Raw genomic sequence first — 57671 nt, forward strand, 5'->3', positions numbered from 1 at the left:
CGTTTATAGTGTACCTGTGCAATTGTTGTCTTATCATGTTGCGGTATTACGTGGTACTGACGTAGACCAACCTCGTAATTTAGCAAAATCAGTTACGGTTGAATAATCAATCAGTTACTCATTGAGCATATGTGTATGAAATAAATTAAGTTTTATACACATATCAATAGCTCAAGCAATCCACACAAACCGTGCATTAAAATTGCATGAATGTGTGGATTTTTTTATGCCTATACAAATAGGTAGTCTTTTCAAACTAATCATGAAAATATTATGAACTTAGAATTAGACACATCTGACAATAAGAAACCGCTTTCAATTCGTGTTTTATCACTTAAAGATAACTAGTCAATACAATAGTACTGATAGAGGAAAAATACTTGAGTTTGTAGTCACTCAATTCTTACGTTGGCCAAAAGGAATCTTTAAACATATTTGTTATAAAAATAGTACTTTGAACCATCTTAGAATGAATATTAAGAAGCAGAAAATTTCGGATAATGAACTGATTAGCTTGGAAAATCACTCAATGGGAATGTTTCACCATACTAAAAATTAGCTTCTTAGTTTTCAGATCTGAATATATACTTGTGTATTTTTTAACTTCCATTTTAATAAATTAAACTTCCATTTATGTTATAATTTTCCTGAAGACAAACGTCATTAAAGGCTTTTGAGGTTATTACATATGGATGGAAATTGGTTTGAGTTTGTAGCAATACAAGGTATACAAGCTCGTTCAGCTTTCTATGTCATTATGGTTCCACTCAAGGTTGTACCTAAATTTTTTAAATTTAATGATGAGTCTTTACCAATTACATTAAGGGCTCAACGTTCACTCAATAAATCACGAGTACCTCAAATTAGTCGCTATATGATTGAGAATTTAAATGAATATATTTTATCTTCCTTATGTGCCTCTGTGGATGGTGAAGTAAAATTTGAAGCAAGCTCTAATTCAAATCAATTAGGCAAACTCAAAATTTCAATGTCTGCAACTGTTCTTATTAATGACGGGCAACATAGACGAGCAGCGATAGAAGAAGCGATTAAAGAAAAACCATACTTAGGTGATGAAACAATATCTGTAGTAATTTATGTAGATAAAGGGCTAAAACGTTCTCAACAAATGTTTGCAGATTTAAACATGCATTCTGTCCGTCCATCACAATCTATTAAGCTACTTTATAATCACCGTGATGAGCAAACATATATAACTAAAGATATTATTAAAAAAATCAAATTATTCAATGGTTTTACTGAGTTTGAGAAAACAAGTATTTCTAACAGATCATCAAAATTATTTACATTCAGTTCACTTCATTCAGCAAATCATGAATTTTTGAATTTTAAATCGTCATCGATTTCCTCCAAAGAAAAAATCGATTTGGCAGTTAAGTTTTGGAAACAGGTTATTAGCTTAATTCCTGATTGGCAAAACGTCCAAAATGGTAAAGTATGCTCATCTGAGCTACGTTCTAACTTTATGCATTCTCATGGTATTGCAATTCAAGCATTAGCTCGTGCTGGTAATCTACTAATGATCAATCACCCTGAAGATTGGTCAATGCGATTAAATAAACTCAACAATATAGATTGGTCAAGGCATAACCTTAAAATTTGGACAGGAAGAGCCTTAGTGACTGGTAAAATTAATAAATCACATAGTAATGTCATATTAGTAACAAACTACATTCTAAATACCTTAGGTATGCCTTTACCTTCTGAATACCAAGAAGTTGAAGATAACTTTTTGAAATCTATGAGTGAAAGTCAACTTTATACGCAAGGAGTTAGTGTATGAGCTTTTTTAATACAAACACTTTGCACGATGTCTATACAGTAATACAGAATGTTTATTTATCCGATAAAAAACCTTGGGTTGTAGGATACTCAGGCGGAAAAGACTCTACTTGTACATTGCAATTAGTTTGGAATGCTTTAGCAAAACTACCTCAAGAAAAACGACAAAAGCCTGTTTATGTCATTAGTTCAGATACTTTAGTAGAAACGCCTGTAATTGTTCGCTATATAGATAAAAATTTAGAAAACATTCAAAAAACTTCTGATGTTCAAGGCATGCCTTTCATTGTTCAAAAAGTTAGTCCGAGAGTAGATCGAAGCTTTTGGGTTAATTTATTAGGACGAGGATATCCAGCTCCAAGCAACAAATTTAGGTGGTGTACTGAGCGTTTAAAAATTGAGCCCGCAAATGAGTTTATTACTCAACGAGTTGCCGAATTTGGAGAAGTAATTGTTGTCTTGGGAGTTCGATCTGCTGAAAGTGCAACTCGTGCACAAGTAATCGCAATGCACAAAATTGAAGGATCTAATTTAGCACGACATTCATCATTACCAAATGCTTTTGTTTTTGCACCGATTGAATCGTTTACTACTGATGATGTATGGAATTTTCTTTTACAGAATACATCTCCTTGGAACAACAATAATCGTGAATTAGTCACGATGTATCGAAATGCACAAGCTGGTGAATGTCCTTTAGTTGTTGATAAATCAACACCTAGTTGTGGTAATTCTCGCTTTGGTTGCTGGGTTTGTACTGTTGTTCAACAGGATAAATCTATGGAAGCTATGGTCGAATCAGGTGAAGAATGGCTTGAACCTCTACTTAAATTTCGTGATTTGCTTTCTTCAACTCAAGACCCTGATAAAAAATATATTTATCGGGAAGTAAAACGTCGTAATGGTCAAGTGGCATTTAATCATTCGAATGGTAAACATGTCCCTGGACCTTATAAGCTTTCTTTCTGCAAAGAGCTTCTAACTAAACTTTTAGAAACTCAAAAGCAAGTACAAAAAGACGCTCCAATTGGTGAAAAACCAACCTTAATCCATGCGAATGAATTACATGAAATTCGTCGTATTTGGCGATCAGAACGAGGAGATTGGGCTGACTCTATCCCTAAAATTGTTCATAATACGTTAGGTATAGATCTAGATTGGCATATTGAAGATAGTGTTTTATACAACGATCAAGACTACACTTTATTAGACCAAATCTGTCAGGACCACAATATTCCGACTGAATTATTAGTTAAGTTAATTGATGTCGAAAAAGCTTCTCACGGTTTAAAACGTAGACATAACATACATCACCGGCTTGCAAAAGTTTTAAATGAAGAATGGCGTGATCTCAATACAATTATTGCATCACGTGAATCTCTAGATTCATCAGATGATGTAGATGAAGATTTTTTAATAGAAAGTGATTCTACCCCTCAAATGGATTTGCTTCGTGAAACAGGAGCAAAAGCATGATTATCAAAAAACTGGTTCTTGATAATGTAGGTTTATATGGGGAGTCTACATCATTCTCTTTAATGCCAAATCGTAATCAAGATCAATCAATCATTCTCATTGGCGGTAAAAATGGTGCAGGGAAGACTACATTCCTTGAGTCGGTTAGATTAGCATTGTATGGTAAACGAGCTTTAGGTTTAGTCACTTCTCAAAAGAAATATGAAGAGTATTTAGAAAGTAGAATCAACAGAAATAATAAAAAGTCATCTGCAAGTATTGAACTTACTTTTATTTATACGGAAGCAAACCAACCTGCTGAATACACCATTCAAAGATCATGGTACATAAATAATCATATTCTCACTGAAAAATTAAACTTAACTAAAAATGGTGAACAGGTTACTAGTGTCCCTAAAGAGGAATGGTCAAATTTTTTATTAGAGTTGGTTCCGATCGGCGTATCTCAACTGTTCTTCTTTGATGGAGAAAGAATCCAGGATATGGCTGAGGATAATAATTCTGCCTTATCTGAAGCGGTTAAAACACTATTAGGAATAGATTTAATCGAAAAATTGAAATTTGATTTAAATACTCATTTAAATCAAAGTAAATTATCTAAAAAGAAAATCATTGACCAAGAAAGTATTAACAAAACTATTTCAAAGTTAAAAAAAGATCGAGAGTTTTTGTTACATGAAGTCAAATCTCTTAATTTTCAAAAAGAAGGTTTACTTAATGATTTGGAGCAAAAAAAGCAAAGATTCATCTCTGAGGGCGGCAATGTAGCTCTGAAGTACGATCAGTTAAAAGCAAAGCTTTCAACAATTAATAAAGAAATTACTGCTTGTAGACAAGAACTTGTTAGCCTTGCCAACGGGTTGTTGCCATTTTTAATGGCTCCAAAACTCATGCAAAAATTTAAGTTAGAGTTGAAACAATCTATCGAGCATTCACAAACAACCTATTCTCCTGAATATATATTAGAACAGCTTAATTTATTTAAAATGTCAGCTCTTCCTAAACAGGGCAAATGGGATCAATCACATTGGTCAGATTTAGAAATTTTTTTTTCCAAGCAGTTAAACTATACTAATCCCCCTACTAACTCTATTTTTAGTGAGTTAGATGATCCGATTAGTACTTTATCTAACTTAGACCTATTGGATACAGAAACTAAGATTCATGCCTCTAATCTTTCAAAAAAATTTAATGAGTTAAATTTAAGTAAGGAAGCTACTGAGTTTTCAATTTCTAGAGCAGAGAGCGTTAGTGACAAAAACTCATATTTAGATGAACTACTTTTACAGGAACGTAAGCTAGGGGAAATTAATGCGTTATTAGCTCATAAGGATAATGAGCTAAATAAAGTTGAATATGAGATTACATCAACTAACCTTAAATTAGAGCGTGCTGTAAGTGAAAATGCCTCAATCACACAACAGAGTATTAAGGACACACTTGCAGCAAAAAGTATTAAAGTCCTCATCGATTTTCAGTTAAAACTTTTTGCTAAGAAAATTTTAGAAGTTAAAAAGAATTTTATTGATATATTCAATTCTTTATTACGAAAAAACAATTACATCACAGATATTGAAATAGATCCAAAAACTTTTGCAACTAAACTTATGAGTGAAAAAGGAAAAGAGATTTCGAAACAATCTCTTTCCGCTGGTGAAAAGCAGATTTATGCTATCGCTATTCTATGGGCATTAGCAAAAACAAGTGGTCGTAATTTACCAATGATTATTGATACTCCTTTAGGACGTTTAGATCGGGAGCATCGAGATAATTTGATGAAATATTATTTCCCACATGTTAGTCATCAAGTCATTATTCTTTCTACGGATACTGAAATTGATGAACAATATGTTCATCAATTGAAGAACAATATTTCTGAAGTATATTTATTAGACTACAATGAGTCTAAAGGTTTCACAGAAGTAAAAACTCAATATTTTGAATTAAATCATCGTTCAACTCAGGAGAAAAAAATTGCACTACACCAAGCTTAAAATTTCTTCTGAAGCAACAAGCAAACTGCGTACTCTAAAGAGTCGGACTGGTCTTACACCAAACTTGCTTTGTCGTATGGCATTAATGTACTCATTAGAAGAAGGCGCTATTGAAGAGAATACCCCTCTTCCTAATGAGGATGGTTCTGAGTTTAATGCTTATACACTTACAGGTGATAATACAGATCTTTTTTTGACACTGATCAATTATATTGAAAACAAAGATAAAAAACAGCTAGATAATAAAATTATACTTGATAAAATGCGTAGTCACATACATCGAGGTGTCGGTTTCCTTGTCATTAGGATTAAATCACCTCACGACATCCTTAAAATAATACAGTAACTTTCTTATGAAAAACACTGAAACTCAAGAAACTTCAGCAAATGAACACAATGGATTTGTTGAAGCAAAAGAATACATACTCACACAAATAAAAAAGCCTATAAAACATGTAACTTTTTGGTTTGCATTTTGTTTTGGTATAGTTGTCTTAGCAGCTTCAGGATTTTGGTTTGAATTTCTAAAATATACAGGGTCTCCGAATTCTACCGATGGAATGAAAATAGCCTTAATTTTTTTTATTCTCCCATTAATTAACACAGCTGCTCTTCAGTTATGTTTGCATAACGATCTAAAAAAATCTGTTAAAGCTAGTATATTTTCCATTACTATTATTATAGATTTTATTTGTTGGGCTCTACTTTATTTTGATCCTGGATTTAATAGTTGGCAATTTGTCATTTGTCTTATCATCGCTCTAACTATTTCACTATTAATGGCATGGCTACAATCTTCTTTGAATGAAGATTTTTATGATTACCCAACTCCTGATGCACCAATTGGAGGCTCAACCACCACACCAATGAATGGGGAAATGCCCAAAAATATTAAGTTTTAAGTAGGGTATAATATTATGCAATTTCCAATTACTGTACCAGCAATAAAAATTAAACAACCACTAGGAACATTCTATGCAGTTTCCTTACCAGCAGAAGTACTCTTAGAAACATGTTTTAGTGATCGTATGTGTGCTCAAAAAGAACTTGTTGGTTATTCATTGAAAGGAACTCAACGAGTAACTAGAGACAATCGCCTTCAACAAATTGCTGAATATATTGACAGAGTAGACTCAGCTTTTCCAAACTCTATAATATTAGCTGCTAATTACCATGAAACAGGTTATACATTAGAAGAGTACTTAGAAATACAATCAGAAAGTGATTCTTCCGACTATGAAACTCAACTTTTATCATCTGAATGGAAAATAACGCATTTAGGAGAGAAACTTTATGAGCTCACTATACCATCACCTAAAAAATTAGCTGCCATAATTGATGGGCAACATAGACTATTTGGTTTCGCTAGTAAACATCTTCAAAACCCTGAAAGATTACAGATGGAACTTCTCTGTTCTATATATGTTGATTTGCCTAAAGCCTATCAAGCTCAAATATTTGCTACAATAAATTCAACTCAAAAACAAGTTGATAAAAGCTTAACATATGAATTATATGGATATAATATTTCAGATGAGAAGTCTGAATATTGGACACCCGATAAACTAGCAGTCTTTTTTACTCGTAAATTAGCAACAGATTCAGATTCACCTTTACTCGGTAGAATTAAAATTGCACCAAAAGTTGATGAAGAACTTGAGGCTCTAGGTGAAAATAAAATATGGAAAGTTTCCACTGCTGTTATTGTTGAAGGGATCATGAAATTAATTACTTCAAATCCTACTAAAGACTCCAACTACTTGCTTGGTGAAAAAACGTTAAAACGAATGGACTTAGTAAAATCTAATAGAAACGATAAATCTCCATTAAGACACTTATATCTTCAAAATAATGATATTTCAATTTATAAAATTATTATGAACTATGTTATTGCTTGTAATACTGTTTTTTGGAAAAAAGCACCTAAAAATTCTTTTATTATCAAAACAGTTGGAATTCAAGCACTTTTTGATATATTAAAATTAAGAGTTTCAAAAGCTTATGATGAAGATGAGAATGTTTCTATTGAATATTTCATAAATTTACTACAGCCTGCTAGCATTATTGATTTTACAGATGATCAGTTCAATGCTTCTGGTTCAGGTCGTTCTAAAATTCGTAGAGCATTAGAAAGCAAAATTAATTAAGCAACAGAAAATCATCTTAATCATAACTCTTGATCAAATCATTTATAATAGATAGCTAGTGCTTACAATAAAATTTTTATTGTAAGCACTAGATTAATAGGCTTCAATCTCCGTAAATGCTGGAAAATACTTATACAGTTTCTTAAATGAGCTAATCTCATCATTAGTAAAATATTTAATTTGATCATCATCCAACTCACCGTCTAAGTTACTAACAATTTCACTTAAATATCTAATTTCTCGGATTGTCAGATTTGCTGGATCAATATCATAAGGTTCTTCCATATTCTCTGAACAAAACTCAAACTCACCTAATTTCATTAATTCATAATTAGCAAAATGCTTATTGTGAATTAAAATCCATCCAATTGTTGCCATTGGAGCACCATCACGGTAAGTAAAACTAAATAAAGGCTTAATTAAGAATTTCTCATTGGTATCTTCAATAAATTCATTACGTTCACTGATGACCTTGTCTAGCACTGATTCCAAAATAGGAATCAATCGTTTTAAAAATTTAAATTTATCTGATAATCCTCTTGTATCCATAGTAGGATCAATATGTGAAGTTCCAAATAATTCCTCAAACCACTGTAAATACGGATTAACAGTGGTATCAGGAAATTTTCTACTTAATTGCTCTTCTTTCGGAGCCGTATAATTAAAGCTTAAAGCAAAAACAGAACCTGAGTTTAGTTTTCTTGCCAAATTACAGCAATCATCCACCATTGTTTGATCAAATGAACCATCATAATCAAACCAAACTATCGAAGGCTCATTTATACCTTCTTTAGCCATAAGCCATTCTGATGATCTTTCAAAACAAATTTCAATACATTGAAATGGCTTATTAAAATTATATCTTTCTGAATTTTCAATATCCTGTTCCAAGCTAATCATTTTTTTTAAATTTATGCTTTTATGAAATAGCGTAAAATCTGTAAAATATTTTGAACCAAATCCTATATATTGATATTCCTTAAGTGGATAAAATACAAATAGACGAGAGAGAATATCTCGTATCATTTTTCTCTCAATGGATTTTCCTGGTCGGACAGAATAGTTAATTTTTTGCCCAGAAATTCTACTACTCATTACCAACCTCATAACTAAAATAGTAATTAAAAGTTTTCAAGCCCACTTCACTTTTAATATCAGTTCCCAATAATTCTGCAACTCTTTCGAATTTATCAGTATCAATTAAATACTGAATTCTAGTTTCATTGGAAGGTTCTGCTGTCAAATTGGCTTTAGGAATCTTTAATGGTCTACTTGTATGAATGTTTGAAATTGCTTTTGGCTTTGATTTTGCTATTGCCGTTGCCAAAGGAGCAACATTAATTCGTCCCTCATCTAGGTATTTAGATTCTTTTACTCTATTATTCAGAAACGAAAGGATCTGCCTCATTACCTCTTTCATCAGAATTAAAGTTTTTCTATAAGTTGCATTATCTGTATCAATACCAGTCTTTGTTGTAGTCCACGGTAATTTACTCGAATCTTCACAATTAAATTCAACTATACCTCTAAAAAAAGCATGATCTGGATGATACTTACGTATCCCATCTGTGTCCCAACCAGTTATAGAGCTTTGTTCAGCTGCAACTACTAGTCGCCCATTACAAATAATATACCAACCACCTTTTGCTAAATTTCTTTCAGATATCCCTGCAATAATTTTAACTTCTACATCGCCAAATTTTTTAATGATAATTGTTGGACTAATTTCATCATTATCGTAAAAAGTTATTGGATAAGGTTTAACTACTTTATTGTTAATTCTTATTATCATGCCTTGGCGTAAACATTTAAAATGGGATTGTGAAATTTGTCGGATTAATGAAGATTCAAATTCCTCTTCACTTAGTAATTTAGATATCTGTGGATATAGCTCTTCTACTTTGATATATGTTGAGTTTTCGCTAACATTCTGATCAATCTCATAGCTAAATTCCCATTCATTTGATTGATCATCATTTTTCCATTGATCAACATCAACAGCTATTCTAAATCCATCTTCTGAATTGTGTTTTGAACATACAAGAAATGATTTACCTAATTTAAATAATGTCCTTTTCATACCCACGCCAAATTGACCTACTGAATTTGGTGTCGTAGGTGAATCTGAAGGCCGACCAAAACGAAATGCATAATTTTTAGCTACATCTATTGGCATTCCACCACAATTATCATAAATTTCAAATTTCTCAGACGAAAAATTTATATCAATTGTAGGAGTATTTTCTTCTTTTTCATCAGAATTAGATTCTGTATCTAAATTTTCATCCTCATTATAGTCGATATTTCTTAGTAAATTATTACTATTAGCAGCATCTACACTATTATCAATTAAATCTAATATTGCTCTATCTAACGGTATATCTCTAGTCAGCATAGTTATAAAGAATTCTTTTGTTGGATTCGCTTTAATTGAATTTCCAGTCATAATCAAGCACTCTAAATGATAAATAAATTTTACATTGAATAATTTTTTAAAACATAGACGAAATTATATCAGGTAGAAGCCTACCTGGAGGTATTTTTAAATACATAGCCAACTCATAAATTTTTTCCAGTGTTAGATTCACCTCTCCTCTTTCAATCCTACCTAAATAACTCCGATCCATGTCACAAGAGCAATGCCTATTGCTCTTGTGACATGTTTCTTTCTTTTCTGTATTTACGAACTAATTGTCCAAATTGAATGACAAGCTCTAACATAAACATTCGAATGCTTAAAAAACAGAACTATCACTGTTTGAGGACTATATATTCATGGATTATAATCCTTTTTTGAATTTTCTAATTTTCCTTTATTAAACAAATAGCTTCTCCTATCTTTCAATCTTTATCTTGTTCTTCTGTATCAAAACCAAATTTGTAACCAATTGAAACTTTCTAAAGAAGAAAAGTAAAGAATGAGCCAACAACAGCTTTAATATACTACTAAGAAAATTTGTTCAACATAGTCACTTGATGAAGAATGTCCCATACAATCCAAGGCTTTTAATATTTGTTGAAACAAAAAGTATGCCTACATTTAGATAGAAAACAATTTGAAAGTAAAATCGTTAAAAATGATTCCGTGAAGTTCGGATTCAAGACCAAGGAGCTAAAAGAAAAGCAAAAGCATATGAAAACTAAATAAAGTTCTATGAACAAGTGGTTATAAACTTTCCAGAACTAAAACTATAAAACGGAAAAATCAATTATGCCAAAATTAAATCAGTCCGTTTTAAAACTTCATTCTGTTTTATTAAACCTAAGTGCCTTATGGCATCAGTTTTTTGAATTTTTTGATTCACAATGCAATAAAAAATTAACATGAAGTTATTTGACAAAACAAACATATGAACATATATTCATATGTAAATAATCCAATTCAGAGGTCCTTATGGGACACAATCATAATCACCCCCATAATAGCCATAGTGATCACAACCACGCACATGTACCTGAAGCAACTACAGGAAATGAAAGAAAAATTCTGATTTCTTTCTTCATTATTTTCAGTTTTATGCTTGTTGAAGCTGCTGGGGGAATCATATCTGGTTCACTGGCACTGTTAGCTGATGCAGGCCATATGATGACGGATGCACTTGCATTAGGATTAGCATATGCAGCGTTTCGCTTTGGCCGTCGTACTGCGGATAAATCACGTACTTTCGGCTATATGCGCTTTGAAGTGATTGCAGGTCTGATCAATTCTCTAACATTGTTTGGGATTGTTGGATGGATCGTCTATGAAGCGATTGTACGCTTTCAATCACCTCAACCCGTACTTGCAGGACCGATGTTTATTGTCGCAATTGTTGGTATGTTGGTGAATATCTTTGTTTTATGGTACCTCACACGAGATGATACGGATCATGTAAATATCAAAGGTGCAATTCTGCACGTGATGGGTGACTTATTGGGTTCTGTTGCTGCAATTATCGCTGCAATCGTCATCTGGTACTCAGGCTGGACACCGATTGATCCGATTTTGTCTGTGCTTGTATCATTACTTGTATTGCGCAGTGCATGGTCTTTGTTTAAACAAACCATTCATATTTTATTAGAAGGTGCGCCTGCCAATGCGAATACAACAGATATCACCACTCACTTATTAAAATCCGTTCAAGGTATTCAGAAAATTAGCCATATTCATGTATGGATGATTACTTCAGGAAGAGCAATGGCAACATTACATGTCCAACCTGAAGCAGGTGTTGATATCAAGACACTCACCGAACAAATTGAACATGAATTAAAAACCAAATTTGATATTGAACATCCAACTGTCGCGATTGATTGGCAAGGTGATAGCAGCTGTAGCCTTGAAAAACCGACAAAAATTGATCCTCATGCTGGACATAGTCATTAAGATCAATATGGATCAAGCACAAAATGCCACAAGGTCATTGATTGTTGCCTTGTGGCATCCACATTTTGAAATTCACTTTGCTTTTAATAATCGATTTAAAAAATAGAAAATTTAACCACACTGCTCTTCTGCAATATGTTTTGCCATATCAGACAGAACATGACTGACATGCGTATCAGCGATTTCATATAAGACTTGTTTGGCCTGACGCTCACTTTTCACCAAGCGTGCTGAACGTAATAAACGTAAATGATGACTAACCAAAGATTGCGACAAATCGAGTGCTTCACAGATATCGCCAACTGGACTAGGTCCACGCATACAGAATAAAAGAATTCTGAGACGTGAGGCATCTCCTAAAAGTCGAAAAGTTTCAGCCAGAATAATAATCTCGTCTTGCGATATTTCTGTTGAGCCGTCTTTAAAAGTCATATATTAATCACAATCGTTGTTCATAATTTTTCATCATAAAAGATTCTACTCTTGTGCTTCTCATAAGGACAAGACTTAATCGCGATAAAGTATTTTTCTGGAGATACGGTTTTATCAAGCTGAAATAAAAACCAATACTTTATAAAGATTGGTTGAGTTGTAGCTTCAGCTTTTTTCCACAGGCAATAATGGTTTTTCGATCGGCATCAATTGCGCCATAAGCAATCGCCATTACACGCATTTGCAGGGTAATATCATAATGCGGATAAGAGGCAGAGCGATGAAATAAACGGGCATCGATTTCCAGCATTTGCGCAAAGTGATGTAATTCCTCCAGTGTATCTGCCATCAAATGACACCATTCTTGGCCTTTAAATGGAACTTTTGCACGATCAACATACACGCTCATAACAAGATTCATTTTCCCTATTTCGGATTGATTATCCCATGCAATTCACCTATAAATGAATAAGGGCAACTCATATGGATAATAGATCAATAAAACTGGACTAAGTTGAGACTTTAGAAGACCTAACGATTTGTATGTTCTTCCCAATTCCGCATGATTTCAGTGATTGCATCATGGAGTACTTGATGAGATACACCATCACGAGCCAAGACCGTAATCCCTTGTAGAAAACCATTAAATACCGCAGCAAAGGCTTCAACCTTGGTTTGGGCTACAAGCTCACCTGAATCAACTGCACGTTGAATACATTGTTCGAATCCCGCTCGTGTAAGTGCACGTTGCTCAGCCAATAAGCTTTGAACATGCTGATGTTCAGGTGAACAGGTATTTGCTGCAATTACAATAAAACATCCTTTAGGATGTGTTTTCTCTGTCTGCATTTTGGCAGAACGTCGTAAAGCCAATTCAATCGCATCACGAGGTGGTAGATGTTGATCCCATAAGCTGAGATTGACCTGACCATATGTTGTTGAGTAACGTTCAACGACTTCCTGAAACAATTTCTCTTTTGAACCAAAAGCAGCATAAAAACTAGGAGCTGTAATCCCACCCCCAATATTTTCTTTTAATAAAGCTAATGAAGTCGATTCATAACCATACTCCCAAAACAAATGCATCGCCTGTTGAATCGCCTCATCTCGGTCAAACGCTCGGGGACGGCCCATTTTAGCCATTAAAAGCTCCTACTTCTATCCACTTATATACTAATCGATATAAAAGTTATTGACAACTTGAGCAACCGCACTTACATTTATATCGTTCGATACATAATTAATTAAAAAATGTTCAGCTCCCCAATGAGAGGAATCATCATGACTAACGTCATTATCAAATCTATCATGAGTCGTACAACAACTAACCTATACGACCCAAGCATCACCTTGAGCGATGAACAAATTTATGAACTGGTAAAAATCGCAACGACTGCACCCACATCTTTTAATTTCCAGAACTGGCGTTTTATTGCAGTACGCACAGCCGAAGCCAAAGCTCGGCTACGTAAAATTGCTTGGGATCAGCCTAAAATTACTGATGCTGCTGTGACGTTCATCATTTGTGGTCAATTAATCGATTACCGCATACTGCCAGAGCGTCTAACACCAGCCGTAGAAGCTGGTTTCATGCCAGCAGAAATGGTGTCTGTGCTGGAAAATGCTTCACGTGGTCTATATTTTGAGCAACCGCAGCGTCAACGTGATGAGGCCATACGTACTGGGAGTATTGGTGCAACAACACTTATTTATGCAGCTCATGCACTGGGCCTAGGCTCAACACCCATGATCGGTTTCGATGCTCATGCTGTGACCAAAGAATTTTCCTTATCTGATAACGAAATCCCTGTTCTACTTCTTTCTGTAGGTAAAGCCCTCCCTGAAAACTGGCCACAAAAACCACGTCGCCCAGTTAACGAAGTACTGGATTTTATTTAATCAAATAGGTGAGAAACGATTATTACCATGATGTATGTATTGCGTATTTAAATTAGTAATCTTGGTCGTCGTCCGTCGCTATACCTCGAGGTGAAATAATAAGTCTAATGAGCGACAACGTGGATTGAAGCCCACTTCTAGAATCTAGAGCCATAAGATGATTTTGGTTGGTCATAGCAGGAGGTTCTGCGAAATAGATCTTTCTTGGAAAGCACTAGTCACACTTCCTGAAGCCAATATAATCAGCTAAGATTATCCCATGAAATTCATACATGATTGAATACAAATTCAAGGTATAGCAAAGCGTCATTTGATGACAAAATATAATGAAAATTTATCCAGCCACACCAATCCATCTCAAGCAACTCAATCAGCTTGCCTGCACCACATATCGCCAACATTTTGCTGATCTTTGGTCAGAACAAGGCCTACAAAATTTTCTCAATCAAAATTTTAGTTTAGAAAATTTGTCCGAATCTCTACGAGATCCTGATCAAGTTTGGCTATTGCTTGAAAATGAACAAGCGCAAATTATTGGATATGCCAAGTTAAATCTCAACCAATATGAACCACATTTAGATATTACTGGTGCAGAATTACAGAAAATTTATTTACTTGAAAATTCTGTTGGAAAAAATTTTGCATCTACGCTCATGCAAAATGCGATTGATATTGCACGTGAACATCAACAAGCTTCTGTCTTTTTAGAAGTATTGAAAACCAATATACGTGCAAAAAAATTCTATCAAAATTTTGCTTTTACAGAAAAATTAAGCATCGACTTTAAAACCGATTTATATGATATTGGTATGGATTTAATGCAACTCGAATTAACCTCAAGATGATGAAAAAATATCTGATTAGTGCATGTCTTGTAGGTGAAAATGTTCGCTACGATGCCAAGAACTGCCTACAACACAAGCTTAAACAACTGCTAGACAAGCAACAAGCCGTGGTGATTTGCCCTGAAGTTGCAGGTGGCTTAAGCACACCTCGACAGCCCGCTGAAATCGTAGGTGGTGATGGTTATCAAGTTTTAAAAGGACAAGCCAAAGTAAAAGATGCCAATGGTGATGATGTTTCAGCTGAATTTATTTTGGGTGCAGAAAAAACCCTAAAACTTGCCCAATACCATCAAGTTACACATATTATTTTAAAAGCCAACAGTCCTTCTTGTGGTTCACAGATGATTTATGATGGATCATTTTCAGGGCATAAAATATCAGGCAAAGGGGTTACAGCAGCCCTACTTGAACAACATGGCTTTAGTGTACTCACTGAAGATGAGTTTTTAAAACAGTTAGCGCATGAATAAGCACTATAAATAAAAAGAGAGCCAAGGCTCTCTAAATGAAAGGTAAATTTTAAAATAGTATTAGGGTCTGTTGACAATTCGTCTATGTTTGCGACTACGTGTGTTTTTTAGGCGATACTAGGCGCGAAATACGAAATTTAGTTATTCTAAATGAGTGGTTCGTAACGACGTAGCGGCAAAAAACACGCTAGTCCCGAAGGGTTGTGGCTAAAATTATCTCAGCCTTCGTTATGAAACTCGAAAATAGTCTCGCTATTCTCTTCGTTTCATGCCTTGCCTGCTCAATTTTAACCTACAACGCAAGCCATTTATGAAATGTCTACAGACCCTATTGTTTATTTTCAGCCATTTTATCTGCTTTCGCTGCCCAATACGTGGCTAAAACAGGCCCAGAAATATTATGCCATAAACTAAAAATAGCACTTGGCACTGCGGTTATTGGAGATGCAGCAAAATGTATTGCCGCTAAGGTCACACCTAAACCAGAATTTTGCATCCCCACTTCAATCGCAACAGCTTTAGAATCAGGATAAGATAAGTTGAATAGACGACTTGCCCAATAGCCTAATAAAAAGCCTAAACCATTATGTAAAATCACCACACCCAAAATCAGTAGGCCCGATTGTAAAATTGAAGCCTTACTGGCTGCAATAATTGCTGCCACGATCACCACAATGGCGACTACAGATATTAGAGGCATCACTTGAATATATTGCTCGGTCTTTTGTTTAAATAGACTTCTTAAAATCACGCCCAAAATAATTGGAAAAATCACCACTTTAAGAATATCGATAAACATTGAACCCGCATCAATCGGAATCCACTGGCTGGCTAACACATAGAATATTGCAGGTGTCAAAATAGGCGCTAAAAACGTTGAAACGGATGTACATGTGACGGATAAAGCAGTATTTCCTTTGGCCATATAGGTGATGACATTGGATGCTGTCCCTCCGGGGCAACAGCCGACAAGGATTACTCCTACCGCAATTTCGGGTGGTAAATTAAAAACTTTACAAAGAAAGAATGCCACACTGGGCATCACCACAAAATGTGCAACGACACCGATCACAACCGCTTTGGGATTTGACAAGACATTCTTAAATTCGTCCACGGTCATGGTCATACCCATTCCCAGCATGATAATCCCTAAAACCCATGGAATATATGCTTTCATCCAGACAAATGCTGCTGGAAAACATAAGGCAATAAAGGCAAACACCACAACCCATAGGGCAAAAGTTTTTTGTACAAACTGACTAAAACGTAAAATTGCTGACATTGTCCTTACCCAAGCAGATTGAGGATTTCGGCTTATCTTAAAACAAGATGTTCTAAAGCAGTAATATTTCTCAAATGATGCAAGTCTTGATGCTTATGCTGCGTTGAAAATCTCTTTTGAGATCACGCGTTTTACACCGACAGCCAGCATTTCCTGCCATGCGTGTTGTAAAGAACCATGTAAATCAATTGCTTTGGTCGCGTCCGAAATAACAAAGGCTTTAAAACCTAACTTAGCGGCATCCATGGCCGTCCATGCGACGCAGAAGTCTGTTGCAATCCCGACAATATACACCGTATCTATACCACGCTCTTTAAGATAGCCCGCCAAGCCTGTAGTGGTTTTATGATCAGCTTCCATAAAGGCTGAATAGCTGTCAATTTGAGAACGAAAGCCTTTACGAATAATCAGTTGTGCGGTTGGTATGTTTAGATCAGGATGGAATTCAGCATCTTGCGTCCCTTGTACGCAGTGTGATGGCCACAATACTTGCGGGCCGTAATCTAAGCTGATCAGGTCATAAGCTTTACGGTTGGGATGATTCTCAACAAATGAAATATGGTTTTCAGGGTGCCAATCTTGAGTCAATACAATATTGTCAAAATGTAGTGCCAATTGATTGATGGTTGGAATAATTTGCTCAGCATGGGCAACTTCTAAATTTCCCCCCGAAGTGAAACCATTTTGTACATCAACAACGATCAAGGCGCTACGCTCAGATTGCAACATTTCCCTACCCTTATATTGGCCAAATGACTATTATTTTAATCGTAAAAATTTAAATACTCGATGACTCAACATACAATAAAAAAGCCTACATTTGCGAGCATCTTATCAAAATCAATCGTGAAATCATCTAGAACGGTTCGCTAGATTCTAAACAGCGAGACTCAGCCGCCCAATAGAAAATTGTTTTCTAGCGAGGATAGATTTTACCCTGCATTTGGATTAAAACTGCATGCCGGTCATGTTTGATAAAAAAATGAAAATTAAAAAAATTGCTTGGAAATGTGAGTGATTTGTTGCTTTTGTTAAAGAATTTCCAAGCTTTGACTAAAGCATATTGTTCTGACACGCTGAATCAGTCATAATTTGCATAAGCATTAGGCAATCTTTAAGATGATTGTTTCACGCTCAAATCAAAATACTGCAACCATCCCAATCCTTGTTTACTCAAACGCATGTGGATGGAAAAATAGGATATTTTTTTAAAATGACTCAGCAAGCACAGACCATTCAAGGCTCAATTGTCGCAATCGTCACCCCTATGTTTGAAGATGGCAGCGTAGATTGGAAGGGTCTCGAGAAGCTCGTTGAGTGGCACATAGAACAAGGCACTAATAGTATTGTTGCTGTCGGTACAACTGGCGAAGCATCTACTCTTAGCATGGCAGAACACACAGAAGTAATTAAAGAAATTATCCGTGTTGCCAATAAACGTATTCCAATTATTGCCGGTACTGGTGCAAACTCGACACACGAAGCGATTGAACTCACCAAAGAAGCCAAACAACTCGGCGCAGATGCCGCACTTTTAGTTACCCCTTATTATAACAAACCAACGCAAGAAGGTTTATTCCAACACTATAAGGCAGTTGCTGAAGCTGTTGATTTACCTATCATTCTTTACAACGTACCTGGTCGTACTGGTGTAGATCTGCACAACGACACCGCGATTCGTTTAGCAGATATTCCTCAAATCGTAGGAATTAAAGATGCGACTGGCGATGTTCCTCGTGGTAAAGAGCTGATTGATGGTTTAAAAGGCAAAAACATGGTGGTGTATTCAGGTGATGATGCGACTGCGAGTGAATTGATTCAGTTAGGCGCCCACGGCAATATTTCAGTGACAGCAAATATTGCACCAAAAATCATGAGCGAACTTTGTGCCGCTGCAATTGCAGGTGATGCTGCAACAGCAAAAAGCAAAGATGACCAAGTTGCAAAATTAAACAATATTCTATTTTGCGAATCGAACCCAATTCCAGTGAAATGGGCACTTCATGAAATGGAATTAATTGGTACTGGTATTCGCTTACCATTAACTCCCCTAGCAGAACAATACCGTGCACCACTGCGTGAAGAACTCAAAGCAGTGGGTCTCATTTAATAAGAGCTTAGTATTATGCAATTACGTTTAGGTTTAACTCTTGCCATTTCAGCTTTAAGCTTGGCGGGTTGTAGTTCCCTTGGAATCAGTAATGGTTCTTTAGATTATAAAAACACGACCACTGTAGAGCCACTTAGCTACCCTGAAGGTTCAACAGTTAGACCTGCAACGCCAATGTATCCAGCTCCTATTGTTGACCCTCTTGCACTTCAGCATGCACCAAAATTTGAAAATAAACGAGGCAACCGTTACGAGGTTCCTCGTCCAGATGTTGCTCAAATCAGTGCACCTGCTGATGAAGTTTCTGCATCAACTGAAAGTGTTGGTCGTCCTCAAATTTTAACTGATGGAAATGGCAATCCACTGATCAAAATTGATGGAAATTCTGCTACAATTTGGCAGTACGCACTTGCGACCCTCAGTAGCTTAAATCATAAGGTTATCGGCCAAAGCAAAAATGCCAATGAGGCAACTGTAAAAATCGATAATTCAACTTATGTATTGAAGCTTAATTCTGTAGGTTCAAGTAACACACTTGCTGTGTTTAACGCCGATAATAGCTTTGCAGACAAAGAAAAAGCTGCAGAACTATTAACCCAGATTTACCAAAACTGGCCAGCCTAGTCGTTCTAGGCAATTTTTTTTTGCAAAAGGTTCCCCCATGTTAAAACAAACCTTGCTCTATACTGGTAAAGCGAAATCTGTTTATGAAACAGATAGCGCGGATCATCTAATTCTAGTTTTCCGTGACGATGCTTCTGCATTTAATGGCGAAAAAATAGAGCAACTAGACCGTAAAGGTAAGGTGAACAACCGTTTTAATGCCTTTATCATGGAAAAACTGGCTGCAGCTGGTATTGAAACACACTTCGAAAAACTTCTTTCTCCAACTGAAGTTTTAGTGAAAAAATTGCAAATGATCCCTGTTGAATGTGTAATGCGTAATTATGCTGCAGGTTCATTATGCCGTCGTTTGGGTGTAGAAGAAGGTTTAGAGCTTGTTCCACCAACATTTGAATTGTTCTTCAAAGATGACGCTTTAGGCGATCCGATGGTGAACGAGTCTCAAGCAATTGCATTGGGTTGGGCAAATGCTGAACAATTGGCGAAAATGAAAGAATTGACTCAAAAAGTCAATGTTGTGCTTAAAGACTTATTCGCTCAAGGCAACATGCTTCTTGTTGATTTTAAACTTGAATTTGGCGTGTTCCATGACCGTATCGTTTTGGGTGACGAATTCTCTCCAGACGGTTGCCGTCTATGGGATAAAGACACCAAGAAAAAACTCGACAAAGACCGTTTCCGTCAAGGTTTAGGTGGTGTTGTTGAGGCTTATGAAGAAGTTGCTACACGCATTGGTGTAGATCTTTCAGATATCTAATTTTAGATACTGATTCTTCAAAAACCGAGCTTTTTAGCTCGGTTTCTTATTTTAAGATGCTGATTTTTCTAATAGGTAATCATATAAATTTTCACCAGCTTTTTTCTGAAAGCGGTTTTCAAATAAAGGCACTAAAAACTCAGGATTAATTTGTGGGAAACTGATGTCCTCAAAATCTTCATCGGATGAGTCTGCATATTGAATAATGACAATAATTTCTTCACCCTGTTGGTTTTTTAATTTTCCTTGTGTTCTTAAATCTTGTAATGCTTGAATAATCGTCTTTTGATAGTGCGCTTGCAATTCGCTATATTGCTCATCTGTATAATCCTCTCCCAAGTCCTGATACAAAGCCGTGATTGCATCGTGAACACGATTATTGGCAGTACTTGAACAACTCCATTCTGAAATCCACCATGCTTCATAGACGTCTTCAAAGGTTTTTAATTGTTCTAATGTGCATCCTACATAAAAGAAACCACAGAAATCTTCAACCATTCCCAAACCAATAGCACATAAATGCTGATCTTGTGTAAGCTGCTGAATCTCAGCGAAAGCATCTTGAATGTCTTGGTAAATCACTGAATATAAATGGTCTTTGTTCATCATCATGTTCTTATCATTCACAATTTCAATGCAGAGTTTACTATCAAAGCATAAATTCTGTATATAAACCATTCGCCTATGTTGGCATTTAGCATTCGTAAAAAATTCAGCAATCGATGGCTTAAAAATACTGTAAATTATTTTTGAAAAAGCGTTGCGATGAAACTTTAAACATTAAAACTTGACCTTACAATTATGGTAAGGTTTATCTTAAGTTTAAGTCTTCTTAGAGCAGGGTGAGATATGGAATTTTATATTGAAAATATGACCTGTGGTGGTTGTGCACGTGGTGTAACCAAAGCAATTCAATCTGTAGATGAAAATGCTAAGGTGATTACCGATCCACCAAGTCACAGTGTTAAAGTTGAAACAACAGCAACACAGCAACAAGTGGTTGATGCTTTATCAGAAGCGGGCTTTCCTCCACGCTAAGCTGATTGGATAAGGTGAAAAGGGCTATCAATTTAAGGTAGCCCTTTTGCATTAAAGCAAATATAAACTGATCAAACTGGGCTCTGTCATGGGATTTATTCGTCTGTATAGCATTGATCAAACCCAGCTTTTGCTGATGTAAATTGTTGATCATCACTATATTTCATCAACTTAATTCAATATCATCGCCTCATCACTGAGCCAATCAAAATCATACGCTTTATCAATAATTTCAAAAGATTGTGTATCAAACTTCCCATAAAACATCACATGATAAAATCTAGATTTCTAAACTGAGAACACTTTAAATAACCATACACTTTGCAGATTTTATTCTATTTATATTTTTAAAAGTTGTTTTCTAAATAATCTCAAGCTCACTATGATCACAACAAACCGTTACAAAAAGAGCTACAAAATAGAGTTATGCGTACATTATCAAAACGATATTCATTAAGCCTGACCGCCAGCTTAGTTTTTACATTTCTGTATCCACATGCATACGCTGCGGAACAGATTCCAGCCACCCAAGAAGTTAAAACACTTGATACCATTGTTGTCACAGGTACACGTTCGCTAAAACGTTCTAAAACAGATTCCTTACAACCGATTGATGTGATTAGTGCAGCGGAATTGACAGAACGTACAGGTTCAAGTGAGTTAGGTACGGCGCTGGCTAAAATTATCCCCTCGATTAACTTTCCTCGTCCAACCGTTGTCGATGGAACAGAACTCGTTCGCCCAGTGCAACTAAAAGGGCTTTCTCCTGATCAAGTTTTGGTTTTAGTGAATGGCAAACGTCGCCATACTGGGGCATTTATTAACCTTGGGGGTACCATTGGGCGTGGTTCAGCACCGACCGATTTAAATGCCATTCCGATTTCTGCCATCAGCCGTATTGAAGTACTTAGAGAAGGTGCATCTGCTCGCTATGGTTCAGATGCAATTGCTGGTGTTGTCAACATTATCTTAAAGTCTGATCCTAAAACAGGTGATGCAGGTATTCGCTACGGTATTTATGACAAAGGTGATGGTGAACAAAAACAATCCTATGTCTCGGGCGGTACTCAACTGGGCAATTATGGTTATGCCATTTTTTCTGGTGAATGGCAGGACAATGAAGCAACCAATCGCGCAGGTTTAGACCTTCGTGATCCAAACGCCACTACATACGGACAAAGAACTTTTCGTTTTGGTGATCCAAAATCAGATGAGGTAAAAGCTTCTGTTAATGCTGGTTTTGACCTTAGTGATACTGTTGAATTATATGGTTTTTCAACCTATAGCCATCGTAATGCAGAAACTGCTGGGTTCTATCGTTTGAGTAATGCCTCGAACAATGTATCTGCATTATTTCCAAATGGTTATTTACCGCTGATTCGCGGTCAATTAGATGACTTTAGTGCCGTTGCAGGCTTACGTGGGGAAGTCGCAGATTGGCGCTATGATGTTTCAGCCAATTATGGCTTAAACCAATATGATGTAAATACAAAAACCATCAATGTCGATCTATACAAAGATACAGGTTCAACACCAAATTCATTCCATAATGGACAGTTAAAGAATACTCAAGCTGTTTATAATATTGATTTGTCAAAAGAATTTGAGTTCTCTGCTTTTGCAAGTCCATTAAATGTCGCATTTGGTGCTCAGTATTTAAATCAACAATATCAAATCAAAGCAGGCAATCCTGCCTCTTATTATAAAAGTGGTTCTTCAGGTTTATCAGGCTTTCGTCAAGCAGATGCCGGGAAATGGACACGTGACAGTTATGCAGGATATCTCGATTTAGAAACAGATATTACTCAAAAACTTTCAGCATCTACAGCCTATCGTTATGAGAAATATGATGACTTTGGGGACACCAATAATGCATCTCTTTCGTTACGTTATAAGCTTTTACCTCAAGTTGCGGTACGTGGCTCAGTTTCTACAGGCTTTCGAGCACCGAGTCTGGCACAACAATATTTCACCCAAACTTCTTCGCAATTGGTCAATGGACAGTTTGTTGAGGCTGGAACATTTCCAAGTTCTTCACAAGTTGCACAATTGCTCGGCGCAGAAGACTTAAAAGCTGAAAAATCAAAGAACTATAGCCTTGGCTTGGTATTTACCCCGACTAAAAACCTATATGTGACTTTGGATGCCTACCAAATTGATATTGATGACCGCATTAGCTTATCTTCAAATATCAATGCCAGCAGCCCCGCTGTTCGCGCTTATTTAGTATCTAAAGGGATTACCGATACCAATTTCAGCACGGTTCGTTTCTTTAATAATGCCAGTAATACCCGCACTCGTGGTGTAGATTTAGTTGCCAATTACCAATGGCAAAACCTGCCTTATGGCGAGTTAACCACATCTTTGGCATATAATTTTAATCGCAATAAAGTCACCGATGTCGATAAAAACCCTGAGATTTTAAATGCCTTGGGTGTCAACCTCACCCGTTTAGACCGTCGTGAACAATATGGTCTATTGGCAGGAAGCACGCCTGAACATAAGTTCAGTTTAGCCAATGATTATAAAATTGGAAATTTTGGTATCAATACCAATATCACGCGTTATGGTAGCTTCGAAACTTACAGTAACTCAGGTGCTGCCAGTGATCAGAAATTTTCTGCAAAATGGCTATTGGATTTAGCACTGACATACCAATTAAACGATTGGAAATTTACTGTTGGGGGAGACAACATTACCAATGTTTATCCTGATAAAGATGTTTATGACATCAACAAACCTACTGGCGGAAGTTTACAATACAGCCAGTTCTCACCGTTTGGCTTTAATGGTGCGTTCTATTACGGCAAAATTAATTATAAGTGGTAGGCTTTAAAGTTAACCAAGGGCTTCAAACCGAGTTGAATGGCTCGGTTTTTTATGTGTGTCGTTATTGGGTATATCCCTAACCTGTTCAGAAACGCATACACTAGAATATAATTTTTCTTCATTCATAATTTTAATTAAATCAATTCTATGGGCAAATAAGTTGTTTAATTTTAAAAACATTCATTGCACACTTTGCTTTGAAAGTTTAAATCAATTTGCGTAGGCGCTACCTAACTTTTCAGAAATGAACAGAGACGAGTGACAAAATCTCCTGTTGGATCAGCGAGTATCGGTAAGCTTGGATTACTGATGAACTTTTTTTAAGAAACTTATATACTCAAAACAAACGATATTCAGATTTAATCGAACATGATAAAAACAATTTATGCTGTCATTTTATTCTTGATCATTTTAAATCCTGCACAGGCGGAAGAGTTAAGCTGTCAGCAAGATTATCCTAAAATTATTGCGTCTGACTTAGATCAATTAGGGCAAGATTTAAAGAAAAATGATTATTCATTTATGCAACAAAAAACCCATCCATCTCTGATCAATTATGTTGGTGGTGCAGAAGCTTATCAGCAGCTGCTTAAATACGCTCAAAATCTGCTTGCCAAATCACAGGTAGAAATTGTCAATGTACAATCAAAGCCACCACTTTATAGCTATATCGTAGATCATGAAGAAATTTGCTTTGTACCCAAAACCATCACAATGAAAGTTGCAGGTCAAATTCAAGCAGCATCGCCCTCATTTATGGTCGCCATTCGTTCACTACAATCACATCAATGGACCTATCTGGACGGTGCAGGACTAAAAAATAATCCTCAGATGCTGTTTACACTTTTTCCAAATTTCCCCAAAGATGTAAAACTCCCATTTCAAACAGATGCCATAAAATAAGCTATTGGATGATAACCTTTATAGGGGCTGAAAAGATTTGATAGAAGTTTTGTGCATCAATCTGATATTTATAACCAGCCAAAACATATGCAGTGCCCTTTTCAGAGAAACTCAACTGACCATTTTTAATCTCATGTTTTGCAGAACCTGATAAAACGACAAAATTGCTGAGTTGCTGATTGAGTTTCGCTCCATCTTGCTGAACCAATTGCGCATTGAGTAATACTGGCTGTCCAGCTTTTACTTTGACATTTTTGGGTGCTTGAATATCAACGATGTATTTCGCATAAAGTTGCGCAGAATTGGTGGTTATTCCGTAGGTCCCTGCAATATATAATTTTTTAAATGTTTCATCATTCAATGCCCAAGGCCAAAAACTGATTCCACGGTGCTTGGTCGTTTCTAAAAGATTGATCAAATCAGCACGATAAGCAGGGTTATACGTTGAATTATATTTCTGAACATCGGCATTGATTTGTTTGGCGGCAATTAAAGTATTGCGACTATTGGGCATGCTGCCAACCAATAACCCTCGTGGTATCTCAGACAATTGTGACTGTGCACGCGCAACTTGATCTGCATTAAATGAGGTCGTGACGACTTGATTTTCAACTTGGTACTTTTTAATTTCATCCTGCATTTTTGCAACCAATGCTGGATTGGCACTTTTCATTTCGATCATCAGTACAAAGTTTGGATTGTGCTTAAATGTGGTGAAATATTCTGCAAGGGTTGGAATTGAATAAGCTTTGTTTTTAGATTTTAATTGTTGAACCTGCGCAAGGCTCATTTCTTCAATTTTACCTGTTGAACGTGTAGTGCGATCTACTGTTGCATCATGCATCACCACAAGGTGCTGGTCTTTGGTTAAATAAATATCGTTTTCAACAATATCTGCACCCAAAGCAACTGCATGTTTCGCACTTTCTAAAGTATTTTCATCTTCTAAACTGGGTACACCACGATGCCCAATAATAAAGGGTTTACGCAATAAGGTATTTTTTGGAAACTGCTTTAAAACACTGGCAAATAGTGTACTTTGCGTTGTAATAATCCCATTCACACCTGAAGTCAAAATACTGGCGACATCCTGCGGATCATGTGCTGGTGTATCAACCCACACTGTCATTAAATGACGTTGAATAAAGCTAACACTCGATTTGTTGGCAAGGCTATGCGGAAGAACCACGATGCGTGCATAGGCCTGATTGCTACGGCGCATAATTTCAGAAAGACCTACATGACTCTCCTTTAAATTTTCGCGACTTAAATCTAATACTGTTCGAAGCGTAGGTACAATTTGATGCGCAGACTTGAGTAAATCATCACTTTTGGACAATAAAGTAATATCGCTCATATCGTGAGATTTAGAGAGTAATTTTAAGGCTTCAATACTTTTGGGATCTTTGATTTCTAAAACAGCAATGGTATTGCGCTGCGGATTCACCAAATATTGTTGTAATGTTTCAACCACCTGTCCTGTCTGATCAAGCAAGTTTAAATTGGCATCTAATTGATAATATAACTGATTCGCTGAATTTAATGGACTGCTGGTATTTTTAACTTTTTGAATCAGCGTCGGTGCCAAAGCGACATTAGTTTGAATTTCTTGCACTTGGGTGACTTTATTGGCTAAGTCTGGCAATGCACTGGTTTGTTCAGAGACTTGAATATTTTTAACTTTTAAGACTAGGCCTGTTGCTGAAAGCCCGATGCCGCCTTTGGCAGATCCTTGGTCAAGTTCTACATCTTGCATTAACTGGTGGTTTAAATAGTGTTGTACCCGTTGTCCAGAGACCACAATGCTGGCTTTATACCATTGATTTGCTTTGATGTTCTCCGAAAATGCTTTCGTTTCAGAGACCTCCCACTGCCCGTTACTTTTATGACGACCAAACTCCGTACCATTTTTTGCAGTGGTATCTGTTCTGAGGGTAAATTGATAATAACTGCTTGGAATCACCCCCTGAGTTTCTGTAACATCATAAATCACACTGCCCCAACGCGAGTTATTGACAGCTTGGTCTAAAGTAAATTCGAGATCAATGCGATAATTTTGCTGTTTTTCAAGATTTTGCGGTAATAAAATTGAGGTCGGACTGACTGAATTTGCTCGACCATCAATATGAAGCATCCCATTCTCAACATAGACATTGCCGGCATTGTTGCCAGGAATACGCCAGCCTTGAGGAATTGTTTTTTGCTGAACAAAACTTTGTTGATAAAGTGTTTTAAGCGGCTGCGCGGCAAGTTTAGGCTGATTTTGAGTCGAAATTTTACTTGCAAGTTCAGCATGGCTCAACATCGGCAAAGAAATTAAAACAGCAAAAGATAAAACGGATAATTTCATAAAATTTCTAAACCATTTAGAAGCACTTTGCTCAAGCGTATTTCTAAAATGGTGTCAGCCTAATTTAAATTTTGCCTATATTTTAAACCTTTATATAAAATAGAACATCTATTTAAAAGATGCCTAAGCAAATAAACTTCACAACTATTGTTGCTGCTGTTCTTGTTGCCAACGACGTTGCTGTAAACGCTCACCTTCAACTTCACGCTTATTACGAGCAGACTCATATAATTTTGTGCCTTTCAATTCAGGTGGTAAATATTCCTGTAGCACAAAATTTTCAGGGTAGTTATGAGGATAAAGATAATCCACACCATAGCCTTGTTGTTTCATGAGCTTGGTCGGTGCATTACGTAAATGGAGTGGCACAGGTAGGTTGGACGTTTTTTCTGCAAGTTCTAAGGCTTTATTGATCGCCAAATAAGTGCTGTTACTCTTTGCACTGGTTGCCAGATAAACTGCGCATTGGCCTAAAATAATTCGACACTCAGGCATGCCTATCGCTTGAACCGAGCGGAAACATTCGCCCGCTAAAAGCAAGGCATTTGGATTTGAGTTACCAATATCTTCTGAAGCAGCGATCAACATACGACGAGCGATAAAAACCGGATCTTCACCGCCTTTAAGCATACGTGCCATCCAATACAACGTTGCATCAGGATCACTACCTCGAATAGATTTAATAAACGCAGACACAAGATCATAATGTTGCTCACCTGATTTGTCATAGCGTGCAATATTCTGTTGCGCAACTTTGACCACGATCGCATTGGTCACAATATTTTCAATATCGGACTCAAAGGTACTGGCAATTAAATCGATTAAATTAAGTGCCTTACGTGCATCACCCGCAGCAAACTGAACCAATGCATCAAATTCTTCAATCTGGATATGGCGGTCTTTTAAAAATTTATCTTGTTGAATCGCGCGTAAAATGAGTTCTTGAATCGCCTCATTACTTAATCCATTTAAGGTATACACCTGACAACGAGACAGCAAAGCACTGTTGACTTCAAATGAAGGGTTTTCAGTGGTCGCACCGATCAGGGTAATTTTGCCTTTTTCAACCGCATTCAATAAGGCATCTTGTTGCGACTTATTAAAACGATGAATTTCATCAATAAACACCACCGGTGTTAATAAATCACCGCTGTCAGCAATCACCTCACGGAGCTCTTTTACCCCTGTATTTAAGGCAGATAAGCTAATAAATGTACGATCGACTGCTTGAGCCAATAACAATGCGATGGTGGTTTTTCCAACACCAGGCGGCCCCCAAAAAATAATCGAGGGTAAATGCCCTTGATCAATCATTTGACGGAGTGGTGCTGCGACACCGAGTAAATGATCTTGCCCAATAATTTCAGACAAATCACGTGGACGTAAACGTTCTGGAAGCGGAATTTGAGTGTCTGACATACTGCTTTTTTAATTGATGAATGCTGTCCTTAGTCTACTATGGAAAATCATCAATATTGCACTTTCAGCTTTAAAATAATCGATTCTGCAAAACATCCATTAACGAGGCCTGAAATACTTGACCATGACTAAGATGTGGATAAAGCATTAATTTGCCATCTACGCCTTTAGTGGCTAAATCTAAAACCAATTGACGGTTATTTTGAATCATATCCCGATCTGCATTTGGGCTGATTGGTCTCGTTGTAGACTGAATGATGTCACCTTCCATCACCCATAATTTTTTATTTTTTAATTGCTCAGGCGGGGCTTTTTCAACGGCTTTGAGTAATCGAGAATCTGCCCATGTGAGAGATGGACTGGCTGAAAAATAGTGTGAAAACTTATTATCTATGCTTTGACTATTTAAAAGGGTATCTAAAACAAATAAACCACCATAAGAATGTCCCCACAATGCAGTACGTTGCTTATCCAGTTTTACTTGCGTATTGACCCACGGCATAATTTTTTCAAACAGCACCTGTCTAAATTGTGCACTTCCGCCTGCCATACGTTCAGGATTGCGTGGGTCAGCCGCCACTTTTCCAGATTCATCAGCAGGTGTGTAGTCTACAGACCGTGAAGCGGACTCAAACGGTAACTGGGTTTGATAGCCTATAGCCACCAACACTGGGCTGTCTTGTTCGGATAGTTTTTTTAACAGTGACTCATCTAAACGCGCCATAGCAGAGTTGCCATCTAACATATAAACAGCAGGTAAGATCTTATTTTTATTGATATGTTTAGGAATTCCGACCCAAACTTTATAATGCCGTTGTTGATCTGCGGATTGAAAATTTTTTACTTGAAATTGATAATAACTGGAGCCTTGCTCCGCAATATTTGGCCCTAAAGCTTGCAAATCTGGTTTTGCATAAACATTGGAGTGAATACCGAAACTCAGGCTGATTGCACATACACAGAATGCACTTTTTTTGAATAACCAAGATAAAGCAAACATTTTAAAACACATCAAACTGAAGAGTTTGCCTATCATATTACTATTTGATAATGATTATCAATTCATAATTGATTCAAATGATTTACCGCACCCATCTTACAATGTATTCATCGATTTCTTCTTCATTGACTTCTGTTTCGGAGATACAACGCCCAGCAGCAGATTTTCTGGCTTTAATCACATTGCTTCTTGAGCCTGTGATCAGATAGTGCCATGCCGGTAAATTTTTACCTTCATTCACCCGACGATAAGCACAACTTGAAGGCAACCAATGAATATTGGCTAATTTTTCAGGGCTTAATTGAATACAGTCAGGTACATAATCTAAACGATTAGGATAGTCAGAACACTGCGCGGTAGTACAATCGAGGAGTTTACAAGACACTTTGGTATAGGCTATTTCATGTGTGTCATCATCTTCTAATTTTACCAAACAGCACAGCCCACAACCATCGCACAACGCTTCCCACTCGGTCGGATTTAACTCAGACAGTGTATAATTCTTCCAAAACTGGGGGCGGATCTCAAAGGTCATGGCATAACATTAAAGTCATTTAAGGCGAAATAATTATATCAGTATATAAGCAGAAATTAGAAAATTTAAAACAGAACAAACCTTTACATATTGCTTTATTAATCACACTTTTTAAACACAACTTCACAAGTCCCTCAGATTTTTCTGCCTATACTGAAAATACATAACAAAAATATGGAGATGAATCTTATGTTTCGTTGGGCAATTATTTTCGCTGTGATCGCCTTAATCGCAAGTTTATTTGGTTTTGGTGGTGTTGCGGGAATGTCTAAAGACTTCGCAGTCATTCTTCTCGTTGTCGCGGTAATCCTCGCGATTGTTGGTTTTATTTCGAGAGGAAAAGTTTAGCTTTTCCTGATCAATTTTCATAAAAGAGAAGAACCTTGGTTCTTCTCTTTTTCATTTGAAAACGACCTTTTTCATTCATAAATTTTCACATTTCTATTGTAAATATTCGAAATTTAGTCATTTGAATCTTATATATTTATGCTTTAATCAATCTCATTCTCGCCGATACACAAGGATTAACAGATGACTCTTGCAATCAAAACTCGTGAAATTCAATACCAAGCAAAAGATAGAACAACTTTAATCGGTTATTTTGCTGCGCCTGAATCCGCACAACCAGTTGCAGGTGTGATTGTTGGTCCAGAATGGTGGGGCCGAAATGAGTATTCTGAACAACGTGCTCGAGAGTTGGCACAACATGGTTTTGCTGCGCTGGCAATTGATATGTATGGCGATAAAAAAACCACGGCTGTTGCGACTCAAGCCCATGAGTGGATGATGCAAACCTTCCAACATGAGCAGACCATTGTTGAGCGTTCAGCTGCGGCTTTGGCTGCTTTAGCAGCACAACCAGAAGTCGATGCAACGCGTTTGGCTGCGATTGGATTCTGTTATGGTGGTAAAGTGATATTAGATTTGGCACGCTCAGGTGCTGACTTAAAAGCTGCAATTACTTTCCATGCAAATTTATCTGCGCAAAAAGCAGCGGAAGCAGAAAAATTTAAAGCGCAAGTGTTAGTGCTACATGGTGAAAAAGACAGCATGGTGTCTTTGGCAGATGTCGAATCGTTTAAACAAGAAATGCAGCATGCTCAGGTAAAATCTGAAGTGATCATCCTGAAAGATGCTAAACATGGCTTTAGTAACCCACAAGCAGATGAAAAAGCAAAAGCCAATGGCGTAGATCTAGGTTATAACGCCGAAGCAGAAAAAGCTGGATTAGCAGCAATGTATGATTTATTAGATCGCACCTTGGCTTAACCTACTCTAGCTTAATTAAAATACGTTCTACGTCGATTAAGACAACAAAACGAGGGATTAGAAATGACTGAAAAAGTATGTCCTTATTGTGACTTTGAAGAATTTGATATCATTGATAAAAATGAATTTGGTGCAATTTTGCCTGAACATAACCCTTTGTCTAAAGGTCATTCAGTGATTATTCCTTTGCGCCATATTGCTTCTTTTTTTGAGGTTTCAGAGAAAGAACGTAAAAGCCTTTCCTCTTTATTGGAACTGGCACGTAACGAGCTTAAGATTCGCCATCAACCTGAAGGATTCCATATCGCCTTTAATGATGGTCATGTGTTTGGTGAAGACCAAAGTGAACATTTCCATATTCACATTATCCCACGCTATAAAAACGAACCGCTTAAACTCGATAAGCGTTGGGGTATCATCAATGAAAACTAAGTTGTGACTATAAATGCTTTTGAAAAGACGCTTTGGCGTCTTTTTTTATGCAGATTACTGCTCAAGTTTAAGATAATTTTCCGCAATAAATTTATCTTGGTTATACTGAGCATCCAATTTTTACGCTAGATTGTTATGTCGCAATTTTCATTTTCAGATGCGCTATTGACTTGGTTTGATCAACACGGGCGCCATGATTTACCGTGGCAAGTGGCTGATGATCCATACAAAGTTTGGGTGTCTGAGATTATGTTGCAACAAACACAAGTCAAAACTGTACTGCAATATTTTGATAAATTTATCCAACGCTTTCCGACTGTCGATGATTTGGGTAAAGCCTCATGGGATGATGTTGCCCCCTATTGGGCAGGATTAGGCTACTACGCCCGTGCACGCAATTTGCATAAAGCAGCAGGCGTGGTCAGCCAGCAAGGGCATTTTCCACAAAGCTTAGAACAATGGGTGGAACTTTCAGGTATTGGTCGCTCTACTGGTGGCGCACTGATGTCGCTTGGCTTACGCCAATATGGCGTCATTATGGATGGCAATGTAAAACGTGTTTTGGCCCGTTTCTTTGCCATTGAAGATGACCTGAGTAAACCCATCCATGAACGAGCCATGTGGCAACTGGCGGAAAGCTTATGCCCAACTGAACGCAACCATGACTATACCCAAGCAATTATGGATTTGGGTGCAACCATTTGTACGCCCAAAAAGCCACTCTGCTTATACTGTCCCATGCAACAACATTGCCAAGCCCATCAACAAGGGCTAGAAACCGAACTGCCTTACAAGAAAGCTAAAAAGCCTGTTCCTGTTAGAACTGGCACAGTGTTATTAATTGAGTCCGATCAACAATGGTTATGGGAACAGCGTCCCAACAGTGGTTTATGGGGAGGCTTATGGAGTTTACCGATTTTTGAAAATGAGCTTGCGTTTCAACAGCTTTGTCAAAGTCTAAAACTTATTTCAACTGTTGAACCTGTCCAAATCTCGCATAGCTTTACCCATTTCACATGGATTTTAAATGCGCATATTGTTCGAGTTGAATCAGACCAAAAAGAATACCTCCAGGCTGAACTTGGGGGCGAATGGTTAACACCACAAAAAGCTACACAAATGGGCATCCCTACAGCCATGAAAAAATTGATCTCAGCAGTAAAAATATGACATAGTCAGACACGGGTATTCGAAGCATATTTCAATTTTAATTTGCCCTTTTGAAACTTGAAAAAAAGGATTTCTCGTGTCACGTAGCATCCAATATTGCTTGATGGCCTTGCTTGCCATTATTTTAACTGCATGTACCACTGCACCTAAAAAGCCAAGCTCATCTAAGCCACAGCTTCCACAAGCTCAAATTAACCGCCTAAAAGCAATGTCAATGCCAACCCGATTGGCAATTCCTGTAGATGGAGTAAAACCACAAAACCTCACAGATACTTGGGGTGCATCTCGCAGTGCTGGGCGAGCACATGAAGGAATTGACATCATGGCTTCACGTGGAACCAAAGTTTATAGTAGTACTGAAGGTGTAATTGCCAGCTTAAAGAGCAATAATCTGGGGGGTAAAGTGATTTGGCTCATCGGACCAGGTGGTGTTTATCACTATTATGCTCATCTAAACGATCACAAACGTGGTCTACAAGAAGGCGATTACGTTAAAAAAGGTCAGTTAATCGGCTATGTCGGCAATACTGGAAATGCACGACATACTGCACCGCATTTGCACTATGGACTATACTTAAGAGGTAAAGGCCAAGGTGCAGTCAACCCCTACCCTTATTTACGTTAATTTTAGATTGAATCAATTTAGGAATATTCCATGTCAGAAGCATTGCTTGAGCGTTTAGTTGAATTTGCAGAATCAGGCAATCAACAAAAAATTGCCCTCAATGGACAAAATCATCAAGGCTGGATTATGGAAATCACCGATGAAGCATTAATGATCAGTACTGGCTTTACAGACAAAGCGGGTAAAGATATTTGGGTAAATTTTAAAGATTTACAACATGCGCAACTTTCCTATTGGGACAACAAACAAGATCAATGGGTCGAATTTAAACTTTAGAGAATTAAAACTTAAATCAATCAGAACAATGGTAGATCTTTTATGGCAAATAAACGCTGTGGTTGGTGTTCAGATGATCCTATTTATATTGAATATCATGATCAAGAGTGGGGTAAATCCAATCGAGATGAACAGCATTTATTTGAAATGCTTTGCCTAGAGGGGCAACAAGCAGGTTTATCTTGGATTACTGTTTTAAAAAAGCGTGAAAGCTACCGCGCCCAATTTTTTAACCACCCGATTCAAACCATCGCCAATTTTACTGAACAAGAGCTTGCACTAAAATGTCAGGATGCTGGGCTGATTCGCCATATCGGGAAATTAACGGCAATTCGTGACAATGCCATTGCATGGCAAAACATGAAAGCTCAAGACATCGATATGGTGAACTGGTTATGGGATTTCGTCGACCAGCAAGTACAACTCAATGATGTCCCTGATTATAAATTAGCACCGGCACAAACCGAAACCAGTCAAAAGCTTTCCAAAGCGTTAAAAAAGAATGGTTTTAAATTTGTTGGTCCAACCACTTGCTATGCCTTTATGCAAGCAGTGGGTATGGTCAATGACCATGAAAATGATTGTATATCCCGCTAAAAGTTTAACTGAGCAAACAGGAAGGATTCACATGTCAAATAATACGTTTCATGCTTATGCTGCCTTAGAGGCAGGTGCAGCACTTGTGCCCTATCAATTTGATGCAGGTGAATTACAGCCTCATCAGGTCGAAGTCAAAGTTGAATATTGCGGTTTATGCCATTCCGATGTTTCAGTGATTAACAATGAATGGGGAAATTCAGTTTTCCCAGTGGTTGGCGGTCATGAAATTATCGGTACCATCACTCAGCTGGGTTCAGAAGCGAAAGGATTAAAAGTCGGTCAACGTGTCGGTATCGGTTGGACTGCGGAAAGTTGTCAGCACTGTGATCCATGTGTTAGTGGTCAACAAGTGCTTTGCACAGGGGGTTCAGTTGCAACTATCGTTGGTCATGCAGGCGGGTTTGCAGATAAGGTCCGTGCAGGTTGGCAGTGGATTATTCCTTTTCCTGAAGATTTAAACCCTGAAAGTGCTGGCCCTTTATTGTGTGGTGGTATCACTGTTTTTGACCCAATCTTAAAACATCAAATTCAAGCAGTTCACCATGTTGGTGTCATTGGGATTGGTGGCTTAGGTCATATGGCCATTAAAATACTCAAAGCGTGGGGTTGTGAGATCACTGCCTTTACATCGAGTTTGGATAAAACAGATGAACTTAAAGCGATGGGTGCAGACCATGTGGTCAATAGTCGCGATGCCAATGCTTTAAAAGCACAACGTGGCAAATTTGATTTATTGCTCTGTACGGTAAATGTGAGTTTGGACTGGAAAGCATATCTCAATACACTGGCGCCAAATGGCACAATTCATATGCTAGGTTTAGTCCTCGAACCGATGCCGATTCCAGCGGGTGCACTGATTGGCGGTGCAAAATCAGTGACTGGTTCACCAACAGGCTCCCCTTTTGCATTGCGTCAATTATTACAATTTGCCGCACGCAAAAACATTGCACCACAAATTGAAGTTTATCCAATGTCAAAAATTAATAAGGCTTTGGAGCGACTTCACTCTGGAAAAGCCCGTTATCGTATCGTATTAAAAGCGGATTTCTAATTTCAGCAAGATGCCCCATTTACACCGACATCAGTCATCGTCAATGGGGCAATGTGTAATGCCGTTTGTAAACTATAATCAAATCGCCTGATTATTCAGACAAGTGATTTTATTTCAATAACCCATATTTAATTAATTTTATGTTTTTTATACAATTTGTTAGAAGCTTTTGGTGATTAATTTATTTTGTACTTTTGAATCATAGGTGGTCTTTCTATCGTGAGGCGACATGGATGTCGCCATGTTGAGCGGGGGTATAGGATGTACCCCTCGCTCAACGAAAGATTTTTGTCATCTTTTCATCTCTGAAAAGTGAGGCATCACCTACGCAAATCTATTTAGACTTTAGAGGTAAAGCGTGGTAATGAAAGCTTTATATTATTAAGCAATATATTCATCGCATTGATTTTATTGATCAAGAAAAATTATATTTTACTGTATGTGTTTTTAACAGATTGACTATTAGTCATTGATTCCTAGATAGAAATATTCAAGAGTTCAAATTACCCATTTAGAAGTTTAAGCCACACTCTTGGCTGACAATTCCCCCCTTACCCAATCTGCCAATAACATAATTGCATCCTGAATTTCCTGAGACAATTCATGGCCTGCATTTAAGCGAATACAATTGTTATAACGGTGATCCTCACCAAAAATAATCCCTGGCACAATATTGATACTGTATTGCTGTGCATAATAATACAACGCCAAGCTATCAATCTGTTCTGGGAACTGTAACCACAAGGCATAACTTCCCTGCGGTTGATTTAAACGGATCTCAACCCCATAAAAAGCATGTTGAATAAACTGTAAATATTGCGCAACTTGAGCCATCAACTTAGGGCGTAACTCACTCAAATGCTGACGATAGGCTCGGCTATAAATCAAATCAGCAAGACCCAATTGCAATGGTGTATTGACCGAAACATTTTGTAAAATCAACTTGGCATGTAAGTGCTGTAAACGTTGTGGCAAACAGAACCAACCGACTCGATAAGAGGTCGACAACGACTTGGAAACCGATCCGCAATAAACTACATAGCCCTGTTGATCCCAATATTTAATCGGTAAAGGGCGTTTGGCATTAAAGCTACATTCAGCATAAATATCATCTTCAATCACGTAACACTGATACTTCGCTGCCAGCTGTGCGATTTTTTCTTTCTCAGCATTAGTCAAACAGAAGCCTAAAGGGTTTTGAAAATTGGCGGTTAATAAACAGACTTTTGCGCCTGAGTTTTGCATCTCTTGTTCTAAACGCTCCAGATCAAAACCTTCGGTATTGGCAGGGATTTCAATAATTTTTCGTTTGAGCAACGCCAATAATTGCAACTGACCATTATAGTTTGGCGTGGGTACAATCACACTGTCACCGATTTGGCTAAGGCTTTGAATCATCACAGACAATGCCGGCATACAACCATTGCTGATATAAATATCTTCTTTGGCAATATAAAAACCATCTTCAGCCCAATGTGCTGACAATGCCTCTCTTAACTGAAGGTGCCCTTGGCGGTCATTATATAAAAAGTCTTCTGGCTTACTGTGCTTTAAAGCACGTTGTATTGAACGGCGTAAGGCCTCTACAGGAACTAAATTAGGCGATAACTGAATCGAACCTAAATGGATCAGTTTATTATTGATTGCTGCTTCATGAATTTGAATTTGTAAGTCTAGATTTGAAACCTCACGCGCTCTCGACTTAAAATCAGGATGGTCAGGTACAGCAATCTGTGGGGCTTTTTGCTGCGATTGAACAAAATAGCCAGACTTTTCTTTGACGTAAATCAAGCCTTGCGCTTCAAGCAATTCATAACAACTCTTTGCTGTATTCAGACTAATATTTTGCAATGCTGCAAATTTTCGCAAAGAGCTCAGACGTTGCCCAACGGCCAACTCTCCACAATAAATTTTCTGTGCAATTTGTTGTGCTAATGTTTGATATTGAAAAGCCATATCTGTACTCAAATTTTAATATTTGTTGTATCTGTATCTGTAAAGTTAACAGATTTATGCTTCATTCACAGCCAATTTTTACAAACAAATTGATTTGAAAGGAGAAAAAAATGAGAACGATCGCTTTAATCAGTATTGTCTTTGGATTAACTGCTTGCCAGCCTCAGCAGGTCAATCAAGCTGCTCAGAAACAACATTTTGTATGTAAATCTTTGATTGAAGGCTTTTTAAAAACACAAAATTTAGCTGAGTATCAGCTTGATCATCTAGAACCCACCTTACACCAGACTGCAGCTGTGCGAAACTACCGCTACCATGCCAGTAGTGATCAACGGATGAAGATTAATATCCCGGTGCAAAAAGACTTGACGTTTAAATGTCTTCAGACAGCAACTGATCATTTTGAAATCCAATTGGTCAATCCACAAAAACCCAGTAGCCAAACTTTACTGAGTCTGGATTTACCACCACAAAAGACTATCGAAACTTTGACAGCTTTTGCGTTAAAAACTCAATAAATAAACGGACACGCTTTGGTAAATGTTCTTGTTGATAATACACTGCATGGATGTGTTGCTCATAAAGCTCTATTTGATCTTCAAATAGAGCAATCAAGCGTCCTTGCTTTATATCTTTTAAAATCTCAAACTCAGACAATCTCGCAATTCCATGCCCGCGTAAACACAGTTGACGGACAGTTTCACCACTGGATGCTTTGATTTTTGGTTTGACAGTAAGCCTTTCTCCATTGACTCGAATCGGCCAAGTATTTAAACGGCTGACTTTGCTAAAGCCAATTTGGGTATGATTTAAAATATCTTGCGGTGTTGCTGGATAACCATGTGTAGCTAAATACTCAGGACTGGCAACGATATATAATCGGCTTTTACACAACAAACGCGCATGTAAGCTCGAATCATTAAGATCACCAAAACGTATTGCAACATCTGTCTTATGTTCTAATAAATCGATGATCTGATCGTTACTGTTTAACTCTATTTCTATTTCAGGATACAACTGAGAAAACTCTTGCATCAACGGTGCAATCACATGTAATACAAAAGGTGTCGCGGAATCCACGCGAATCAGCCCAGATGTATCACTGTCAGATTTTAATAAAGCATCTTCTGCTTCATTGAGGTCATGCACAATTTTTCGGGCTTTTGCTAAAAATAATTGCCCCTCTTGGGTCAACTTAAGTTTACGTGTTGTTCGCTCTAATAAGGTGACATTCAGTTTAGATTCAAGTCGTTGCAAGGCTCGACTTACACCTGAAGTGGTTTGTTCAAGATGCGTTGCTGCTGCAACAATCGAACCACTATCAACAATATTAATAAAAGCCTGTAATTCTTCGAGTGTAGATTTCATTGCTGTCAGCGCTCTGCTTATTGTTGATTTCTAGTCAATAATATTTTGCATATTCCTGTATTTTTCCGCAACAATTAAAGTAGCAAAATACACCCAATGTCAGAAAATAAAGTGAAATCCAGCATGACAAACATCGTTCCTCAATTTGGTGTCGGTACTTTCCGTTTAACAGGACAAACTGTGATTGACTCGGTCAAAACAGCCTTAGACGTTGGTTATCGTGCTGTAGACACTGCTCAAATCTATGGCAATGAAGCAGAAGTCGGTCAGGCCATTGCAGAAAGCCATATCCATCGTGATGATTTGTTTATCACAACAAAGATATGGACAGATCATTATCAAGCCGACAAACTTATTCCAAGTCTTAAAGACAGCTTACAGAAACTAGGTACTGATGCAGTCAACTTAACCTTGATTCACTGGCCAGCACCAAGTCTAGGAATTTCTGTTGCAGAAATGATGCTGAACCTGTTAGAAGCAAAAAAGCTGGGCTTAACTGAACATATTGGAATTTCAAACTTCAATATCGACTTATCGCAACAAGCCATTGCTGCTGTAGGACTTGAAAATATTGCCACCAACCAAATTGAACTTAGCCCTTATTTGCAAAATGATAAGTTGGTGAATTTTTTACAGTCACAAAATATTGATGTGACCTCTTATATGACTTTGGCGTATGGTAAAGTTTTAAATGACCCAACATTAACTGAAATTGCCAAACAGCATCAGGCTTCTAGCGCTCAAATTGCATTGGCATGGGCATTGCAGAAAGGCTTTGCTGTCATTCCGTCATCGACTAAACGTGAAAACTTAATTGCCAACTTAAAAGCACAAGAGATTCAGTTATCTGCTGAAGAAATGCAATTAATCGCGCAATTGGAACGTAATGGTCGTGAGGTTGATCCTGAAAACTTAGCACCTCAGTGGGATGTTTAATTCACTGCTGGAGTAAAAGTGATTTAAAGCAGCGCAAATCTTGGCTCAGGCTTTGATTAGCAAAGTTTGGTTGCTAGGTTTTTGCTTACTAGGCTTCGAAACAGGCTTTACCGCCTTTTGATCATGACTTAGATTGCTTCGCAAGATTATTTTCTTGCGAAGCTTTATTTTGTCACTTCATCAACATAGCGGCTGAAAAGTAAATGACCATCCCAGTGATTGACCAAACGCTGTTACACCCCATCATTTTCAATATGCTGTATATTTGAGATTCCTCATGAAATTAAATTTTCCCTTGCTCGCATTGGCCATTGGTGCTTTTGCAATAGGAACAACAGAATTTTCTCCTATGGGCTTTCTTCCCCAAATTGCAGAAAATTTGAATATTTCAATCCCAACCGCAGGTATGCTGATCACCGCTTATGCACTCGGAGTTATGATTGGCGCACCGTTTATGACCTTATGGTTTGGACGGTTCCCACGACGTAAAGCGCTTATTCTAGCCATGATTATTTTTACCATTGGCAATATTCTCGCTGCAATTGCCCCCAATTATTGGGGCTTAATGGCCGCTCGAATCCTGACCAGTCTCAATCACGGGGTATTTTTCGGGATTGGTTCCATTGTTGCAACAAGCGTCGTACCTAAAGACAAACAAGCCAGTGCAGTTGCCACCATGTTTATGGGCCTCACCATTGCCAACATCGGTGGTGTGCCTTTAGCCACATGGGTTGGGCAGAATATTGGCTGGCGTATGTCATTTGCAGCAATCGCCTTACTCGGCGTGATTACTATGCTGTCACTATGGAAAGCCTTGCCTGAAGATAAAGCAAGTCAACGTCCTGATGTCAAAGCAGAATTAAAAGTGCTGACTCGGTTGCCTGTAGTTCTTGCATTGCTCACCACGGTGATGAGTGCAGGTGCAATGTTTACCCTCTATACCTATATTGCGCCTAGCCTACAAAACATCACCCATGCAAGCCCGATGTTTATTACCTTGATGCTGGTACTGATTGGGATTGGTTTTTCAATTGGTAATCACTTAGGTGGGAAATTTGCAGACTTGTCACTGACCAAAACATTGACCAGTTTCTTGCTGTTACTGATGGTGAGCATGTTGCTGTTCCCTATACTGGCTCAAACTCAAATTGGTGCAGCATTGGCACTGATTGTCTGGGGAGCAGCGGCCTTTGCCGTGGTCCCACCTTTACAAATGCGTGTCATGTCTGTTGCTCATGAAGCACCTGGATTGGCATCTTCGGTAAATATCGGGGCATTTAATTTAGGCAATGCTTTAGGTGCAACAGCTGGTGGAGCAGTATTGAGTATGGGCATGAGTTATGCTGCGGTGTCTATTGCAGGTGCGGTACTCACAGCTTTAGGGTTAGTGCTGGTTTTTATTCAGATGAAAATGAATAAAGCACCTGCACAACAATATAGCCATTCAGCGTAGCGCTTAACAATCGTCACAAAGACTACAAGTAACCTTTCTTTCTACATCAATACCTTGAGAAAGGTTACTTTCAATAGTTAAATGAACGGAAAGATCTGCCAAGCATTATTTTTTCGAATATAGCGTTGTTTCGTCAATAAGTGATCTGCTTCAGGATTATTGATCAAACAATGCCTATTTTAAAATATCAGGCAAAGCTGTAAAGGGTTTATTCTTTGCCAATTCTGTTTTCATTTTCTGCAACATCTGATAAGGCTGCTGTTCGACCAAAATATTGGTTAAGCTGGCAGGAATGGAACCTTCTGGATTGGCATGTCCAGAGGTAATGACTTTGACTTTATTGGCACCGAGTTTTTGAAAGGTCCAATCACCTGAATAATCTTTTAAACGCACATAGTCAGGATTTAATGCTTTACCTTGCTGAATCGCAGAATTCTTAATAAAAATGCTGCCATTTGCATCTTTAGACATGGTTCCTTTAACCACCATGTCGCGATCTTTTAACGGAAAGGGAAAATCTAAAACCATATAAATGCTGAATTCACCTTTTTTATCATCGCGAGATAAAACTTCAGCTTTGGCAACATTGGGGACCCATTTCGGTGAGTTTTTGACGTCCAATACCAAAGCGACAGCACGATCAATCGGCACGTCTAATGTTGTTTCAGCTTTATAAGACAACACAGAATTACTGGCATCCTTGTATGTCCATACCTGAATGTTATTTTTATTCAAACTCAATTTGGCATTGCTTGGTAAAGCAGCTTGTGTAGTCAGGCCAAAAGCACTGATTACACAAGCAAATAACATCACTGTTTTTTTCATTTTTGAATGTTCAAAATTTGACTAATTGTTTTAATTCTATCGCATCAGATTTTAAGCTTAAATATCATTTAAGCCTAAAACGTCTTTCATATCGTATTTTTTTGCATCTTTGCCGACAACCCAAGCGGCTGCACGTACAGCACCGGCAGCAAAATTCATACGATTCGTGGCTTTGTGTGTCACTTCTACACGCTCACCTTCGCCAATAAACATCACTGTATGTTCGCCCACAATATCACCACCACGAATCGTTTCAAAACCAATGGTTTCACGTTCACGTGGACCTGTATGCCCCTCACGACCATAGACAGCAACTTTCTTTAAATCACGACCCAGTGTGTCAGCAACAGCTTCACCCATCATCAGAGCAGTACCTGATGGTGCATCTACTTTATGACGGTGATGTGCTTCAATAATTTCAATATCCACAGTATCGCCAAATACTTTAGCTGCCAACTCAAGTAATTTAATCGAAACATTCACACCCACTGAATAATTTGCCGCATAAACAATCGGTGTTTGAGTCGCAGATTGATTTAACAGCTCTTTTTGTTGATCCGAGAAACCCGTTGTACCAATCACCATCGCAACACCAGCAGCACTGCATAGTTTTAAATTATGTTCAGTTGCAACAGGCGCAGTAAAATCAATTACCACATCCACATCTTTGAGGATCTCTTCCAAGTTGCCAACCACTTTAATCCCCACAGCACCAATTCCTGCAAGCTCTCCTGCATCTGCACCAATTAATGTGCTTTCCGGGCGCTCTACTGCAGCAGCAAGTTGAAAACCTGCTTGTTGTACAGCTTGAATCAATGTACGGCCCATACGGCCACCTGCACCTACAATACCAATGCGTGGAGCTGCTGACATACGATCTTCCTAAATCTGAATTTGAAAATTTGGCTCTACTATAACAAAACTCGGTTCTAAGACGACGTTTCAATATAAAAAAATACTGTGATCTTTTTGCTTGCTTTGGGATCTGATGCGCTCATTGGTCCAAAATAGCCTGAACGAATAAATAGATTAATTTTATAAAATATATCGGTAAAACTTTGAAAAATTTACAACTTTTCAAATTTATTTCATCAAAATGCAAGAATCCCACAGCAGACTACATGCCACGAATGAAAATAATATGGCTTATAAGGAGATCAATATGCATTCGAATAAAGTGGCTTTCGCTCTGGTACTCGGCATGATGATGACAAATGTTTGGGCTGAATCAGCGCCTGCAACAACATCAGCAACAACTGAAGAAAAAACGCTTGCTCAACCCAATAGCAACACAGCATCTGAACCTCAAACAGAAGTTCGTGTTGAAGATATTGATGCACCAATCATCGAATAATAAGTACCTATTTTTCAGCGGTTGAGGGTATCTCCAATACCTTCAACCTCTCATTTTAAAAATAACTCAATTCAATTGTAATTATCATCATAAAAATTAGGCACTACAACCAAACATCAACACTTATATTATTTTTAAATTATCTAAAAACTGCTTGAAATGTGTATTAAATTACAGCTAAAAATAACTAAAAAACAAAATTTAAATTTTTCAGATCTGTAAGGTCTGTTAATAATTCGTCTATGTTTGCGATTTTGCGTTTTTTTAACTGATACTAGGCACAAAATACCAAATCTAGTCTTTCTAAATAATGACAAACATCGTTTTGCAAAATAACGATGTAGTAGCAAAATACGCTACACTAAAAGCGCTTGGACGCAATCATAAAAAGCATATATCAAAGGAAATACCATGCAACTCAAAAAAATCATTTTAGGATTGATGATGACAACAACTGTTTCACTAGTTTGGGCCGAAGACACCACACCGCCTACCGCTCCATCATCAGAATCATCGACACCAGCAACACATCCCGCGGTGATACTCCCCCAAGATGATAATTCAATAGATGCTGCCCCGGATGACAACGAATTTGATTTATCACCATCGAATCTAGCATCAAAATAAAAAAAACGGAGCAACAAGATCTGTTGCTCCGTTTTTACATATTCAATGTTTAGCTTGCTAAATGAAAAGATCTAAACTCAATTAGTCAAATAAACGATCGAAGAAAGATTTTTTCTTCGGTGACGATTTATTGTCATCACTTTCCATCGTGGCTTGAAGTTCTTTCAATAGCTCACGTTGACGGCTGGTCAAATGTACAGGTGTTTCCACCACAATACGGCAAAGTAAGTCACCTTGCATACTGCTACGTACAGGTTTTACCCCTTTACCACGTAGTCGGAACATTTTACCGGTTTGTGTACCTTCAGGCACTTTCAAACTGACTCGGCCATCCAATGTTGGAATTTCAAGTTCTTTACCTAAAGCAGCATCTGCGATACTAACAGGTACATCCATATATAAGTCTGCACCATCACGTTGGAAGATATCGTGCTCACGTACTACGACTTCAACGTATAAATCACCAGATTGACCATCACGAATCGCTTCACCTTTACCCGTTAAGCGAACGCGATCACCATTATCAACACCTGCAGGAATAGTAACTTCAAGAGTTTGCTGACGATCTGATACACCTGAACCATGACATTTGCTGCATGGATTTTTAATAATTTTACCTTGTCCACGACAGGTACTACATGTCTGCTGAACAGAGAAGAAGCCCTGTTGCATACGCACTTGACCTGCACCATGGCAAGTCTTACAGGTTTCTACATCATTTGGATTTTTTGAACCTTTACCATCACACACATCACAAGGTGCTGGTGCAGTAAAGGTAATGGTTTTCTTAACGCCTCTCACCGCTTCTTCGAGTGTTAATTCCATGACATAACGCAGGTCGGAACCACGACGCGCACGTTGCTGACCACGGCCACCTCCGCCAAAAGCGCCACCAAAGATGTCACCAAACTGACTGAAAATGTCTTCGGCGCTGAAACCACCACCAAAGCCACCGCCGCCCATACCACCTTCAAAGGCGTTATGACCCATACGGTCGTACATGCTACGTTTTTCACCGTCAGAAAGAATTTCATATGCTTCCGCACATTCTTTAAACTTTTCTTCAGCTTCTGAGTTGTCAGGATTACGATCTGGATGATACTTCATCGCCAACTTACGGTAGGCTTTTTTAATTTCATCATCACTAGCGGTTTTAGCAACACCTAAAACCTCATAATAATCACGTTTAGCCATGATTGGCGATGCTCCACAAAATTTGATAATACTTCTATGCAGAGTAAATTGGGGGCGATGTTATTTTTTACAAGCGTGAAATGTGGTTTTTTTTAAAAAACAGCTTTTTTCTGTAAATATTTAGTAAAACCTTTGAGCCATGTATTGAGTAAATATAACCACGCAATGGCACTAAATACCACACCAGCCACAGTGCACGCTTTTACCCAAATGAAACTGTCCCAATAGAAAAAGATTAACGGAATAAACCATAGCGCAGCAAAGGCTGCCAAAATCAAAAAAATGAGAGCATTGCGCATAATCCACAACGCTTGCGCATGTATCCATACCTCTGCATTATCTGCCACTGCTACTTTACGTGCTAACCAATACGCCAACACGGCTGTAATCACCGTAAACAATGCAAGAAACATAAACAAATAAGAGCTCGTAATAAATTTACGATGCTGTTCTGGATTTGTTTGCCCCATGGGTGTTTTTGACCTCAAATTTATTGCATACCGATTTACTTATTATGCAATAAAATTTCCTATGTTATTTTCTGTTAAAGATTAAGTGCTACTATATTGAAGTTTTCAATTTTTCGCACCTAATATTCTCAACAATTTATGTATTTTCTGTAGTTTTTTTAATCTTAAACCAAGTCGCATACAGCGCTGGTAAGAAAAATAACGTTAAAAGTGTCGCAATAATTAAGCCACCCATAATGGCCACTGCCATTGGTCCAAAGAAAATACTCCGAGAAAGCGGAATCATGGCCAATACTGCTGCCAAGGCGGTGAGAATAATTGGACGGAATCGACGAACTGTAGCATCCAAAATCGCATCCCATTGATTCTGCCCTGATCGAATATCTTGTTCGATCTGATCAATCAGAATCAGTGAGTTACGCATAATCATTCCAGATAATGCAATGGTACCCAGCATCGCCACAAAACCAAAAGGCTTATTGAATAAGAGCAGGAATAAGACCACCCCAATTAAACCTAACGGCGCTGTCAAAAATACAATGAATGAGCGAGAAATACTCTTTAACTGCAGCATCAGCAAAGTAAATACCACCGCAAGGAATAATGGCATCCCTGCATTCACAGAGGTTTGCCCTTTTGCCGACTCCTCTACCGCGCCACCAACTTCTAACAAATAACCACTTGGTAAGGTTGTACGGAGCTGATCCATTTTTTCAGCCAGCTCATTGACCACCGTTGCAGGCTGTAACTTGGTCCGAATATCTGCACGTACAGTAATGGTCGGTAATCGATTGCGGTGCCAAATTAAACCATCTTCAAATTTATATTGAAGCGTAGCGATCTGCGCCAAAGGTACGGTGGTACCTTTACTTGTTGGAACAGCAAGACTGGATAATGCTTCAACATTGACACGCTCAGCCTGATCACCGCGGATACGAACATCAATCAGCTCACGTTTTTCACGATATTGATTGATAATTGCACCCGATATCGAACTGTTTAAAAAATTCGCCAAATCTTCTGAGGTTACACCCATTTGACGGGCACGATCTTGATCAATCACCAACGAAATGATTTTACTTTGCTCACCCCAGTCCAAATGAACATTTGCGGTATTTGGATTTTCACCCACCAGTTGAGCAACTTTTTGCGCTTCCTGACGAACAATTGCAATGTCTTCACCCGATACACGAAATTGCAATGGATAGCCAACAGGAGGACCATTTTCTAATAAAGAGACACGAATACGCACCTGTGGCAATAATTGGCGAATTTGCGTATCTAAGGATTTACGAATTTCATCACGATCATCCAGTGACGATGCTAAAACCACAAATTGTGCAAAACTGGCTTGTGGCATCTGTTGATCTAAAGGCAGATAGAAACGTGGTGTACCTGTCCCGACATAAGCAACATAATTATCAATACCCTTTTGCTTGGATAAAAATGCCTCGACTTTCTTCACAGCATCTTCAGTTGCAGTCAGTGATGCGCCTTCTTCCAGTTTTAAATCAACCAAAATTTCGGCACGGTTTGAAGACGGGAAAAATTGTTGGGGTACAAACTTAAACATCACCACAGACAGGACAAAAACCCCAACCGTAATTGAAATGACGGTTTTTCTATAGGTCACGCACCAATTCACCAACTTTCTAAAGCTTTGATAAAATTTAGATTGATATGGATCAAAATGCTCACCAGTATGATGAATCACGGGCTGAGGTTCTGGTTGCTTACGTAATCTTGCAAGAAGACGCTGATACCACGGTGCTTTTTGTGGCACTTTGTTAAAATCTGGAAGTAACTTATCCCCTAGATAAGGAACAAAAACCACAGCAGCAATCCATGAGACAATTAAGGCAATGGTCACCACTTGGAAAATTGAACGGGTATATTCCCCTGTGCTTGATGCGGCTGTAGCAATAGGTAAAAAACCTGCTGCGGTAATTAATGTTCCGGTCAGCATCGGAAATGCGGTACTGGTCCATGCAAAACCAGCTGCCTTCATCCGGCTATAGCCCTGTTCCATTTTGATGGTCATCATTTCGACGGCAATGATGGCATCATCAACCAATAACCCTAAGGCCAGAATCAAGGCTCCTAGAGAAATCTTATGTAAGCCAACATCAAATAAATTCATGCCTGCAAAAGTCATCGCAAGCACCAGTGGAATCGAAAATGCCACCACCAAGCCTGTACGAAAACCAAGCGAAAAAAAGCTCACCAATAAAACAATAATGACCGCTTCTGCAAGAACTTTGACAAATTCATGAATACTGCGTTGAACAGCCACTGGTTGATCTGAAACTTTTTTCAGTTCCATACCTAAAGGCAGTGATTTTTGTAAGGTCTTAAATTCCGTTTCTAGGTTTTTACCCAGTGCGATGATGTCACCACCTTTACGCATAGAAACCGCTAAACCAATTCCATTTTCGCCCATAAAACGCATGCGAGGTTGTGCAGGCTCACTAAATCCACGATAAACGTCAGCAACATCGCCCAGTTGAATGGTTCTATTTCCCACCAACAAGGGCATTTTTTTCAAATCATCGACACTTTTTAAAGCACCACTGACTCGTACTTGAATACGGTCAGTGCCTGTTTCAAAAAAGCCAGCACTGGTCACACTGTTTTGCTTTGCCAAAGCCTCTTGGATTGCAGTAACTGGTACGCCCATTTGTACGGCTTTAGTGTTGGAAAGCTCAATCCAGATTTTTTGATCTTGTAAGCCCACCAGATTGACTTTACTGACATCTTTTACCCGTTGTAAGCGAAGCTGTAAACGGTCTGCATATTCTTTTAACGTTGCATAATCAAAATCTTTGCCTGTTAAGACATAGATATTCCCAAAGGTATCCCCAAACTCATCATTAAAGAACGGCCCCTGAACACCAGAAGGTAATTGTGTTTTGATATCGCCTACTTTTTTACGCACTTGATACCAAACATCTGGAATTTGGTTAGATTTTAATGAGTCTTTTGCCATAAACATGACCATAGACTCACCTGGACGCGAGTAAGCCATAATCTTGTCATAGAGCCCTGTGCTCATCAGTTCTTTTTCAATTTTATCGGTAACTTGTAAAGAAACCTCTTGAGCTGTTGCACCAGGCCAATAGGTTTGTACCACCATGACTTTAAAAGTAAAGGGTGGATCTTCACTCTGAGAGAGTTTTGAATAGGAAAATAGCCCAACAATACCCAATAGAATCATAAAATAAAGTACTAATCCTTTATTTTTGAGTGCCCATTCTGACAAGTTAAAGGAATTAAATGGACTCATGATCATGCTCCTTTTTGAACAGTTACAGCACGATTTTCACGGTCTACCGGTTTTATTTTTTGCTTTTCACGAAGTAAATGTACCCCTCCTACAACCACCCATTGTCCAGGATTTAAGCCTTTCACGACAGTAACGCTGTCACGACCATAGCTGCCCAAAGTCACTGAAACTTTACGAATCGTTTGGTCTGGATTCACCACCCAGATATAGGCTTGATTGTTATTTGCTGAGACGCTAGATAAAGGCACACTCAATACATTTTGAATATTTTGATTAAAGAATACCCGCGCACTTTGCCCAAGTTGAATTGCAGACTGCCCTTCTTTTAAAGCCACTTTAACCATAAATGTACGTGATTGATCGGCTGCTGGAGAAATTTCTCGAACATAGGCAGCAAATCGATCTTGAGGTTTAGACCATAAAGTCACCCATGCATTTTGACCGACTTTAATCTCTGCAATGGCTTGTTCAGGTACACCTATCACCACTTCACGATCACCATCAATCGCCAGTTGGTACGCCGCCTGCCCTGCTGAAATCACTTGCCCAGTTTCAATATTACGTTGGGTAATCACCCCATTTTTATTGGCAATCAATTGGTTATAACCGGTTTGATTGGCGCTCACATCATAATTAGATTGGGCTTGTTTTAAACTTGCCTGAGCAGCATCATATTGATTTTTGACTGAATCATATTGTGAGCGACTCACAGCATTGATCGGTAAGAGCTGCTGAAAGCGTTTAAATTCATCTGCTGCAGCCTTGGCCGCAGATTGGGCACTTTCAAGTTGTGCTTTGGCTGAGTTCAATTGTAATTGGGCATCTTTCACATCAAGTTTTGCTAAGACTTGCCCAACTTTGACACGAGCCCCAACATCGACATAGCGTTCTGTAATTTGTCCCCCGACACGGAATGCCAATGCTGTTTGCTGTCGAGCTTGAACATCCCCTGCATAACTTTTTTGGTCTTCATGTGATGTTGTAGGTTGGGTCACCATCACCAAGGGAATTTGTTCCGCTTCAGGTGCTGGTTTGCTACACCCCACTATTGTTACACTACACAATACCAATAGGCTCGTGATCATTAAATTTAAACTACGCATAGGCAAGGCTCTTAATCAAATGCATTTTTTCGGGCAAAATAGAATGAGTATATTTATTTGCTCATTTTTTAATTAATATACTGCATGGTACAGTAATTGTGAATCATGTATAGAGTAATTGACCTATTTTTCTTTTTTTGGAACTTATTGTGCAAATAACAGCTGGACGTCCAAAGGACTTAGAAAAACGGAAACACATTTTGGAAGCCGCCAAAAAGCTATTTCTAAAATTGGGTTATCACGGTTCAAGCATGAATCAAATCGCCAAAGAAGCAGGCGTCACAAAGCTGACGGTATATAACCATTTTCAAGATAAAGAAACTTTATTTAGTTGTGCCATTGAAGCAACCTGTGAAGCGTCTATCGATGCTCGACCATTACGACTCAATCTTCAAAGTGATTTTTATGCACATTTTTTTCAGGCGTGTGAGTTGGCACTCACTGTCATTAGCTTACCTGAAGCCATTAAACTTGAGCATCTATTGTTAGAACTTGCCGCAGAAAAAAATCCTTTGGCTTTACAGTTTTATAATTCTTCCCATCAAAGAATGTGTGCAGTTTGGCAAGATTTTTTCCAACAAGCGGTCACACTTAAATTTATTCAAACGGATGATATTGAAAAACAAATTAATTTAATTTTGTCATTATTATTGGGTGTTCGACACCACGAGGTCTTATTGGGGATTCGCCCGATTCCTACGGAAGATGAAAAACAGCAAATCATCACCGAAAGTATTGATTTATTTATGATGAAATATAAAGCCAACTGAAATTATTTAAAAACAAAATAATGTCCAATTGTTGTTTAAGGCATACTCAATGCATATCGCATAGGCTTGTTGATATCAAAAGGGCAAAAACTAAAGCTAAATATCCAAATTAAAATTAAGCCAAAGTCGACTTCTTGCACAGTCATTTACATACTTTTGTAGGGAGTCTCTTGGATTGTGGTGGAATCACGTTATATTCGAGATAACAAGAACTGGAGAGTAACAAATGGTTCAACAAATTGATGCTCCGCTGCGTGAAGATGTACGCTTACTCGGAAACCTTTTAGGCGAAACGCTAAAGGAACATGCAGGACAAGATTTGTTTAATCAAATTGAACAAATTCGGGCTTTAGGTAAAGGCGCTCGAGATGGTCAAATTGAAGCAGAAAAACAACTTGAACAATTATTTTTAAATTTAAAAGATGATGAAATTCTGCCACTCACCCGCGCCTTTTCACACTTTCTAAATTTTGCCAATATTGCTGAACAATATCACGTTGTGCGTAGTCGTCGACAAAGTGAGTGCGATGAAAACTCACCATCACCCAATGTGCTGGATCATTTATTTAGCAAATTCAAAGATCAGCAAATTTCAGCAGAAACGCTCTATAAACAAATTTGTGAATTAAAAATTGAATTGGTTCTCACAGCGCATCCAACCGAAGTCAGTCGTCGTACTTTAATCCAAAAATATGATGGCATTAATCATTGCCTGTCTACTTTTGATCAGCAAAAACTGACACCTAAGCAACGTGCAGATGTGTTAACCGATTTAAAACAACTGATCTGTTCTGCATGGCAAACTGACGAAATCCGTCAGCATCGCCCAACCCCGATAGATGAAGCAAAATGGGGCTTTACCACGATTGAACAGACTTTGTGGAATGCGGTTCCAAAATTCATCCGTGAATTGGATGACCTCGTTCAGGACAATTGTGCAAAAGCTTTGCCTTTGGATATTTCTCCAATTCGTTTTGCATCTTGGATGGGGGGTGACCGTGATGGTAATCCGAACGTCACCCATAACATTACTCAAGAAGTTTTGTGGTTGTCACGCTGGAAAGCGGCTGACCTTTATGTGCGTGATATTGAAGATCTTCGTTGGGAACTCTCGATTGAAGCCTATTCCAATGAGCTACTTCAAGCTTTGGGTTATAGCCATCCTGAACCTTACCGCGAATATTTGCGTGCGACCCGTGAACGCCTCAAAGCAACCCGTCAATGGTTGGCAGATAAATTACGTGGTCAGCATTCAGATGTCGATCGCAGTTTAATCATTCGCCATAAAGATGAATTATTACAACCGTTATTACTTTGCTATCGTTCACTAATGGCATGTAATTTACCTGAGATTGCCAATGGTAAATTGCTCGACTTTATCTATCGAGTAAATTGTTTTGGTATTGAGTTGCTTAAACTGGATATTCGCCAAGAGTCAGGCCGTCATCGTCAAGCCATCTCAGCAATTACCGAATATCTCGGTTTGGGTAATTTTGAGACATGGACAGAACAAGCGCGTCAGAACTTCTTATTGCAAGAATTACAAAGCAAACGCCCATTATTGCCTAAACATTTAAATGAGCCTTCAGGTAGTCTGATTGAAAACCCTGATGTTCAAGAAGTCTTTGCAACCATGCGTACTTTGGCTGAACAACCCAAAGAAAGCTTAGGTGCTTATATCATTTCAATGGCGGAATATCCAAGTGATGTTTTGGCGGTATTGTTACTGCAAAAAGAAGCGGGAATTGAACATCCATTACGCGTTGTTCCTTTATTTGAAACCTTGAAAGACTTGGATGGTGCTGCAAGTACCATGAGTACCCTGTTCAATATGCACTGGTATAAACAGCATATCCAAGCTAAGCACGAAGTCATGATTGGCTATTCGGATTCTGCCAAAGATGCTGGCTTTATGTCCGCAAACTGGGCCCAGTATCGTGCGCAAGAAGAACTGACTGCAATTGCCAAACAACATGGTGTTCAACTGACCTTGTTTCATGGTCGTGGTGGTTCAATCAGTCGTGGTGGTGCACCAACCCAACAAGCATTATTTTCTCAACCACCTGGCTCAATTTCAGGCGCAATCCGTGTAACTGAACAAGGTGAAATGATTCGCTTTAAATTTGGTCTAGAAGAAATTGCCTTACAAAATTTGGAAATTTATGCTGCTGCAACCTTAGAAGCGACATTATTACCACCACCTGTGCCAAAACAAGCATGGCGAGATTTGATGCACAGCATGACGGATTTATCTGTTCAGGTATATCGTCAGACTGTGCGTGAAAATCCTCATTTTGTTAAATATTTACGCACCGTCACCCCTGAGCTTGAGTTACAAATGTTGCCGCTTGGTTCACGCCCTGCGAAGCGTAAAGTCAGTGGTGGAATCGAATCTTTACGAGCCATTCCTTGGGTTTTTGCCTGGACCCAAATTCGTTTAATGCTGCCTGCTTGGCTGGGTACTGGCGCAGCGATCAACCAAGTGATTGATCAAGGTCAAAAAGCGGTATTGGATGAAATGTTAAAGGAATGGCCTTATTTCCAAACCTTAATTGATATGTTGGAAATGGTCCTCTCTAAAGCCGACTCAAATATTGCACTGTATTATGAATCTCATCTTACCGATGATGAAGACTTAAAAGTACTTGGTGCTGAATTACGTCAACGCTTGCATGATGCAGTACAAACCCTGTTGGCGATGAAAGGTGAATCGCAGCTGTTAAGTTCCAATGATGTGCTTGATCAAGCCATGAAAGTACGTAAGCCGTATTTATTACCCTTGCATTTATTACAAGCCGAATTGATGAAACGTCGTCGTGCATACTTGGCTGAATGTCAGGCAGAACATACCCCTGTAGATCATGCACTGATGGTCAGTATTGCTGGTATTGCGGCAGGTTTACGTAATACGGGTTAAGTTCAAGTTTCTTTGAAGGGGTACATAGGTACCCCTTCAACTTAGTGACCCTCGATAAAGTCATTTCTTTGATTATGGATATAGGCAGAAAAGCATTGGTTTCTTGTTTGGAAGCAAATATTAAAACTGCTACTCATCCAAGTATCGACTTGACTTTGTTTATAGAAAATTTCTGCAATAGGATGAAGATAATAATTAAACCCATCTGCTTGTTGCTCAAAAGAACTATAACTTCGTGCTTTGCTATACAAGTTGTTTAAATCTTGCGTTATTTCCTGAATATTTTGGTTAAAAAACCAAACGATTACATCGTTATTTTGAAATTCACGAGTTCGATAAACGCCTGTTTCATCACATTCAACAGCAAAAATTTTTGCACCTGAATCACTAAAGCTTGAATAGAGCAATTTGGATGATTGGATTTGCTCATGCTGACCAACCTCCATTTCACGAATTTGTCTGGATATATTTAAACATTCTGGTAATTTTTTAAGATCAGAATCAGCATTATTAATAAAAAGTCTTATTGCTTTATCAATGACATACATTTCACCTGTTCCCGTGATAACACCACCATCCCACCCATACAACTTTACATCGTCATATTCCTCAAAATCATTGATATTTTTATCTTTTAATTGAATGTTTTTGTTATCTACAGCAACCACTACACCATCCTCAAGTTGTATAGCAATGATAAAAGTCATATTGTTCATTTTTGTAAGATATGCTAAACATATAATATCAACAAACTAATAAATGGTATAGTCATGGCTGGTGGTTCACAAATCATCATTTCAAAAAATGGCATAACAATTAAAACACCAAATGATTTTAAAGTTTTTGCCGGGCAACATCAGTTTAAAACGGGAAGTCGTGTTAAAGCTGAAATTCCAACACTTCCTATCTTAAAAGAAGAGACTCTATTTAGTAATAAATGGGATTTTTATGATCTTTTTTACCAGACTGATTTTTCTAATGTGAAATATAAACTCATCAATAATAAAAATAACACCTATGTTTCAGGGACACTGGATCAGCATGGACGAACTCAAAGACTAAGCTCGGACCATAATGATGACTACGATATTCTCATTGGTACAGAAGAAGATTGGACCGTGTCTGTAGATGATGGTCTTGACGATGAGGACGCGTTTGAATACCTATGCCGTTCACATGACCAGCATGATCAAGAGGTTTAATAATGGATTACTTAGCAAATATTAAATTTCTTGATGCATTAGAACAACCTATTCAAGGATTAGTCCATCAACTTTGGGTGGGGTCTTCTCTTATATCTGATCATGTTACTCCTGCCAGTGGTGAATCTGTTTGGTTTAAGCGACCTATAGGCACGATGATTGATGTGAGGATCAGGAGTAGTACATCTGGGGAATATCAATCTAAAGTCAAAATACAGCTGGTTGGAGAAAAAACAATTTTTATTGTTCGTAGCCCAAAAGTTTTACTGAAAGGCGTGAATCTTTCTACAAAGGATGTGGCAACTGGTACTTATCTAAGATCAACCTATATTGTGGCTGAAGGTGATTATTTATCTCGAATAGCGAATGATAATCAAACAACGACATCAGAATTGATCAAAATAAATAATTTAAAAAGTGATACAGATATTCATCCTGGGCAAGTGCTAAAAATCCCTGTCAAAAAAACAGCAACTCCTGAAAATAAAACTAAGCCAGTAGAAACAAAGCCTCGTCAGCAAGAAAAAACCACGATCATTGTAGTTCAGTATAAAGATACATTAACTTTAATTGCAAAGCTTACAGCTAATACGGTCGATGAAATTAAAAAGCTTAATGGGCTAAGCGATAATCATCTCCGTGAGAACCAAAAGTTAAAAGTTTATGAGCGTAAAGTAGGACTCACTCAAGCAAAAGCTAAAATTGAGAGCAAGAAAGATAAGAAGTCCACGCCACCAAAAGTAAAACAGAATGCTTCTCAAAACAAAGAAGAATCTCCTGTGGCTGAAGTGGAAGCATCTGATCCTGTCAATACTAGTGGCTTATTACCAGAGGCATGTGGAGGAGAAAAGCATTATAAAAGGACTTTAGCGCGAATTGCTGAGTTACATGCTACCTACCAACCCTATGTTATTGAATTGATAAATACAGCATATGAACAGCTTGGCATCACTTGGGTTATTACAGATGGATACAGAAGCCCTGCTGCTCAAGGTTCTTTGTCTGGAGGTGTAACAAATGCAGGGCCATTACAAAGCTATCATCAATATGGTTTAGCTATAGATATTGTATCCGTGAGAGATAGTAAAATCACTTATCTTTCAGACGGCAAACAGTCTATAGCTGATAGTAAGGCATTAGGTTTAATTGGGGAGCAATTAGGCTTAGTATGGGGAGGTCGATTTAAAACAAAAAACGGGCCAGATTACCCACATTTTGAATTACATCCCAATGGAAAAACATGGCGTAACTTGAAACCACAGCTGTTAAAACTGGGTGTGAGTAATTATAAGAATTTAATTTTTTAAAAGGAGACACTCTTGCATATATTTTTTAGACTTTTAACTATAGTTTTCTTTCTTATAAGCACAAATGTTGAGGCAAAACAAAAACTCTATACTGGTGAAGAAATAGCAAAAACTTATAAATTATTACAGTCAATCACAATACCCGCTATATATGAAAATGGAGTGGTACTTACTAAATATGCTAATTTTTATAAAGCAGATGGTGGAGAATGTATTATTGTTTCTAGATTAGATAATGAATCTAACTTTGGTGGGTACGAGGATGTAATATATTTTAAAAAAAGAATAATGTTGCGTAGTTCAAAACAAAGTTTTTTTTCCATTTTTTTAGATGATGATGCAAAGATAAAATCTAAAAAAATCAAATATAGCGATTATTTAAATGGTAAAGAGGTACAACAAGGCCTAAAAGAAGATTTCATTTTATATCGGAAAAAAATGAATAAAAACACATTAAATCAATGTTAAGGATGATTAAGATCAAACTATTAATAATATTACTTAATTATGCTGACACTGACTAATGTTAATTTAGAAGCAACTTCACACAAATAAAATGCCTAATTCATCAACAATTGCAAAAAAATCTCAATTTGAATGGAAAAAATTTAAGCAGTTACAAAATCCTGAATTATTCTTCTTTTTTATATCTATTTTTTTTAATACTTTGATTTTACGCACTAACATTATTTAATTATTTGACCAAATGGTACAAAACATCAATTTTCCCTAATAAATGCAAGTGCTTAGTTTGACTAAAATGATTAAAACTCTCGAAAAGAAAGCGTATGATGTGTCCAATTTGTTTTTTGAGTGCTCAATTTATGTCCAACTGGTTTCCCAAATGGCGTCCTTATTCTGGCAGCATTGATGCAAGACCTGTCGGTACCAATGAGTATTTACCTCCTGCGCAAAGTGTCGTTTTAGGGATTCAACACGCATTTGCCATGTTTGGTGCAACTGTACTCGCACCCTTTTTAATGGGCTTTGACCCAAACCTTGCCATTTTAATGTCAGGGATTTGTACCATCTTATTCTTTATTGTTACGGGTGGTCGTGTTCCAAGTTACCTAGGTTCAAGCTTTGCCTTTATTGGGGTGGTGATTGCTGCAACTGGCTATGCTGCATCAGGTACAGGTACGCCAAATGCAAATTTAGCTGTTGCAGCTGGCGGGATCATGGCATGTGGTGTGTTGTATGCAAT

57 protein-coding genes and 1 pseudogene (2 of these 58 cut by a window edge) are annotated in these 57671 nt (G+C 37.9%); 36 read left to right on the top strand and 22 right to left on the bottom strand.

Going from position 1 to position 57671, the window contains the following annotated elements:
• The 7 genes from glmS to F981_RS04335 all read left to right on the top strand — a co-directional run.
• Positions 1–106: the 3' end of a glutamine--fructose-6-phosphate transaminase (isomerizing) gene (glmS, locus tag F981_RS04305; RefSeq protein WP_004718760.1), read on the top strand. It extends 1733 nt beyond the left edge of the window; 106 of the gene's 1839 nt are visible here — the last part of the coding sequence; its start codon lies off the left edge, out of view; it ends in the stop codon at positions 104–106.
• A 582-nt stretch (positions 107–688) separates the two neighbouring features.
• Positions 689–1804, top strand: a complete 1116-nt coding sequence (gene dndB / locus F981_RS04310; RefSeq protein ID WP_004718762.1) for a DNA sulfur modification protein DndB — start codon at positions 689–691, stop codon at positions 1802–1804.
• On the top strand, positions 1801–3279 hold the full coding sequence (gene dndC / locus F981_RS04315) for a DNA phosphorothioation system sulfurtransferase DndC (RefSeq protein WP_004718763.1): 1479 nt from the start codon (positions 1801–1803) through the stop codon (positions 3277–3279). The genes dndB and dndC overlap by 4 nt, the downstream gene beginning before the upstream one ends.
• A complete protein-coding gene (dndD, locus tag F981_RS04320) occupies positions 3276–5273 on the top strand; it encodes a DNA sulfur modification protein DndD (RefSeq protein WP_004718765.1) in 1998 nt (665 codons plus the stop codon). The genes dndC and dndD overlap by 4 nt, the downstream gene beginning before the upstream one ends.
• Complete coding sequence (gene dndE, locus F981_RS04325) at positions 5254–5619, top strand: DNA sulfur modification protein DndE (protein ID WP_004718767.1); 366 nt, start codon at positions 5254–5256, stop codon at positions 5617–5619. The genes dndD and dndE overlap by 20 nt, the downstream gene beginning before the upstream one ends.
• Positions 5620–5626: 7 nt before the next feature.
• The gene (locus F981_RS04330) at positions 5627–6175 is read left to right on the top strand and encodes a hypothetical protein (RefSeq protein WP_004718769.1); all 549 of its coding nucleotides are present in this window, start codon (positions 5627–5629) and stop codon (positions 6173–6175) included.
• A 15-nt stretch (positions 6176–6190) separates the two neighbouring features.
• On the top strand, positions 6191–7420 hold the full coding sequence (locus F981_RS04335) for a DNA phosphorothioation-associated DGQHR protein 1 (RefSeq protein WP_004718771.1): 1230 nt from the start codon (positions 6191–6193) through the stop codon (positions 7418–7420).
• Positions 7421–7513: 93 nt separating this feature from the next.
• On the opposite strand, the gene F981_RS04340 is transcribed toward F981_RS04335, so the two are convergent.
• The 3 genes and pseudogenes from F981_RS04340 to F981_RS23185 all read right to left on the bottom strand — a co-directional run bounded on the left by F981_RS04340 (position 7514) and on the right by F981_RS23185 (position 10147).
• Positions 7514–8515, bottom strand: a complete 1002-nt coding sequence (locus tag F981_RS04340) for an O-methyltransferase (protein WP_004718774.1) — start codon at positions 8513–8515, stop codon at positions 7514–7516.
• On the bottom strand, positions 8508–9866 hold the full coding sequence (locus F981_RS04345) for an ATP-binding protein (RefSeq protein WP_004718776.1): 1359 nt from the start codon (positions 9864–9866) through the stop codon (positions 8508–8510). Before F981_RS04345 ends, F981_RS04340 begins: the two co-directional genes overlap by 8 nt.
• Positions 9867–9912: 46 nt before the next feature.
• A pseudogene (locus tag F981_RS23185) lies at positions 9913–10147 on the bottom strand (helix-turn-helix domain-containing protein).
• 667 nt (positions 10148–10814) lie between these two features.
• Between F981_RS23185 and F981_RS04355 the strand changes: the two are divergent.
• Entirely contained in the window at positions 10815–11786 is a 972-nt protein-coding gene (locus tag F981_RS04355; protein WP_004718779.1) for a cation diffusion facilitator family transporter, read from the top strand.
• A gap of 111 nt (positions 11787–11897) precedes the next feature.
• Here the strand turns inward: F981_RS04355 and F981_RS04360 are convergent, their stop codons facing one another.
• The 3 genes from F981_RS04360 to F981_RS04370 form a co-directional block, all read right to left on the bottom strand.
• On the bottom strand, positions 11898–12218 hold the full coding sequence (locus F981_RS04360; RefSeq protein WP_004718782.1) for an ArsR/SmtB family transcription factor: 321 nt from the start codon (positions 12216–12218) through the stop codon (positions 11898–11900).
• A 139-nt stretch (positions 12219–12357) separates the two neighbouring features.
• A complete protein-coding gene (locus F981_RS04365; RefSeq protein ID WP_004718783.1) occupies positions 12358–12627 on the bottom strand; it encodes a DUF4031 domain-containing protein in 270 nt (89 codons plus the stop codon).
• Between the two features lie 122 nt (positions 12628–12749).
• Positions 12750–13361, bottom strand: a complete 612-nt coding sequence (locus F981_RS04370) for a TetR/AcrR family transcriptional regulator (protein ID WP_004718785.1) — start codon at positions 13359–13361, stop codon at positions 12750–12752.
• Between the two features lie 138 nt (positions 13362–13499).
• Between F981_RS04370 and F981_RS04375 the strand changes: the two genes are divergently transcribed.
• The 3 genes from F981_RS04375 to F981_RS04385 all read left to right on the top strand — a co-directional run bounded on the left by F981_RS04375 (position 13500) and on the right by F981_RS04385 (position 15432).
• Complete coding sequence (locus F981_RS04375) at positions 13500–14117, top strand: nitroreductase family protein (RefSeq protein WP_004718787.1); 618 nt, start codon at positions 13500–13502, stop codon at positions 14115–14117.
• Positions 14118–14443: 326 nt separating this feature from the next.
• The gene (locus F981_RS04380) at positions 14444–14962 is read left to right on the top strand and encodes a GNAT family N-acetyltransferase (RefSeq protein ID WP_004718788.1); all 519 of its coding nucleotides are present in this window, start codon (positions 14444–14446) and stop codon (positions 14960–14962) included.
• Complete coding sequence (locus F981_RS04385) at positions 14959–15432, top strand: 2-thiouracil desulfurase family protein (protein ID WP_004718791.1); 474 nt, start codon at positions 14959–14961, stop codon at positions 15430–15432. Before F981_RS04380 ends, F981_RS04385 begins: the two co-directional genes overlap by 4 nt.
• Before the next feature lie 328 nt (positions 15433–15760).
• Here F981_RS04385 and F981_RS04390 read toward each other — a convergent pair whose 3' ends face one another.
• On the bottom strand, positions 15761–16714 hold the full coding sequence (locus tag F981_RS04390; protein WP_004718792.1) for a bile acid:sodium symporter family protein: 954 nt from the start codon (positions 16712–16714) through the stop codon (positions 15761–15763).
• Positions 16715–16807: 93 nt separating this feature from the next.
• Positions 16808–17443, bottom strand: coding sequence for a bifunctional nicotinamidase/pyrazinamidase (gene pncA, locus F981_RS04395; RefSeq protein WP_004718794.1), 636 nt, complete (start codon positions 17441–17443; stop codon positions 16808–16810).
• Between the two features lie 484 nt (positions 17444–17927).
• Between pncA and dapA the strand changes: the two genes are divergently transcribed.
• Genes dapA through purC form a run of 3 tightly spaced genes read left to right on the top strand, consistent with a single transcriptional unit; the run spans position 17928 to position 20205 of the window.
• Positions 17928–18824 (top strand): 4-hydroxy-tetrahydrodipicolinate synthase, encoded by an 897-nt coding sequence (dapA, locus tag F981_RS04400; RefSeq protein ID WP_004718795.1) that lies wholly within the window; start codon positions 17928–17930, stop codon positions 18822–18824.
• A 15-nt stretch (positions 18825–18839) separates the two neighbouring features.
• Entirely contained in the window at positions 18840–19448 is a 609-nt protein-coding gene (locus F981_RS04405) for a hypothetical protein (RefSeq protein WP_004718797.1), read from the top strand.
• A 37-nt stretch (positions 19449–19485) separates the two neighbouring features.
• The gene (gene purC / locus F981_RS04410) at positions 19486–20205 is read left to right on the top strand and encodes a phosphoribosylaminoimidazolesuccinocarboxamide synthase (protein ID WP_004718799.1); all 720 of its coding nucleotides are present in this window, start codon (positions 19486–19488) and stop codon (positions 20203–20205) included.
• A gap of 51 nt (positions 20206–20256) precedes the next feature.
• Here the strand turns inward: purC and F981_RS04415 are convergent, their stop codons facing one another.
• Positions 20257–20817: a DUF4303 domain-containing protein gene (locus F981_RS04415; RefSeq protein ID WP_016539551.1), complete on the bottom strand. Its 561-nt coding sequence runs from the start codon at positions 20815–20817 to the stop codon at positions 20257–20259.
• Positions 20818–21054: 237 nt separating this feature from the next.
• On the opposite strand from F981_RS04415, the gene F981_RS04420 reads away from it, so the two are divergent.
• The 3 genes from F981_RS04420 (at position 21055) to F981_RS04430 (ending at position 24975) form a co-directional block, all read left to right on the top strand.
• Positions 21055–21243, top strand: a complete 189-nt coding sequence (locus F981_RS04420) for a heavy-metal-associated domain-containing protein (RefSeq protein WP_004718803.1) — start codon at positions 21055–21057, stop codon at positions 21241–21243.
• 426 nt (positions 21244–21669) lie between these two features.
• Positions 21670–24072, top strand: a complete 2403-nt coding sequence (locus F981_RS04425) for a TonB-dependent receptor plug domain-containing protein (RefSeq protein ID WP_004718804.1) — start codon at positions 21670–21672, stop codon at positions 24070–24072.
• A 369-nt stretch (positions 24073–24441) separates the two neighbouring features.
• Positions 24442–24975, top strand: coding sequence for a hypothetical protein (locus F981_RS04430; protein WP_004718806.1), 534 nt, complete (start codon positions 24442–24444; stop codon positions 24973–24975).
• Between the two features lies 1 nt (position 24976).
• On the opposite strand, the gene F981_RS04435 is transcribed toward F981_RS04430, so the two are convergent.
• From F981_RS04435 to F981_RS04450, 4 genes are all read right to left on the bottom strand, one after another.
• Positions 24977–27325 carry a glycerophosphodiester phosphodiesterase family protein gene (locus tag F981_RS04435; protein WP_004718807.1) on the bottom strand — a complete coding sequence of 783 codons (2349 nt, stop codon included), beginning with the start codon at positions 27323–27325 and terminating at the stop codon, positions 24977–24979.
• A gap of 144 nt (positions 27326–27469) precedes the next feature.
• A complete protein-coding gene (locus F981_RS04440) occupies positions 27470–28744 on the bottom strand; it encodes a replication-associated recombination protein A (RefSeq protein WP_004718810.1) in 1275 nt (424 codons plus the stop codon).
• Positions 28745–28814: 70 nt separating this feature from the next.
• The gene (locus tag F981_RS04445) at positions 28815–29744 is read right to left on the bottom strand and encodes an alpha/beta hydrolase (protein ID WP_016539550.1); all 930 of its coding nucleotides are present in this window, start codon (positions 29742–29744) and stop codon (positions 28815–28817) included.
• Positions 29745–29826: 82 nt separating this feature from the next.
• On the bottom strand, positions 29827–30279 hold the full coding sequence (locus F981_RS04450) for a YcgN family cysteine cluster protein (RefSeq protein WP_004718814.1): 453 nt from the start codon (positions 30277–30279) through the stop codon (positions 29827–29829).
• Between the two features lie 189 nt (positions 30280–30468).
• Here F981_RS04450 and F981_RS23190 point away from each other — a divergent pair, with 189 nt between their 5' ends.
• The 8 genes from F981_RS23190 (at position 30469) to ahr (ending at position 35702) form a co-directional block, all read left to right on the top strand.
• Positions 30469–30627 carry a DUF1328 domain-containing protein gene (locus tag F981_RS23190; RefSeq protein ID WP_004718815.1) on the top strand — a complete coding sequence of 53 codons (159 nt, stop codon included), beginning with the start codon at positions 30469–30471 and terminating at the stop codon, positions 30625–30627.
• A 183-nt stretch (positions 30628–30810) separates the two neighbouring features.
• Entirely contained in the window at positions 30811–31548 is a 738-nt protein-coding gene (locus tag F981_RS04460) for a dienelactone hydrolase family protein (protein WP_004718817.1), read from the top strand.
• A gap of 63 nt (positions 31549–31611) precedes the next feature.
• Positions 31612–31980, top strand: coding sequence for an HIT family protein (locus tag F981_RS04465; RefSeq protein WP_004718818.1), 369 nt, complete (start codon positions 31612–31614; stop codon positions 31978–31980).
• Positions 31981–32115: 135 nt separating this feature from the next.
• Positions 32116–33150, top strand: a complete 1035-nt coding sequence (mutY, locus tag F981_RS04470) for an A/G-specific adenine glycosylase (RefSeq protein ID WP_004718819.1) — start codon at positions 32116–32118, stop codon at positions 33148–33150.
• A 76-nt stretch (positions 33151–33226) separates the two neighbouring features.
• Positions 33227–33775, top strand: a complete 549-nt coding sequence (locus F981_RS04475; RefSeq protein ID WP_004718822.1) for a M23 family metallopeptidase — start codon at positions 33227–33229, stop codon at positions 33773–33775.
• A gap of 30 nt (positions 33776–33805) precedes the next feature.
• The gene (locus tag F981_RS04480; protein ID WP_004718823.1) at positions 33806–34051 is read left to right on the top strand and encodes a hypothetical protein; all 246 of its coding nucleotides are present in this window, start codon (positions 33806–33808) and stop codon (positions 34049–34051) included.
• 42 nt (positions 34052–34093) lie between these two features.
• Positions 34094–34648, top strand: coding sequence for a DNA-3-methyladenine glycosylase I (locus tag F981_RS04485; RefSeq protein WP_004718824.1), 555 nt, complete (start codon positions 34094–34096; stop codon positions 34646–34648).
• Positions 34649–34679: 31 nt separating this feature from the next.
• Entirely contained in the window at positions 34680–35702 is a 1023-nt protein-coding gene (gene ahr / locus F981_RS04490) for an NADPH-dependent aldehyde reductase Ahr (protein WP_004718826.1), read from the top strand.
• A 519-nt stretch (positions 35703–36221) separates the two neighbouring features.
• Here the strand turns inward: ahr and F981_RS04495 are convergent.
• On the bottom strand, positions 36222–37658 hold the full coding sequence (locus tag F981_RS04495; RefSeq protein ID WP_004718828.1) for an aminotransferase-like domain-containing protein: 1437 nt from the start codon (positions 37656–37658) through the stop codon (positions 36222–36224).
• Positions 37659–37768: 110 nt separating this feature from the next.
• Here F981_RS04495 and F981_RS04500 point away from each other — a divergent pair, with 110 nt between their 5' ends.
• A complete protein-coding gene (locus F981_RS04500) occupies positions 37769–38176 on the top strand; it encodes a hypothetical protein (RefSeq protein WP_004718830.1) in 408 nt (135 codons plus the stop codon).
• Here F981_RS04500 and F981_RS04505 read toward each other — a convergent pair.
• Positions 38136–39026 (bottom strand): LysR family transcriptional regulator, encoded by an 891-nt coding sequence (locus tag F981_RS04505; protein ID WP_004718832.1) that lies wholly within the window; start codon positions 39024–39026, stop codon positions 38136–38138. The genes F981_RS04500 and F981_RS04505 overlap by 41 nt on opposite strands.
• 123 nt (positions 39027–39149) lie before the next feature.
• On the opposite strand from F981_RS04505, the gene dkgB reads away from it, so the two are divergent.
• Complete coding sequence (dkgB, locus tag F981_RS04510) at positions 39150–39962, top strand: 2,5-didehydrogluconate reductase DkgB (RefSeq protein WP_035372189.1); 813 nt, start codon at positions 39150–39152, stop codon at positions 39960–39962.
• 277 nt (positions 39963–40239) lie between these two features.
• Complete coding sequence (locus F981_RS04515; RefSeq protein WP_004718835.1) at positions 40240–41415, top strand: MFS transporter; 1176 nt, start codon at positions 40240–40242, stop codon at positions 41413–41415.
• A gap of 174 nt (positions 41416–41589) precedes the next feature.
• Here F981_RS04515 and F981_RS04520 read toward each other — a convergent pair whose 3' ends face one another.
• Positions 41590–42240 (bottom strand): START domain-containing protein, encoded by a 651-nt coding sequence (locus F981_RS04520; protein ID WP_004718837.1) that lies wholly within the window; start codon positions 42238–42240, stop codon positions 41590–41592.
• A 57-nt stretch (positions 42241–42297) separates the two neighbouring features.
• Positions 42298–43113, bottom strand: a complete 816-nt coding sequence (gene dapB, locus F981_RS04525) for a 4-hydroxy-tetrahydrodipicolinate reductase (protein WP_004718838.1) — start codon at positions 43111–43113, stop codon at positions 42298–42300.
• A gap of 289 nt (positions 43114–43402) precedes the next feature.
• Here dapB and F981_RS04530 point away from each other — a divergent pair, with 289 nt between their 5' ends.
• On the top strand, positions 43403–43594 hold the full coding sequence (locus F981_RS04530; protein ID WP_004718840.1) for a hypothetical protein: 192 nt from the start codon (positions 43403–43405) through the stop codon (positions 43592–43594).
• 411 nt (positions 43595–44005) lie between these two features.
• On the top strand, positions 44006–44221 hold the full coding sequence (locus F981_RS23195) for a hypothetical protein (RefSeq protein WP_004718842.1): 216 nt from the start codon (positions 44006–44008) through the stop codon (positions 44219–44221).
• A gap of 81 nt (positions 44222–44302) precedes the next feature.
• On the opposite strand, the gene dnaJ is transcribed toward F981_RS23195, so the two are convergent.
• From dnaJ to F981_RS04555, 4 genes are all read right to left on the bottom strand, one after another.
• Entirely contained in the window at positions 44303–45415 is a 1113-nt protein-coding gene (gene dnaJ, locus F981_RS04540) for a molecular chaperone DnaJ (protein WP_004718844.1), read from the bottom strand.
• A 92-nt stretch (positions 45416–45507) separates the two neighbouring features.
• The gene (locus F981_RS04545; protein WP_004718846.1) at positions 45508–45885 is read right to left on the bottom strand and encodes a hypothetical protein; all 378 of its coding nucleotides are present in this window, start codon (positions 45883–45885) and stop codon (positions 45508–45510) included.
• A 136-nt stretch (positions 45886–46021) separates the two neighbouring features.
• The gene (locus F981_RS04550) at positions 46022–49168 is read right to left on the bottom strand and encodes an efflux RND transporter permease subunit (protein ID WP_004718847.1); all 3147 of its coding nucleotides are present in this window, start codon (positions 49166–49168) and stop codon (positions 46022–46024) included.
• Positions 49169–49170: 2 nt separating this feature from the next.
• Positions 49171–50271 carry an efflux RND transporter periplasmic adaptor subunit gene (locus F981_RS04555; RefSeq protein ID WP_004718850.1) on the bottom strand — a complete coding sequence of 367 codons (1101 nt, stop codon included), beginning with the start codon at positions 50269–50271 and terminating at the stop codon, positions 49171–49173.
• A gap of 149 nt (positions 50272–50420) precedes the next feature.
• On the opposite strand from F981_RS04555, the gene F981_RS04560 reads away from it, so the two are divergent.
• Together F981_RS04560 and ppc are read left to right on the top strand one after the other, a co-directional pair.
• Complete coding sequence (locus F981_RS04560) at positions 50421–51041, top strand: TetR/AcrR family transcriptional regulator (RefSeq protein ID WP_004718853.1); 621 nt, start codon at positions 50421–50423, stop codon at positions 51039–51041.
• A gap of 226 nt (positions 51042–51267) precedes the next feature.
• Positions 51268–53958 (top strand): phosphoenolpyruvate carboxylase, encoded by a 2691-nt coding sequence (gene ppc, locus F981_RS04565; protein WP_004718854.1) that lies wholly within the window; start codon positions 51268–51270, stop codon positions 53956–53958.
• Between the two features lie 41 nt (positions 53959–53999).
• Here the strand turns inward: ppc and F981_RS04570 are convergent, their stop codons facing one another.
• Positions 54000–54665, bottom strand: a complete 666-nt coding sequence (locus tag F981_RS04570; protein WP_016539548.1) for a hypothetical protein — start codon at positions 54663–54665, stop codon at positions 54000–54002.
• Positions 54666–54728: 63 nt separating this feature from the next.
• Between F981_RS04570 and F981_RS04575 the strand changes: the two genes are divergently transcribed.
• The 4 genes from F981_RS04575 to F981_RS04590 all read left to right on the top strand — a co-directional run.
• Positions 54729–55160: a hypothetical protein gene (locus F981_RS04575; protein ID WP_004718858.1), complete on the top strand. Its 432-nt coding sequence runs from the start codon at positions 54729–54731 to the stop codon at positions 55158–55160.
• A 2-nt stretch (positions 55161–55162) separates the two neighbouring features.
• Positions 55163–56467, top strand: a complete 1305-nt coding sequence (locus tag F981_RS04580; RefSeq protein ID WP_004718860.1) for a LysM peptidoglycan-binding domain-containing protein — start codon at positions 55163–55165, stop codon at positions 56465–56467.
• Between the two features lie 12 nt (positions 56468–56479).
• The gene (locus F981_RS23660; protein ID WP_004718861.1) at positions 56480–56935 is read left to right on the top strand and encodes a hypothetical protein; all 456 of its coding nucleotides are present in this window, start codon (positions 56480–56482) and stop codon (positions 56933–56935) included.
• 356 nt (positions 56936–57291) lie between these two features.
• Positions 57292–57671, top strand: partial view of a solute carrier family 23 protein gene (locus tag F981_RS04590; protein ID WP_004718863.1) — the 5' end (the start) only. It continues 922 nt past the right edge of the window; the window shows 380 of its 1302 coding nt (coding positions 1–380); its start codon is at positions 57292–57294; its stop codon lies off the right edge, out of view.

This window comes from Acinetobacter guillouiae CIP 63.46, from assembly GCF_000368145.1.
GTDB classification, from domain to species: domain Bacteria; phylum Pseudomonadota; class Gammaproteobacteria; order Pseudomonadales; family Moraxellaceae; genus Acinetobacter; species Acinetobacter guillouiae.

Bases quoted from the DNA above. Each gene is read 5' to 3' on its own strand.
- F981_RS04495 (WP_004718828.1), bottom strand. From the start codon at position 37,658: ATGGCTTTTCAATATCAAACATTAGCACAACAAATTGCACAGAAAATT.
- dkgB (WP_035372189.1), top strand. From the start codon at position 39,150: ATGACAAACATCGTTCCTCAATTTGGTGTCGGTACTTTCCGTTTAACA.
- F981_RS04480 (WP_004718823.1), top strand. From the start codon at position 33,806: ATGTCAGAAGCATTGCTTGAGCGTTTAGTTGAATTTGCAGAATCAGGC.
- F981_RS04450 (WP_004718814.1), bottom strand. From the start codon at position 30,279: ATGACCTTTGAGATCCGCCCCCAGTTTTGGAAGAATTATACACTGTCT.
- dapB (WP_004718838.1), bottom strand. From the start codon at position 43,113: ATGTCAGCAGCTCCACGCATTGGTATTGTAGGTGCAGGTGGCCGTATG.
- F981_RS04460 (WP_004718817.1), top strand. From the start codon at position 30,811: ATGACTCTTGCAATCAAAACTCGTGAAATTCAATACCAAGCAAAAGAT.
- F981_RS04520 (WP_004718837.1), bottom strand. From the start codon at position 42,240: ATGAAAAAAACAGTGATGTTATTTGCTTGTGTAATCAGTGCTTTTGGC.
- F981_RS04465 (WP_004718818.1), top strand. From the start codon at position 31,612: ATGACTGAAAAAGTATGTCCTTATTGTGACTTTGAAGAATTTGATATC.
- F981_RS04530 (WP_004718840.1), top strand. From the start codon at position 43,403: ATGCATTCGAATAAAGTGGCTTTCGCTCTGGTACTCGGCATGATGATG.
- F981_RS04390 (WP_004718792.1), bottom strand. From the start codon at position 16,714: ATGTCAGCAATTTTACGTTTTAGTCAGTTTGTACAAAAAACTTTTGCC.
- pncA (WP_004718794.1), bottom strand. From the start codon at position 17,443: ATGTTGCAATCTGAGCGTAGCGCCTTGATCGTTGTTGATGTACAAAAT.
- F981_RS04570 (WP_016539548.1), bottom strand. From the start codon at position 54,665: ATGACTTTTATCATTGCTATACAACTTGAGGATGGTGTAGTGGTTGCT.
- ppc (WP_004718854.1), top strand. From the start codon at position 51,268: ATGGTTCAACAAATTGATGCTCCGCTGCGTGAAGATGTACGCTTACTC.
- F981_RS04580 (WP_004718860.1), top strand. From the start codon at position 55,163: ATGGATTACTTAGCAAATATTAAATTTCTTGATGCATTAGAACAACCT.
- F981_RS04330 (WP_004718769.1), top strand. From the start codon at position 5,627: ATGAAAAACACTGAAACTCAAGAAACTTCAGCAAATGAACACAATGGA.
- F981_RS04435 (WP_004718807.1), bottom strand. From the start codon at position 27,325: ATGAAATTATCCGTTTTATCTTTTGCTGTTTTAATTTCTTTGCCGATG.
- purC (WP_004718799.1), top strand. From the start codon at position 19,486: ATGTTAAAACAAACCTTGCTCTATACTGGTAAAGCGAAATCTGTTTAT.
- F981_RS04345 (WP_004718776.1), bottom strand. From the start codon at position 9,866: ATGACTGGAAATTCAATTAAAGCGAATCCAACAAAAGAATTCTTTATA.
- F981_RS04370 (WP_004718785.1), bottom strand. From the start codon at position 13,361: ATGGCTAAAATGGGCCGTCCCCGAGCGTTTGACCGAGATGAGGCGATT.
- F981_RS04380 (WP_004718788.1), top strand. From the start codon at position 14,444: ATGAAAATTTATCCAGCCACACCAATCCATCTCAAGCAACTCAATCAG.
- F981_RS04505 (WP_004718832.1), bottom strand. From the start codon at position 39,026: ATGAAATCTACACTCGAAGAATTACAGGCTTTTATTAATATTGTTGAT.
- dnaJ (WP_004718844.1), bottom strand. From the start codon at position 45,415: ATGGCTAAACGTGATTATTATGAGGTTTTAGGTGTTGCTAAAACCGCT.
- F981_RS04550 (WP_004718847.1), bottom strand. From the start codon at position 49,168: ATGAGTCCATTTAATTCCTTTAACTTGTCAGAATGGGCACTCAAAAAT.
- F981_RS04355 (WP_004718779.1), top strand. From the start codon at position 10,815: ATGGGACACAATCATAATCACCCCCATAATAGCCATAGTGATCACAAC.
- F981_RS04545 (WP_004718846.1), bottom strand. From the start codon at position 45,885: ATGGGGCAAACAAATCCAGAACAGCATCGTAAATTTATTACGAGCTCT.
- F981_RS04445 (WP_016539550.1), bottom strand. From the start codon at position 29,744: ATGTTTGCTTTATCTTGGTTATTCAAAAAAAGTGCATTCTGTGTATGT.
- F981_RS04415 (WP_016539551.1), bottom strand. From the start codon at position 20,817: ATGATGATGAACAAAGACCATTTATATTCAGTGATTTACCAAGACATT.
- F981_RS04340 (WP_004718774.1), bottom strand. From the start codon at position 8,515: ATGAGTAGTAGAATTTCTGGGCAAAAAATTAACTATTCTGTCCGACCA.
- F981_RS04375 (WP_004718787.1), top strand. From the start codon at position 13,500: ATGACTAACGTCATTATCAAATCTATCATGAGTCGTACAACAACTAAC.
- dndD (WP_004718765.1), top strand. From the start codon at position 3,276: ATGATTATCAAAAAACTGGTTCTTGATAATGTAGGTTTATATGGGGAG.
- F981_RS23195 (WP_004718842.1), top strand. From the start codon at position 44,006: ATGCAACTCAAAAAAATCATTTTAGGATTGATGATGACAACAACTGTT.
- F981_RS04575 (WP_004718858.1), top strand. From the start codon at position 54,729: ATGGCTGGTGGTTCACAAATCATCATTTCAAAAAATGGCATAACAATT.
- dapA (WP_004718795.1), top strand. From the start codon at position 17,928: ATGACTCAGCAAGCACAGACCATTCAAGGCTCAATTGTCGCAATCGTC.
- mutY (WP_004718819.1), top strand. From the start codon at position 32,116: ATGTCGCAATTTTCATTTTCAGATGCGCTATTGACTTGGTTTGATCAA.
- F981_RS04440 (WP_004718810.1), bottom strand. From the start codon at position 28,744: ATGTCAGACACTCAAATTCCGCTTCCAGAACGTTTACGTCCACGTGAT.
- F981_RS04430 (WP_004718806.1), top strand. From the start codon at position 24,442: ATGATAAAAACAATTTATGCTGTCATTTTATTCTTGATCATTTTAAAT.
- dndB (WP_004718762.1), top strand. From the start codon at position 689: ATGGATGGAAATTGGTTTGAGTTTGTAGCAATACAAGGTATACAAGCT.
- F981_RS04360 (WP_004718782.1), bottom strand. From the start codon at position 12,218: ATGACTTTTAAAGACGGCTCAACAGAAATATCGCAAGACGAGATTATT.
- F981_RS04425 (WP_004718804.1), top strand. From the start codon at position 21,670: ATGCGTACATTATCAAAACGATATTCATTAAGCCTGACCGCCAGCTTA.
- F981_RS04405 (WP_004718797.1), top strand. From the start codon at position 18,840: ATGCAATTACGTTTAGGTTTAACTCTTGCCATTTCAGCTTTAAGCTTG.
- dndC (WP_004718763.1), top strand. From the start codon at position 1,801: ATGAGCTTTTTTAATACAAACACTTTGCACGATGTCTATACAGTAATA.
- F981_RS04365 (WP_004718783.1), bottom strand. From the start codon at position 12,627: ATGAGCGTGTATGTTGATCGTGCAAAAGTTCCATTTAAAGGCCAAGAA.
- ahr (WP_004718826.1), top strand. From the start codon at position 34,680: ATGTCAAATAATACGTTTCATGCTTATGCTGCCTTAGAGGCAGGTGCA.
- F981_RS04500 (WP_004718830.1), top strand. From the start codon at position 37,769: ATGAGAACGATCGCTTTAATCAGTATTGTCTTTGGATTAACTGCTTGC.
- F981_RS04515 (WP_004718835.1), top strand. From the start codon at position 40,240: ATGAAATTAAATTTTCCCTTGCTCGCATTGGCCATTGGTGCTTTTGCA.
- F981_RS04335 (WP_004718771.1), top strand. From the start codon at position 6,191: ATGCAATTTCCAATTACTGTACCAGCAATAAAAATTAAACAACCACTA.
- F981_RS04555 (WP_004718850.1), bottom strand. From the start codon at position 50,271: ATGCGTAGTTTAAATTTAATGATCACGAGCCTATTGGTATTGTGTAGT.
- F981_RS04420 (WP_004718803.1), top strand. From the start codon at position 21,055: ATGGAATTTTATATTGAAAATATGACCTGTGGTGGTTGTGCACGTGGT.
- F981_RS04385 (WP_004718791.1), top strand. From the start codon at position 14,959: ATGATGAAAAAATATCTGATTAGTGCATGTCTTGTAGGTGAAAATGTT.
- F981_RS23190 (WP_004718815.1), top strand. From the start codon at position 30,469: ATGTTTCGTTGGGCAATTATTTTCGCTGTGATCGCCTTAATCGCAAGT.
- F981_RS04485 (WP_004718824.1), top strand. From the start codon at position 34,094: ATGGCAAATAAACGCTGTGGTTGGTGTTCAGATGATCCTATTTATATT.